This window comes from Eionea flava (assembly GCF_055393785.1).
The window spans coordinates 1,913,129-1,970,799 of record NZ_AP036018.1; the positions used below are offsets into that span (position 1 = coordinate 1,913,129).

At 43.7% G+C, this 57,671-nt stretch carries 53 protein-coding genes (2 of these 53 running past the window's edge); 25 read left to right on the forward strand and 28 right to left on the reverse strand.

The features are described from left to right. On the forward strand, positions 1–397 hold the 3' end of the coding sequence (locus tag ACZ5O6_RS08345) for a 6-carboxytetrahydropterin synthase (protein ID WP_447092935.1). It extends 452 nt beyond the left edge of the window; 397 of the gene's 849 nt are visible here — the last part of the coding sequence; the start codon falls outside the window, past its left edge; it ends in the stop codon at positions 395–397. A 42-nt stretch (positions 398–439) separates the two neighbouring features. On the opposite strand, the gene ACZ5O6_RS08350 is transcribed toward ACZ5O6_RS08345, so the two are convergent. After that, positions 440–2,116: a methyl-accepting chemotaxis protein gene (locus ACZ5O6_RS08350; protein ID WP_447092934.1), complete on the reverse strand. Its 1,677-nt coding sequence runs from the start codon at positions 2,114–2,116 to the stop codon at positions 440–442. Positions 2,117–2,319: 203 nt separating this feature from the next. On the opposite strand from ACZ5O6_RS08350, the gene ACZ5O6_RS08355 reads away from it, so the two are divergent. Both ACZ5O6_RS08355 and arsJ read left to right on the forward strand, forming a co-directional pair. Beyond that, entirely contained in the window at positions 2,320–3,327 is a 1,008-nt protein-coding gene (locus ACZ5O6_RS08355) for an ArsJ-associated glyceraldehyde-3-phosphate dehydrogenase (RefSeq protein ID WP_447092933.1), read from the forward strand. A 10-nt stretch (positions 3,328–3,337) separates the two neighbouring features. Beyond that, positions 3,338–4,576 (forward strand): organoarsenical effux MFS transporter ArsJ, encoded by a 1,239-nt coding sequence (gene arsJ / locus ACZ5O6_RS08360; protein WP_447092932.1) that lies wholly within the window; start codon positions 3,338–3,340, stop codon positions 4,574–4,576. A gap of 76 nt (positions 4,577–4,652) precedes the next feature. Here arsJ and lysS read toward each other — a convergent pair whose 3' ends face one another. The 3 genes from lysS to ACZ5O6_RS08375 form a co-directional block, all read right to left on the reverse strand. Continuing rightward, on the reverse strand, positions 4,653–6,158 hold the full coding sequence (lysS, locus tag ACZ5O6_RS08365; protein ID WP_447092931.1) for a lysine--tRNA ligase: 1,506 nt from the start codon (positions 6,156–6,158) through the stop codon (positions 4,653–4,655). Between the two features lie 27 nt (positions 6,159–6,185). Next, positions 6,186–7,281, reverse strand: a protein-coding gene (gene prfB / locus ACZ5O6_RS08370; protein WP_447092930.1) for a peptide chain release factor 2 whose coding sequence is annotated in 2 segments (ribosomal slippage) — positions 6,186–7,208 and positions 7,210–7,281 — 1,095 coding nt in all. Because the reading frame shifts where the segments join, the coding sequence is not laid out codon by codon here. A gap of 158 nt (positions 7,282–7,439) precedes the next feature. Continuing rightward, positions 7,440–8,387: a S1/P1 nuclease gene (locus tag ACZ5O6_RS08375; protein WP_447092929.1), complete on the reverse strand. Its 948-nt coding sequence runs from the start codon at positions 8,385–8,387 to the stop codon at positions 7,440–7,442. 435 nt (positions 8,388–8,822) lie between these two features. Here ACZ5O6_RS08375 and ACZ5O6_RS08380 point away from each other — a divergent pair, with 435 nt between their 5' ends. The 7 genes from ACZ5O6_RS08380 (at position 8,823) to ACZ5O6_RS08410 (ending at position 14,196) form a co-directional block, all read left to right on the forward strand. Further along, entirely contained in the window at positions 8,823–9,998 is a 1,176-nt protein-coding gene (locus ACZ5O6_RS08380) for an IS4 family transposase (RefSeq protein WP_447093035.1), read from the forward strand. 207 nt (positions 9,999–10,205) lie between these two features. Continuing rightward, positions 10,206–10,490 (forward strand): BufA1 family periplasmic bufferin-type metallophore, encoded by a 285-nt coding sequence (locus ACZ5O6_RS08385; RefSeq protein WP_447092528.1) that lies wholly within the window; start codon positions 10,206–10,208, stop codon positions 10,488–10,490. Between the two features lie 117 nt (positions 10,491–10,607). Further along, entirely contained in the window at positions 10,608–11,465 is an 858-nt protein-coding gene (gene bufB / locus ACZ5O6_RS08390; protein ID WP_447092529.1) for an MNIO family bufferin maturase, read from the forward strand. Then, positions 11,462–12,271 (forward strand): HvfC/BufC family peptide modification chaperone, encoded by an 810-nt coding sequence (locus ACZ5O6_RS08395; RefSeq protein WP_447092530.1) that lies wholly within the window; start codon positions 11,462–11,464, stop codon positions 12,269–12,271. The genes bufB and ACZ5O6_RS08395 overlap by 4 nt, the downstream gene beginning before the upstream one ends. A gap of 58 nt (positions 12,272–12,329) precedes the next feature. Further along, on the forward strand, positions 12,330–12,803 hold the full coding sequence (locus ACZ5O6_RS08400; RefSeq protein WP_447092531.1) for a DoxX family protein: 474 nt from the start codon (positions 12,330–12,332) through the stop codon (positions 12,801–12,803). A 67-nt stretch (positions 12,804–12,870) separates the two neighbouring features. After that, positions 12,871–13,365 carry a GIY-YIG nuclease family protein gene (locus ACZ5O6_RS08405; protein ID WP_447092532.1) on the forward strand — a complete coding sequence of 165 codons (495 nt, stop codon included), beginning with the start codon at positions 12,871–12,873 and terminating at the stop codon, positions 13,363–13,365. Positions 13,366–13,611: 246 nt separating this feature from the next. Continuing rightward, a complete protein-coding gene (locus ACZ5O6_RS08410; protein ID WP_447092533.1) occupies positions 13,612–14,196 on the forward strand; it encodes a superoxide dismutase in 585 nt (194 codons plus the stop codon). Between the two features lie 66 nt (positions 14,197–14,262). On the opposite strand, the gene efpL is transcribed toward ACZ5O6_RS08410, so the two are convergent. The 6 genes from efpL to rdgC all read right to left on the reverse strand — a co-directional run bounded on the left by efpL (position 14,263) and on the right by rdgC (position 21,786). Next, on the reverse strand, positions 14,263–14,838 hold the full coding sequence (gene efpL / locus ACZ5O6_RS08415; RefSeq protein WP_447092534.1) for an elongation factor P-like protein EfpL: 576 nt from the start codon (positions 14,836–14,838) through the stop codon (positions 14,263–14,265). 183 nt (positions 14,839–15,021) lie between these two features. After that, positions 15,022–15,777: a tRNA (N6-threonylcarbamoyladenosine(37)-N6)-methyltransferase TrmO gene (gene tsaA, locus ACZ5O6_RS08420; RefSeq protein WP_447092535.1), complete on the reverse strand. Its 756-nt coding sequence runs from the start codon at positions 15,775–15,777 to the stop codon at positions 15,022–15,024. Positions 15,778–15,796: 19 nt separating this feature from the next. Further along, complete coding sequence (locus ACZ5O6_RS08425) at positions 15,797–16,708, reverse strand: TraB/GumN family protein (RefSeq protein ID WP_447092536.1); 912 nt, start codon at positions 16,706–16,708, stop codon at positions 15,797–15,799. Positions 16,709–17,099: 391 nt separating this feature from the next. Beyond that, on the reverse strand, positions 17,100–19,940 hold the full coding sequence (locus ACZ5O6_RS08430; protein ID WP_447092537.1) for a helicase-related protein: 2,841 nt from the start codon (positions 19,938–19,940) through the stop codon (positions 17,100–17,102). Between the two features lie 141 nt (positions 19,941–20,081). Then, positions 20,082–20,267: a hypothetical protein gene (locus ACZ5O6_RS08435; protein WP_447092538.1), complete on the reverse strand. Its 186-nt coding sequence runs from the start codon at positions 20,265–20,267 to the stop codon at positions 20,082–20,084. A gap of 520 nt (positions 20,268–20,787) precedes the next feature. Further along, positions 20,788–21,786, reverse strand: coding sequence for a recombination-associated protein RdgC (rdgC, locus tag ACZ5O6_RS08440; RefSeq protein WP_447092539.1), 999 nt, complete (start codon positions 21,784–21,786; stop codon positions 20,788–20,790). Positions 21,787–22,004: 218 nt separating this feature from the next. On the opposite strand from rdgC, the gene argS reads away from it, so the two are divergent. Continuing rightward, on the forward strand, positions 22,005–23,777 hold the full coding sequence (gene argS, locus ACZ5O6_RS08445) for an arginine--tRNA ligase (protein ID WP_447092540.1): 1,773 nt from the start codon (positions 22,005–22,007) through the stop codon (positions 23,775–23,777). 487 nt (positions 23,778–24,264) lie between these two features. Here argS and ACZ5O6_RS08450 read toward each other — a convergent pair whose 3' ends face one another. Further along, positions 24,265–24,768 carry a glutaredoxin domain-containing protein gene (locus tag ACZ5O6_RS08450; RefSeq protein WP_447092541.1) on the reverse strand — a complete coding sequence of 168 codons (504 nt, stop codon included), beginning with the start codon at positions 24,766–24,768 and terminating at the stop codon, positions 24,265–24,267. A gap of 131 nt (positions 24,769–24,899) precedes the next feature. Here ACZ5O6_RS08450 and ACZ5O6_RS08455 point away from each other — a divergent pair, with 131 nt between their 5' ends. The 5 genes from ACZ5O6_RS08455 (at position 24,900) to ACZ5O6_RS08475 (ending at position 29,153) form a co-directional block, all read left to right on the forward strand. Then, positions 24,900–25,598: an ABC transporter permease gene (locus tag ACZ5O6_RS08455; RefSeq protein WP_447092542.1), complete on the forward strand. Its 699-nt coding sequence runs from the start codon at positions 24,900–24,902 to the stop codon at positions 25,596–25,598. Next, entirely contained in the window at positions 25,595–26,356 is a 762-nt protein-coding gene (locus ACZ5O6_RS08460; RefSeq protein WP_447092543.1) for an ATP-binding cassette domain-containing protein, read from the forward strand. Before ACZ5O6_RS08455 ends, ACZ5O6_RS08460 begins: the two co-directional genes overlap by 4 nt. Beyond that, positions 26,349–27,182, forward strand: coding sequence for an ABC transporter substrate-binding protein (locus tag ACZ5O6_RS08465; RefSeq protein ID WP_447092544.1), 834 nt, complete (start codon positions 26,349–26,351; stop codon positions 27,180–27,182). The genes ACZ5O6_RS08460 and ACZ5O6_RS08465 overlap by 8 nt, the downstream gene beginning before the upstream one ends. Before the next feature lie 119 nt (positions 27,183–27,301). Continuing rightward, positions 27,302–27,811 (forward strand): molybdenum cofactor biosynthesis protein B, encoded by a 510-nt coding sequence (moaB, locus tag ACZ5O6_RS08470; RefSeq protein WP_447092545.1) that lies wholly within the window; start codon positions 27,302–27,304, stop codon positions 27,809–27,811. 139 nt (positions 27,812–27,950) lie between these two features. Then, positions 27,951–29,153, forward strand: coding sequence for a molybdopterin molybdotransferase MoeA (locus tag ACZ5O6_RS08475; RefSeq protein ID WP_447092546.1), 1,203 nt, complete (start codon positions 27,951–27,953; stop codon positions 29,151–29,153). Between the two features lie 106 nt (positions 29,154–29,259). Here the strand turns inward: ACZ5O6_RS08475 and ACZ5O6_RS08480 are convergent, their stop codons facing one another. After that, on the reverse strand, positions 29,260–29,673 hold the full coding sequence (locus ACZ5O6_RS08480; RefSeq protein WP_447092547.1) for a GFA family protein: 414 nt from the start codon (positions 29,671–29,673) through the stop codon (positions 29,260–29,262). Between the two features lie 298 nt (positions 29,674–29,971). Further along, the gene (locus ACZ5O6_RS08485) at positions 29,972–30,337 is read right to left on the reverse strand and encodes a hypothetical protein (protein WP_447092548.1); all 366 of its coding nucleotides are present in this window, start codon (positions 30,335–30,337) and stop codon (positions 29,972–29,974) included. Positions 30,338–30,563: 226 nt separating this feature from the next. Here ACZ5O6_RS08485 and ACZ5O6_RS08490 point away from each other — a divergent pair, with 226 nt between their 5' ends. Together ACZ5O6_RS08490 and ACZ5O6_RS08495 are read left to right on the forward strand one after the other, a co-directional pair. Further along, entirely contained in the window at positions 30,564–31,115 is a 552-nt protein-coding gene (locus ACZ5O6_RS08490; RefSeq protein ID WP_447092549.1) for a TetR/AcrR family transcriptional regulator, read from the forward strand. Positions 31,116–31,210: 95 nt separating this feature from the next. Then, positions 31,211–31,657, forward strand: coding sequence for a cupin domain-containing protein (locus tag ACZ5O6_RS08495; RefSeq protein ID WP_447092550.1), 447 nt, complete (start codon positions 31,211–31,213; stop codon positions 31,655–31,657). A gap of 63 nt (positions 31,658–31,720) precedes the next feature. Here ACZ5O6_RS08495 and ACZ5O6_RS08500 read toward each other — a convergent pair whose 3' ends face one another. From ACZ5O6_RS08500 to ACZ5O6_RS08520, 5 genes are all read right to left on the reverse strand, one after another. Further along, the gene (locus tag ACZ5O6_RS08500) at positions 31,721–32,824 is read right to left on the reverse strand and encodes an alanine/ornithine racemase family PLP-dependent enzyme (protein WP_447092551.1); all 1,104 of its coding nucleotides are present in this window, start codon (positions 32,822–32,824) and stop codon (positions 31,721–31,723) included. Continuing rightward, positions 32,824–34,008 carry a DUF1611 domain-containing protein gene (locus ACZ5O6_RS08505; RefSeq protein WP_447092552.1) on the reverse strand — a complete coding sequence of 395 codons (1,185 nt, stop codon included), beginning with the start codon at positions 34,006–34,008 and terminating at the stop codon, positions 32,824–32,826. Before ACZ5O6_RS08505 ends, ACZ5O6_RS08500 begins: the two co-directional genes overlap by 1 nt. A gap of 332 nt (positions 34,009–34,340) precedes the next feature. Further along, complete coding sequence (locus tag ACZ5O6_RS08510; RefSeq protein WP_447092553.1) at positions 34,341–34,604, reverse strand: Txe/YoeB family addiction module toxin; 264 nt, start codon at positions 34,602–34,604, stop codon at positions 34,341–34,343. Then, positions 34,601–34,843, reverse strand: a complete 243-nt coding sequence (locus tag ACZ5O6_RS08515) for a type II toxin-antitoxin system Phd/YefM family antitoxin (RefSeq protein WP_447092554.1) — start codon at positions 34,841–34,843, stop codon at positions 34,601–34,603. The genes ACZ5O6_RS08510 and ACZ5O6_RS08515 overlap by 4 nt, the downstream gene beginning before the upstream one ends. 189 nt (positions 34,844–35,032) lie before the next feature. Beyond that, positions 35,033–35,281 carry a helix-turn-helix domain-containing protein gene (locus ACZ5O6_RS08520; protein ID WP_447092555.1) on the reverse strand — a complete coding sequence of 83 codons (249 nt, stop codon included), beginning with the start codon at positions 35,279–35,281 and terminating at the stop codon, positions 35,033–35,035. Positions 35,282–35,385: 104 nt separating this feature from the next. Between ACZ5O6_RS08520 and ACZ5O6_RS08525 the strand changes: the two genes are divergently transcribed. After that, a complete protein-coding gene (locus ACZ5O6_RS08525; RefSeq protein ID WP_447092556.1) occupies positions 35,386–35,586 on the forward strand; it encodes a hypothetical protein in 201 nt (66 codons plus the stop codon). 170 nt (positions 35,587–35,756) lie between these two features. Here ACZ5O6_RS08525 and ACZ5O6_RS08530 read toward each other — a convergent pair whose 3' ends face one another. The 3 genes from ACZ5O6_RS08530 to ACZ5O6_RS08540 form a co-directional block, all read right to left on the reverse strand. Next, positions 35,757–36,065 carry a hypothetical protein gene (locus tag ACZ5O6_RS08530; protein WP_447092557.1) on the reverse strand — a complete coding sequence of 103 codons (309 nt, stop codon included), beginning with the start codon at positions 36,063–36,065 and terminating at the stop codon, positions 35,757–35,759. 196 nt (positions 36,066–36,261) lie between these two features. Continuing rightward, positions 36,262–37,380, reverse strand: a complete 1,119-nt coding sequence (locus ACZ5O6_RS08535; protein ID WP_447092558.1) for an agmatine deiminase family protein — start codon at positions 37,378–37,380, stop codon at positions 36,262–36,264. A gap of 226 nt (positions 37,381–37,606) precedes the next feature. Beyond that, positions 37,607–39,238, reverse strand: coding sequence for a cold-shock protein (locus ACZ5O6_RS08540; protein WP_447092559.1), 1,632 nt, complete (start codon positions 39,236–39,238; stop codon positions 37,607–37,609). A gap of 309 nt (positions 39,239–39,547) precedes the next feature. Between ACZ5O6_RS08540 and ACZ5O6_RS08545 the strand changes: the two genes are divergently transcribed. Together ACZ5O6_RS08545 and ACZ5O6_RS08550 are read left to right on the forward strand one after the other, a co-directional pair. Then, on the forward strand, positions 39,548–39,880 hold the full coding sequence (locus tag ACZ5O6_RS08545; protein ID WP_447092561.1) for a DUF1244 domain-containing protein: 333 nt from the start codon (positions 39,548–39,550) through the stop codon (positions 39,878–39,880). Positions 39,881–40,172: 292 nt separating this feature from the next. After that, positions 40,173–41,033, forward strand: coding sequence for an MOSC domain-containing protein (locus ACZ5O6_RS08550; protein WP_447092562.1), 861 nt, complete (start codon positions 40,173–40,175; stop codon positions 41,031–41,033). A 306-nt stretch (positions 41,034–41,339) separates the two neighbouring features. Here the strand turns inward: ACZ5O6_RS08550 and ACZ5O6_RS08555 are convergent, their stop codons facing one another. Further along, positions 41,340–42,341 (reverse strand): secretin N-terminal domain-containing protein, encoded by a 1,002-nt coding sequence (locus ACZ5O6_RS08555; protein ID WP_447092563.1) that lies wholly within the window; start codon positions 42,339–42,341, stop codon positions 41,340–41,342. Between the two features lie 426 nt (positions 42,342–42,767). Here ACZ5O6_RS08555 and ACZ5O6_RS08560 point away from each other — a divergent pair, with 426 nt between their 5' ends. The 4 genes from ACZ5O6_RS08560 (at position 42,768) to ACZ5O6_RS08575 (ending at position 49,932) form a co-directional block, all read left to right on the forward strand. Next, positions 42,768–45,179: a methyl-accepting chemotaxis protein gene (locus ACZ5O6_RS08560; RefSeq protein WP_447092564.1), complete on the forward strand. Its 2,412-nt coding sequence runs from the start codon at positions 42,768–42,770 to the stop codon at positions 45,177–45,179. Positions 45,180–45,322: 143 nt separating this feature from the next. Next, positions 45,323–48,376 carry a D-2-hydroxyglutarate dehydrogenase YdiJ gene (ydiJ, locus tag ACZ5O6_RS08565; protein WP_447092565.1) on the forward strand — a complete coding sequence of 1,018 codons (3,054 nt, stop codon included), beginning with the start codon at positions 45,323–45,325 and terminating at the stop codon, positions 48,374–48,376. Between the two features lie 67 nt (positions 48,377–48,443). After that, a complete protein-coding gene (locus ACZ5O6_RS08570) occupies positions 48,444–49,388 on the forward strand; it encodes a DUF535 family protein (protein WP_447092566.1) in 945 nt (314 codons plus the stop codon). 88 nt (positions 49,389–49,476) lie between these two features. Further along, positions 49,477–49,932: a serine O-acetyltransferase gene (locus ACZ5O6_RS08575; protein WP_447092567.1), complete on the forward strand. Its 456-nt coding sequence runs from the start codon at positions 49,477–49,479 to the stop codon at positions 49,930–49,932. Positions 49,933–49,982: 50 nt separating this feature from the next. Here ACZ5O6_RS08575 and ACZ5O6_RS08580 read toward each other — a convergent pair whose 3' ends face one another. From ACZ5O6_RS08580 to ACZ5O6_RS08605, 6 genes are all read right to left on the reverse strand, one after another. Continuing rightward, positions 49,983–51,026, reverse strand: a complete 1,044-nt coding sequence (locus ACZ5O6_RS08580) for an AI-2E family transporter (RefSeq protein ID WP_447092568.1) — start codon at positions 51,024–51,026, stop codon at positions 49,983–49,985. A gap of 79 nt (positions 51,027–51,105) precedes the next feature. Beyond that, positions 51,106–51,450 carry a hypothetical protein gene (locus tag ACZ5O6_RS08585; protein ID WP_447092569.1) on the reverse strand — a complete coding sequence of 115 codons (345 nt, stop codon included), beginning with the start codon at positions 51,448–51,450 and terminating at the stop codon, positions 51,106–51,108. A gap of 9 nt (positions 51,451–51,459) precedes the next feature. Then, positions 51,460–53,043, reverse strand: a complete 1,584-nt coding sequence (locus ACZ5O6_RS08590) for a peptide chain release factor 3 (RefSeq protein WP_447092570.1) — start codon at positions 53,041–53,043, stop codon at positions 51,460–51,462. Positions 53,044–53,100: 57 nt separating this feature from the next. Next, positions 53,101–53,703: a mobile mystery protein B gene (locus ACZ5O6_RS08595; RefSeq protein WP_447092571.1), complete on the reverse strand. Its 603-nt coding sequence runs from the start codon at positions 53,701–53,703 to the stop codon at positions 53,101–53,103. A gap of 3 nt (positions 53,704–53,706) precedes the next feature. Further along, complete coding sequence (locus ACZ5O6_RS08600) at positions 53,707–54,189, reverse strand: mobile mystery protein A (RefSeq protein WP_447092572.1); 483 nt, start codon at positions 54,187–54,189, stop codon at positions 53,707–53,709. Positions 54,190–54,511: 322 nt separating this feature from the next. Next, a protein-coding gene (locus tag ACZ5O6_RS08605; RefSeq protein WP_447092573.1) for a type I restriction endonuclease subunit R crosses the window boundary here: on the reverse strand, positions 54,512–57,671 show its 3' portion. It continues 98 nt past the right edge of the window; only the last 3,160 of its 3,258 coding nucleotides appear in the window; its start codon lies off the right edge, out of view — the gene reads right to left on this strand; it ends in the stop codon at positions 54,512–54,514.

Genomic DNA, 57,671 nt, shown 5'->3' on the forward strand with positions numbered 1-57,671 from the left:
CAGCCACGGCCTGAAAAAGCATGCGGGCAATTGCCAGCGTATTGCCCACGGCCATCGCTCAACGATAGAAATTTATCGAAATGACAAGCGAGATGATGTATTAGAAGCCGACTGGTGTGCACGGTGGCGAGATATTTATATCGGCACGCGTAGCGATCTCATCAACACAAGCACTAGAGAACAAGACGATTACTACCACTTCGCTTATCGTGCCGACCAAGGGGACTTCACCCTCACATTACCCAAGGCTCATTGCGACTTAATTGATACCGATAGCACGGTCGAGTTAATTGCCCAACATATCGCTACTACACTAAAAGCAAAAAGCCCCCACGATACATTTACCGTGAAGGCTTTTGAGGGGATTGGCAAGGGAGCGATAGCTACTGCCATATAAGAATTATAGACACCGCTCAACCAACGGTAATAATTACTCCGCTTAGTGCGTCGTAAATTTTTTCAACATCGTATTCAACTGCTGAGATTGCTCGGCTAGAGATGACGATGTAGCAGCAGCTTGTTTTGCGCTTTCATTACTCGCCTGATTCAACGTATCAATGCCTGTCACACTCTCTGTAATATACTCAGCCGCTTGAGCCTGCTCTCCACAGGCATTAGCTATTTGTGCCACTAACTGAGAAGTCCCATCAACGTTAGAAAAAATATTTTCTAGGGAGTGCGTTGTTTGATCAGCAATTTCAATACCTTTTTTGGTTCTCTCTGTAGATTGAGAAATTAAATCCGATGTCTCTTGAGCCGTAGTCGCACTTCTTGCCGCAAGTGTACGTACCTCATCTGCCACTACGGCAAACCCTCTTCCTTGTTCACCCGCTCGTGCAGCTTCTATCGCTGCGTTGAGTGCAAGCAAATTAGTTTGCTCTGCAATTTCATCAATTGTTTTAATAAACCCCTCAATATCTTGACTAGATTGATTAATTTCTTCCATTGCTGACATCATTCTCTTCATTTCATCGCTGCCTTCACGGGCAGCGGTTTGTGCGCTATCAGATAGCGTTTTGGCCTGCTTGGCATTTTCAGCATTTTCATTAGTCTGAGAGGTTAATTGTAATAATGATGTTGAAATACCATCCAATTTTGTCGATTGCTCTTGAGAACCATCAGCGACCTGTCTACTACCTTGGGAAAGTTGGTGAATACCGGATGCAATAGCATCGCTCGTCTGCTTAGTTTGGCTTAAGAGCGTATTGAGATTCCTTGCCACCTTCTGTAGAGATAGACCTAAAACATCCCGCTCCGAAGCCAGTGATACCGTAACAGTAAGGTCACCCTCGGAGAGCCGTTCTGCGACGTGCGCTTTTTGAGACAGACCACGCACCATATCATGTAAAGCGGCTAACACACCCGTCGAGCTTTCTTCTGACGCCGATGTAACGTCAGAACGGATGTCTCCAGCGGCTACACTTCTTGCTATTTTTTCAATGTATGCTGGTTCGCCACCTAGCTGCCGCATAATGCTTTTTAGCATAAAAAATACCACAGCTATACCAATAATAAATGCTAGCAGCGTACCAAAAACTGACACTCCGATCACAAAACTGGAGGTAGAACTGAGAGAATCAATCCTGGCTAACATAAGCGCTTCTTCTCGCTCCTTAAATGTAGCGATCTGCTGGCGAAATGCATCAAAGTACTTTTTACCTTCAGCGCGAGCAACCAGCGATGCCACATCGTCCATGCTTTTTGTTTTTCCCACCTCTCGACGAAACCGGATGTTAGGCTCAGTTACCTTGTCTTGCCATTCAGAAATTGTTTGCTCCACCTCACTCAATACACTCACCTGAGATGGGTTATCACTCACCGTTTCAGACAATTCATCTACCAACGCATAAAACCTTTTTTTCCCGCTATTGTAAGGCTCAAGAAACGCTTCTTTACCGGCCAACATATAGCCTCGCATGCCAGTTTCCATGTCAACTGCTGCCGCCTCGATAGCCGAAGCTTTGGCGAGTACCTTATGGGTATGATTAACCCAATTAGAATTTCCTAATAGAGAGTTAATTCCAATAAACACGGTAATGGAAATCACCAGTAACAACCCCAAAATAGCACCGTTGCCTGCGATTAATTTAGTGCGCAGCTTCAATTGGTCAAACATATTCGATATCCTTCACTCGGCTAAAATAAAGAAGCTCTCATGAATAGAGAGCCCTTCTTATTAACTTGAGTAAAGCAAAGAACAACCACTTTCGCCAATTTAGCATCCGTACAACTTGTTATTTTTTTGTCACACAGCTGTGATATAAGGGCAACATTGGCTATAAGCTATCGCGTAGCATTTAATAAACGAGGAATAGATAAATGGCAATTCGTGTCGCTATCAATGGTTTTGGTCGTATGGGACGACTGTCTTTGCGGGCAGCTTGGAGCTCGGCGGCATTTGAGATTGTGCATATTAATGAAGTAGCGGGCGATGCCACAGCTGCAGCTCACCTGCTCGAATTTGACTCTGTTCATGGGCGTTGGGATAAGTCTATTCGAGTCGAAAACCAGCATATTATTATTGATGACAAAGCCGTTAGCTATTCGCAACGTCATGCTATTAGCGATACAAATTGGGAAAAATATGGCATCGATATGGTCATTGAATGCACCGGCCAATTTAAATCCAAAGAAGCGCTCGCCCCCTATTTTGCCGCGGGCGTTAAAAAGGTCGTGGTATCCGCTCCCATCAAAGATGGCACACTCAATATTGTGATGGGCGTGAATCAGCAACGATACTTAGAAGAGCAGCCCAATATCGTCACCGCTGCATCGTGTACGACCAATTGCATTGCTCCCGTCATTGATGTGATTCATTCTACGTTTGGTATTAAGCACGGCGCGATAACTACTATTCATGATCTCACTAACACACAGCGCATACTCGACGAGTATCACAAAGATTTACGCCGTGCACGTGCCTGTGGGTCGTCATTAATCCCGACCACTACAGGGTCGGCCACTGCGATTACAGAAATATTTCCGGAACTGGCTGGACGTATTAATGGTGTCGCTATTCGTGTGCCGCTCACCAATGCATCGCTCACCGATTGTGTTTTTGAACTGAACCAAGCAGTCACTGCCGAGCAAATCAATAGTGCATTAGCCGATGCCGCCAAAGGGCGATTAGCAGGTATTTTAGGCTATGAAGAACGACCACTCGTGTCGGTCGATTACACCAACGATACACGCTCTAGTATTGTGGATGCGCCCTCAACAATGGTGATTAACCATACGCAGGTTAAGCTCTTGCTGTGGTACGACAACGAGATAGGTTACGCACACCGCATGGTCGAGCTGGCTGAGCTGGTTGCGGCTGATTTATAAGCTAAAGACTATGAGCACACACACCACACGCATTGCCTCGCCGATAGGCCAATATGCCGTCGTGACCGCCAACTATTGGGCATTTACCCTCACCGATGGCGCCTTACGTATGTTGGTCGTACTGTATTTTCATCAGCTAGGGTTTAGTCCTCTGCATATTGCCATGCTGTTTGTGCTGTATGAATTATTTGGCGTGATTACCAATCTCTTAGGCGGCTGGATCGGCGCTAGACTGGGTTTGCATATTACCCTGCAGACAGGGCTTGCTTTGCAGATTATTGCTCTATCAATGCTACTGGCCGACACCAGTATGCTGACCGCGATATATGTCATGGCGACACAAGCCATCTCGGGGGTTGCAAAAGATCTTAATAAAATGAGCGCCAAAAGCAGCGTTAAGCAGCTTACAAACGCCATTAACAATACTGAGCAAAAACAAGCATCACTTTACCACTGGGTTGCCCTACTGACCGGCTCAAAAAATGCACTCAAGGGTGTCGGATTTTTCTTAGGCGGTTTCTTGCTAGCGACACTTGAATTTTCGGGTGCGATTATCGCAATGATTGGCCTATTGAGCCTCACGCTTATCGCCAGCCTTTGCTTGCTACGTAAAACCGCTACCCAGCGGGCGAGCAAACCCAAATTTACTGATATTTTTTCTAATCATCCTGCGGTTAATTATTTATCCGGTGCACGCTTTTTTCTGTTTGGCTCAAGAGATATTTGGTTTGCCGTCGCCTTGCCGGTATTCTTACAAAGCCAAGCAGGCTGGGGGCACACAGCGATCGGAACAACACTGGCCTTATGGGTCATCTTTTATGGCGCGATTCAAGCGCTTGCACCGCGCATCACTCGGCAGGTATCGCCTCAACACGCACGTACTCTTCTACTAGTATGGGCGGCGCTTTTGGGGGCGAGTGTATTACTGGTCACGGTAATTGCCACACAGCTCCCCAACCAACCCATGCTGATGGTTATAGGGTTATTTATTTTTGGTGGCGCGTTTGCGATTAACTCGTCGATGCATTCTTACTTAATTGTCGCTTATGCTCGAGAAGAAGGCGCATCATTGGATGTAGGGTTTTACTACATGGCGAATGCGGCAGGCCGCTTGATAGGCATTATTTTATCGGGTTTAATCTACCAGTATCACGGACTAAGTGCCTGCTTGATCGCTTCGGGTATTTTTATTTTGGCGACAATGGCAGTCAGCTATTTTTTACCGGCAGACAACCGTAGTAGGCAATAATAGTAGACAACAATAACAATAAAACTCAATCACGTTCAGCATGACGGTGAATGCTGAACGTGATCTTGCATCAAGGCTATTCTGGTCGCATATGCGGAAATAATAGAACATCACGAATTGACGGCGAATCGGTTAACAGCATAACCAAGCGGTCAATACCAATGCCCTCACCTGCGGTTGGTGGCAAACCATATTCTAATGCGCGAATATAATCTTCGTCGTAATGCATGGCTTCGTTATCACCGGCATCTTTTTCAGCGACTTGTGCATTAAAGCGTTCGGCTTGGTCTTCGGCATCATTCAACTCAGAAAAGCCATTAGCAATTTCACGGCCGCCAACAAAGAACTCAAAGCGATCCGTCACAAATGGGTTGTCGTCATTGCGACGTGCCAGTGGTGATACTTCGGTTGGGTACTGAGTAATAAACGTAGGATGCATCAAACGATGCTCGACGGTTTTTTCAAAAATTTCAATGTGTACTTTACCCAAACCCCACGAATCTTTAAGAGGAATATGTAAGCCCTCGGCAATGGCGCGCGCACTTTTTTCGTCCGCTAGGGCTTCTGCACTAATATCATCGTTATATTGCAAAATAGAATCGAATACACTTAAGCGAGTAAACGGTTTTGCAAAATCATAGACGATTTCTTCGGTTACTTCGCCATCTGCATTTTTGACGGTATTTTTTACATCGGTCGAACCCAATACATTTTGCGCAATTTGGCGCAGCATATCTTCGGTTAAATCCATCAAGTCATTATAGTCTGCATAGGCTTGGTAGAATTCCAGCATCGTGAATTCAGGGTTGTGGCGTGTCGATAATCCTTCGTTGCGGAAGTTACGGTTAATTTCGTACACACGCTCAAAGCCACCCACAACCAAACGCTTAAGATAAAGTTCTGGCGCAATACGCAAATACATATCCATATCGAGCGCGTTGTGATGCGTCACAAATGGACGCGCCGTTGCTCCACCTGGAATGCTTTGTAGCATGGGCGTTTCAACTTCTAAAAAATCACTTTGATTAAGATAGGCGCGAATAAAACTAATCACCTGCGAGCGAATAGTAAACGTATCGCGCACATCAGGGTTAACCATTAAGTCAACGTAACGTTGACGATAACGAATTTCTTGATCGGCAAGGCCGTGGTACTTATCCGGTAACGGACGTAATGATTTGGTGAGTAATTGAAACTGCTCAAGGTTGACATATAAATCGCCTTTACCGGATTTATGTAAGGCGCCGCTCACATTAACAATGTCACCAATATCCCATAAGCCGCAGGTTTCTTTTAATTGTTTTTGCGATGCTTTATCGGCATACAGTTGTACACGGCCAGTCACATCTTGTAGCACCATAAACGGCCCACGTTTTGCCATCACACGTCCTGCAACCGATACTTTATGATCAAGCGCTTCTAATTCTTCTTTGGTTTTTTCACCAAACTCTGCTTGTAAATCGGCGGCTTTATGTTCGCGCGTGACCGCATTAGGAAAGGCGACGCCTTGTTCACGAATAGCGGTGAGCTTTTCGCGGCGTTCGGCGATCAGTTTGTTTTCGTCTTTGGGTTCGTTGCTCATAATCATCAAGGGTCGTTGGTTAATGGGTTATAAGCCTGCTTTTAAGCTGGCTTCAATAAATTGATCTAAGCTGCCATCAAGCACAGCTTGGCAGTTGCTGGTTTGCACATTGGTACGCAAGTCTTTGATGCGTTGATCGTCCAATACATAAGAACGAATCTGGCTGCCCCAACCAATATCTGACTTATTATCTTCCTGTGCTTGTTTGTCTGCGTTACGACGCTGTAATTCTTGCTCGTATAATTTGGCGCGTAACATCTTCCATGCGGTATCACGGTTTTGGTGCTGCGAACGCTGGCTTTGGCATTGCACAACAATACCGCTGGGCTCATGGGTTAAACGCACGGCAGAATCAGTTTTATTCACATGCTGACCACCCGCACCGGAAGCACGATAAGTGTCTTCACGCACCTGGGATTTATCGACTTCTACTTCAAAGTTGTCGTCAATTTCGGGGGAAACAAACACGGAACAAAAGGAAGTATGACGACGGCTACTCGAATCAAAAGGCGATTTACGCACTAAACGATGCACGCCTGTTTCGGTACGCAGCCAACCAAAAGCATATTCACCTTCAAACCGAATAGTGGCACTTTTAATACCCGCCACATCGCCAGCAGAGGCTTCTTCTAATGTAGTTTTAAAACCCCTAGCATCCCCCCAACGCAAATACATACGCAACACCATTTCAGCCCAGTCTTGGGCTTCGGTGCCGCCAGAACCCGATTGAATATCGAGGTAAGCATTATTAGCGTCAGTTTCACCAGAAAACATACGGCGAAATTCAAGGGTTTCTAATTGTGCGCTAAGTGCATCGATTTCATCTTGTACATCGTCAAGAATACTTTCATCGTCTTCTTCGACGGCCATATCGAGCAATTCACGCGCATCGACCACACCCACATCCAGTTTGTTAATCGTACCCACAATGGCTTCGAGTTGTGATCGCTCTTGCCCCAGCGCTTGCGCACGTTCTGGATTATTCCAGACCTCAGGTTCGGCAAGCTCTAATTCGACTTCGGCGAGCTGCTCTTGCTTGGCATCGTAGTCAAAGATACCCCCTAAGCACATCGGTGCGCTCGGTTAGCGATTTAAGGGTAGTGAGATAGGGGTTAATTTCCATAAGCGATAGAGCCACTCAAGCTGTCGATAAATTGGTGGGCGATTGTACCCTATATTGTCCATGTAAATAAGAGTAAGAGCAGGGTAAAACGAAGGAAGAGCAGCCGCTACAATGGGGGTTACGTAACCACTCAGTAATGCCTTCTAGGTCGACTGAGGTTACGGCCTTGTGTAACGCGACTCAAGCAATTGAGATAAGCGAATGCCGGCTTGCTGTAAACGAGATAACACCAGTGGATAATGAGTTGCACAATAGCGCTTAGACAATCGTGGCGATGCGCTTGAACGCTGACCAACGCTTGGCTTACGTGCATTAAGCTCGGTGTAGAGCCGCCGTGTAATATCTAAAGATTCTTGTGCCCAATACTGTACTTGCTGAGAGATGTTCGCAGATGTAGAAACAACTACGGCAGCAGGATCAGCTTTAGTCGGCGCGACTGACGCTAATTGCCGCCCTAAGCTACGCCATGTAGGGCGCTTTCCATTAACTGACTGGCAATACAACAACTGTGTGTCCCACAAATAATGGAGTGATAGCAACTTACCTTGGTACACCACTTGACGCCGCGTACCGCCGCGGTCATCCGCATAAGACACATGCAACGGCTGATGAACATCACCTACAAAGTGGGCAAACAATAACAACGCTTGATCCTGTTCCCGCTGGCTATACTGCTCATGCTCAATACGACGCCAATAATAAGGAATAGCCGTTAACACACATTGCGGTAATTTTTTTGGCGATGCTTGAGAAACCGGGTTAGCGACACACACTGCACGATGAATAGCGGTTTCGTCTCGTTTAACATTGACGTAATGTAAAGGCTTCAAATCATCATAACGAGCGTTACTCTTGATAGCATCTGCCCAAGCACAGCTATCGGCAAAGGTTTTATAGCCCATGCGTTTAGCTGAGGCTGCTAATAATCGCTGAGTTGATGGTGTCGAGTGATGCCACGCTATATCACACACCACTTGATGCCCTAACTTTCCCCAACTGTAAGCGGAGTGCGAAAAAACCAAGATACTGATCGCCCACAGCGCGTTAACGATCAACCACCATTGACGAGAACATGGGGGGAATAAGAGTAACCTTATTATCTTCATACTACACTTTATATTACGTCTCATATCACGCTTCATGCTGGGCCTTATTCGACAGATGCTGTCGATGTACTATTCTATGCATTGTGCATATTTATGGAAGCTCGGACTGCCATTTTTCGTAATACCTTAGTAATACCTTAGTAATACCTTAGTAATACCTTAGTAATACCTTCGTCATGCCTTCGTCATGCCGGACTTGATCCGGTATTGATCCGGTATCCCTAGAACACGAGATTCCGGTTTTCACCGGAATGACTTGTTCGGAGTTTCTCTTATGGATTGAAATCTATCTTATGGAATCTCTGATGAACTGTCATTCCGGCGTATGCCCATAACTGTCCGGAATAAAAGTTAAGCGTATTGCTGAAGAGGTTGCAGCCTCTAGGTTTAAAGGGTAAAACCCACTGACACGACTCATAACCTAGAGGCTGCAATATGTATAGAAATACACGATTTACTGAATTAATGAAAGCACTTCCTCGCCAAGCAGTAGAAAAAGTGGTTTCAAAGCATAAAGCAGATAAGCACAACAAAGGATTTCGTTGCTGGAATCAACTGCTCGCAATGATCTATGCGCAGGTATCAGGATGCCAAAGCTTACGAGAATTAGAGGCGGGTTTTAATAGTCAGGAGACGCATCATTACCATTTAGGTTGTCGTAAAATTAAGCGTTCGACATTATCAGATGCGAATAAATATCGTTCGAATAACGTGTTTGCTGATATCTGTGCATTGCTCTTAAAGCGCGGACACAAAAAAGTGAAAGGTGAACTCAGTGACCTATTGTATTTACTAGATTCCACACCGATACCGTTAGTGGGTTTAGGTTACGATGAGTGGGCTGAAGCAGAAAAAGATAATCGTATTCAGGGATTAAAAGCGCATTTAACGATAGCGTCTCCGAGTAATACTCCGGTCAACCTTGAAATAACAGAACCTAAGATAGGTGATCTTGAAGTAGGTAGAAAAACGGAAGCGGAAATAGGCGCGACGTATGTGTTTGATAGGGGTTATACCGACTATAACTGGTGGTATCGTTTACATGAATCAGGTAGCGTATTCGTCTCTCGTTTTAAACGTAATGCGTCTTTAGTGGTTGAATCGTATCGTCCAATCGAAGCCAAAGATGAGGCGATAATTTTAGAAGATGCGATAGTGTGTTTTAAAAACAAACGTCCGGGAGGCGCTAGGGTTAATCATTATCACGGTACGCCACTACGAAAGATTACAGTGAGTCGGCCGGATAAAGATACGCCGTTAATTATCGCGACCAATGACATGACGCGGTCAGCGAAAGAGATTGCTCAGTTGTATAAACAGCGTTGGGGAATTGAATTGTTTTTTAAATGGATCAAGCAACACTTAAAAATAAAAGTGTTCTTGGGTCGTAGTAAAAATGCGGTAAAAATACAAATTTATAGCGCCATTATTACGTACTTGTTGGTGCAATTGTATCAGCGCAATTTTCGACAAGATGTGAGCTTGAAGATGTGCCTAATGAGCTTGCGAGCGACTCTGTTTCAGAGAGTTGAAACAGAGTGGCAAATAGAGAAAAAGAGGCGTAAGAAAGTCTTGTATTACCAATCCATGCAAGGAGCTCTTGCTCTATGAATATTTATTCCGGACAGTTATGGGCGTATGCCGGAATCTATAGATGCTTAATTTATAGGGATTCCGGGTCAAGCCCGGAATGACAAAAGCGGTTAATCAGAGGCTCCTTATGTTTTTTCAGTGATGAACTTTTTTAAAAAAGCAGAGTCACAAGACGCACAGATTATGTCATTTAATTATGTTCATTTATTACTATCGGAGAAACCTATGAAAAAGACAACCACATCACTATTAATTACCAGCGCAATTGCAAGCGGACTATTTATGGCAACCGCGCAAGATGCTGTTGCTGGCCCTAAATTCAAAGCTGAAAAATGCTACGGCGTTTCTAAAGCCGGTAAAAATGATTGCGCAGCAGGCCCTGGCACGAGCTGTGCAGGCACATCAACTAAAGATGCTCAAGGTAACGCGTGGATGTTTGTTCCTAAAGGTAGTTGTGAGCGCTTAGTCGGTGGTTCACTGGAGCCTACCGACGTTAACATTCCTAGCTAACGTTTAGGTTTCTTAATAATAAGGTCAGCATTCGCTGGCCTTTTTTATTGGTACAATAGTTTGTCATCGGGATACACTCATGCTCTTTAATACGCACGGTTGTTTGGTTTACTCATCATGAAAAAAAGTCGTCAATCTTTACACGGTGTTGGCATTGGTTTAAAGCCGCAACACTATGATGAAATACTCAACACCTTACCCGCTCTCGACTGGTTTGAAGTGCACCCAGAAAACTATATGGGCGACGGTGGCTTACCGCACAAATATTTGCGAGAGATCACTGAACATTACCCATTATCCATGCATGGGGTGGGCTTATCACTAGGGAGCGCTAATGGCGTCAATGACGAGCATTTAATGGCGTTAAAAAAGGTGGTTAATCGATACCAGCCTGCACAAGTCTCCGAGCATTTATCATGGAGCCACGGCCAACAATACTTTCTTAATGACCTACTCCCACTTCCCTATACTGAAGCCTCTCTGCGCACCGTAATCGAGAATGTCGACAAGGTACAAGAGGTTTTACAACGTACGATTCTTGTTGAAAACCCGTCGGCCTATTTGGGGTTTAAACACAGTGACATGACAGAAACCGAATTTTTGTCGGCACTGGTTAAACAAACCAACTGCGGACTATTGTTAGACATTAATAACATTTATGTTTCCGCCAACAACCAAGATTTTTGCAGCGAACAATACCTTAATGATTATCCACTACATGCCGTCGGTGAAATACATCTAGCGGGCCATGCCTGTGAAATCATTGATAATGAAAACGTACTTATTGATGATCATGGGTCACCCATTATTGACGAGGTATGGCAGCTTTACCAAAGCGCCCTACAACAAATAAAGCAAGCCGAGAGAACATTACCTCCGGTGCTAATTGAGTGGGATACTGACGTACCAGAACTTAGCACATTATTGAGCGAAGCCAATAAAGCAAAGCGCCTTTTAGTGGAGCATAGCGAATGATTGACGATAAACCTTCAATCACCTTACCCCAATGGCAAGAGCAATTTTGTCACTCACTGCTTAATGAGTTAACACCTGCACTGCGTGATACTTTTCAAACCGCATCGGATACGGCAGGCGAACAACGCTTTGCTATTTATCAAAACAATGTTTTCTTTTCACTCACCACAGCGTTAGGCGACTTATACCCGGTAGTTAAACAACTGGTTGGTGATGATTTTTTCACAGGTACTGCGGGGGTTTATTTTAGGCAGCATCCACCACAACAAGCGGCCATGGTATTTTTAGGGGAAGACTTCCCTCAGTTTTTAAGTGCGTTTGAGCACACGGCTAACATGGCTTATTTAACAGATATAGCACACCTCGAATTAGCTCGACATCGCGCCTATCACGCACAAGATGCCAACCCACTGGCGCCTGAATATATAGCCAATATATCGCCTGAAGAATTGGCGCAATCTTATATTCACTTACATCCGTCGCTGCACTGCATCCATTCTAATGATCCGATATTTAGCATATGGCAGAACAACCAAGCAGAACAACAGAACCTTCAAGAAAGCATTACCTTAGGTGAACCACAATACGTTTTAGTGGTCAGACCTACATATAGTGTTTGTATGTATCATGTTGACCACTCCCTGTATTGTTTTATCAAAGGCTTACACGATACACTCACTCTCGCAGAGGCAATAGAAAAAACACTGACCCTACATCAAGATTTCGATGCGGGGCACGCGATACAATTTTTAATACAGACGCAACTTATAATAAGCATTACTCATTCAAACACACCAAAAATGTAATGCTTTTATAAAGAGTCTATCAACATAATCATTGTCATATTAACCAAGGCGAAAAACCATGACTTCTTATCTTTGTAAAATCATCAGCCCTATTGAAAATTTATTAAAAATGATTCCCGAGTGGTTTGTAAACCTCGCTATGCGCTTGGTTATTTTTAAGGTGTTTTGGTTTTCGGTACAAACTAAAATTACCGGCTTAACGATTGGCGGACAACATTTTGCCTTCTGGAATGTCACCGATAGTACATTCTTATTGTTTGATTTCGAGTATGGCATCCCATTGATCCCTAGCGAGCTCGCTGCTTATTTAGGCACTTTTGGTGAGTTCTTCTTGGCGATCATGTTGTTACTCGGTTTGATGACTCGCTTTGCCGCGCTGGGTTTATTTGTGATGACAATGGTTATTCAATTTTTTGTCTACCCCGATGCATGGTGGACGGTTCACGCTTACTGGGTACTCCCTCTGCTTTATCTTATGCGCCAAGGTGGCGGATTAATTTCTCTCGATCATATTATTTGGAAACGCCACTAAGCAAACAAGTACAACACCCATACCTATAAATAACCCTGTTATGTTTAAAGTGAAAATGTAGTACTTAATGAAAACGATAGTATTTGAATCTTTGTTAGATGCTACTAAAGCGATAAAAAATGGAGAGTTTCAACAAATTGGAACTAATTACCTTGAGGACTTTTATAGTCGCTCTTGTATCTATTTATTGATACAGGAACAAATAGAAGGTCAACCTGAAATTGTGTATGTTGGGCAAACGAAGTCTCTAGGTAAACGCCTTGGAGCACACTATGATGATGCTAATAAAGAATTTGACTCTTTTGGGTATATCTTTGTCAAAGATGAATTGTTAGATGAAATGGAAGCGATTTTAATATCAGTGTTTCAGCCTAAATATAATGGAAATGGAAATAACTGGTACATAAAGCAAATGGCAAAACACATGCGAATTAAAAGTATTCACCATTTAAAAAAAGGGTACGGTGTTTCTGCTGAAAAAGTTAACATTAATACTGTAATTGGCATACTTGAATGTAATGGGAATATAGGCAAGTGGATGGCTCAAAATTTAGAATTTTAAACATAACAAGACGCAGCAATCGCTCCCGCTAGCCGCTGGGACGCCCAAAACGCTCCGCTTATTTGGCCGCCCCTGTGCGCGGCGTTATGACCAAATCTCGTAACAGGGTTATTCTCCCTTCAAGCGTAATAATCTTTGGTCTAAACCATCTAAGTACGTACTCTACACGTACTATATTAATTGAATAGTGCCAGAAGCATAACTGCCATGCACTTACCCACAACTTTTTTAAACAGGATATAACTGATGAGTTTTGAATTACCTGCACTGCCCTACGATAAGTCAGCACTTGAGCCACACATTTCTGCTGAGACATTGGAATATCATTACGGCAAGCATCATCAAACCTATGTCACTAAACTCAATGCTGCTGTAGATGGTACCGACTTAGCGAATAAATCTTTAGAAGAGATTATCAAGACCAGTGAAGGCGGTGTATTTAATAACGCCGCTCAAATTTGGAATCATACCTTTTACTGGCATAGCCTAAGCCCCAATGGCGGCGGACAACCAAACGGTGAACTAGCCGATGCCATCGATAAACTATGGGGAAGTTATGAGGCTTTTGTGACCGAGTTTTCTGAAAAAGCAGCAGGTAACTTTGGTTCTGGCTGGACGTGGCTTGTCAAAACCGCCGAAGGCGGCTTAGAGATTGTGAATACCGATGATGCAGACTGCCCACTGACAACCGATAATACACCGTTACTCACTTGTGATGTTTGGGAACACGCTTATTATATTGATTACCGCAATGCACGCCCAGCATACGTTGAAGCATTTTTTAATTTAGCCAACTGGGAATTTGCAGCGAACAACTACACTAACAAATAAATTACTGATATGACAATCATGCCTGCTACATCGCGGGCATGATAAGTATCATCGATAAACTAAAAACTACTTTGCATCTCCACGACCGGTAAACTTTCTTTCTTCGACATTCACTTTTATCATTTCACCACTCGCAATATGCTCTGGTACAGAAACTGTTAATCCCGTTTCTAACACTGCGGGTTTACTTCTTGCTGATGCTGACGCGCCTTTAATAGAAGGGTCTGTTTCTACAATCGCCAAGGTAACAATCGACGGCAAATCCAGAGCCACCGGCGCATCATTAACAATAATTACCTGTAAATCTTGTGTATCCGCAGTGATAAATAACAGCTCATCTTCGATCGTTTCTTTATTAAAACTATAGGGAGTGTAGTCTTCGCTATCCATAAACACATATTCTTCACCATCGGCATAAGAAAACGTCACCGGGCGACGGGTTAAATCGGCTAATGCGAGCATATCGGAATCTTTATACGATTCGTCGACCTTAGCGTTGGTCGCCACGTTGTACATGCGCATACGATAAATACTACCGCCCGCACGCCCTTGTGGTACCGAGCGCTCAATATCTCTGACGATATAGGCTTCACCGTTTATTTCGATGGCCGTATTTTTTTTAATTTCACTCGCTTTTGGCATAATTATTATCCTTTATTGTTTATCGTCATACCTGCGAAGGCAGGTATCTATCTTAGTTATGTCTGCGATCTATTTATTACACAACACAATAAACAGTCGCTATTTTACTCGTTTCTATTGGTTAAATATTTTTATTTCGTGGCGTTGTAGATAGCTGCCTTCGCAACTATGACGATACCAACACTAGCATCGACTGATGCTATTAACACGTACAATTTTTTTCTGCCCACCGCTTTTGTCGTCCATACATTCCCATCGGATATTACAATCCAGCAGGGCAATACCATATTCACGCGCGGCATCAGAAACGGCTTGCTGGTGATAAGCCGGTCGAGGGTCTTGCTGCAGCACGTCAATAATTAATTGTTTTAAATTCGATACAGGGCCAATAGCGCTGCTTACCTCGTCGCCATACGTTTTACAAAAAAGTTCAGCCGATGCGGAGAAAACCACGGGCATAATCTCTGGCGCTTGCTGCGCTAACGTATTAACCGCATGCGGTAAACTATCGACATAACTAAGGTACGGTTTGATATCAACAATCGGGGTACCATCTAGCAAATCAACACCCGAAAAATGTAAAACCACCTGCTGATTGTCAACACATACTTTATCCAATGCCACTACCGATAAGCCTAAGCTATTAGGCCGAAACGAAGAGCGCGTCGCGAATACGCCCTGCTTTTCGTTGCCACCTAATCGCGGCGGTCTCACCGTTGGCTTCCAACCTTGATCCGTATGCTGGTGAAAAATAAAACTTAGCCAAACATGACTAGATTTTTCTAAGCCACGCACACAAGCAGGGTCATTAAACGGCGGCAATAAACGCAGTACACCCTTCGCACTCGGCGCAAGTAATGGTTGGCGAGGAATGCCAAACTTTTCAGGGAAGCAGGTATTCATATAGCCGATAGGCTCAAGCGTATACGTCTCATTCATACGTTAGGGCATACATAGATTAAGGTAATTGCTCAACGATATAGCCCCGCTTGCGCAACTGCGTTAATAAACCCTCTTCACCCACAAGATGAAGCGCACCCACAAAAACTGCCTCGGTAGGTGCGGTATTCAGCATGGCATCTAACTGTGGTAACCATGCGTTATTACGCTGCACTAACAAGGATTGGTACAAACGCGGAAAATCATTACGCCATTCACTAATACCTACCGTCTCTAGTGTTGACTCATTACCACTACGCCACGCGTGTTTGAGTTGTTGCAACATAGCCGACGTGTTGTTTAGCTCTTCGAGGCTATAACGCATAAAATGATCTTCTTGGCCTTCGCCCATCGCGGCTAAAAAGTTAAGCTGCTGCTCAACGGTTTCTAAAAACAGACGTGTTTTACCATCCCTTTGAGCACGTTTATCGTAATAACTATCGACACCTTCACCGAGTTGGTTTAAACGTTTTACCTCATCTAGCGTCAGCAAAATACTTAACATACCCGGCTTAAAGGTTTCGAACTGAGCAATATCGCCACCTCGTTGAGCAATAAATTGTGCTAGCTGTTGATAAACTTCCGAAGACAAAACGCGACTTAGCGTCCTGCCGTCTTGATACAACATGGCATTAACCAGTAAGCCTTGCGCTTCTGGGGATTGCATTTTTTCAATGTCTGTTTCTAACACCAACACATTGGCCGCGCTATAAGCCGTATCAAAACCCGATGGCAAAGGGTAATCGGACTCAGCAAGTGCATGGATAGTACCCCCAAGATACAACACATTACCTTCGTGACTTATTTTCCACACCGGGCTTTTATCTTGCCCAACAGAGGTTTGAGAAAAACAGGCAACGAATAAAAAACAAAAAATACATCTAACAAGCGAGTATATTGTTTGGCTTGGCGCTCTACCGATTATGTTCATAGCGTTGCTCCTTTATTGTTTTTGAAGAGTCATCATGCGCAACCCTGTTATTTATACTGATGGAAATCCTGAACATATCACTCCGATGAAAACCGGAATCTAATCAATACTGGTCTATAAAGATACCGAATCAAGTTCGGCATGACGAAGTGTGAATTGATGTAACACCCAACCCGTCATTACCTAACCCGTCATTCCGGTGAAAACCGGAATCTAATCAATACTGGTCTATAAAGATACCGAATCAAGTTCGGCATGACGAAGTGTGAATTGATGTAACACCCAACCCGTCATTACCTAACCCGTCATTCCGGTGAAAACCGGAATCTAGTCAATACTGGTATTATAGAACCGGATCAAGCTCGGTACGACAAGGGGCCTGATCATACCTTTACGCCTTCTCTGGCTGATAAGTCACTAATAGCCGTACAGCATTCATTTCAATACTACATTGCTGTGTGACGGCATGTTCAACGTTATCAAAGTAAATGGCTTGCTGCTCAACATCGGCTTGAGTAATTAATGGATTACGCTGCTGCAATTCTCGCAAGCGGGTTAGTTCGAACTCTCGACGCTGTTTAATATCGTTTAGCGTTTGTGCAACTACATCATCCAATGCTTGTTGAGCCATCGCTTGCGCGGTATCTGACAGGATCTGTATATCTTGCTGATAGTCTTTAACCACCGCTTTACGAATATTTTTCGCCGCGTTTTCAATGACTTTAGCCAGCGTCGCTTGCGGCAAGATAGCATCTAAATTATTAGGATTATTTTTTGCGACTACAATGCGCACTAACGATTCGCTTAAAAAACCACTGGCGATTTTGGCATAAGCACTTTTAATCGTTACACTAAAAATTGCTTCAAAAAATAAGGTGCCCGGTTTTAATTTTTTATTGGGCAATAATGCCACTGTCGCAGAACCCAGTTCAGACGTCGTTACCAACTCCGTCATGCCTTGCATTAACGGATGATCCCAAGTAACAAACTGTACATCTTCTCGTGATGTCGCCGTTTGTCGATCAAAGGTGACCTCGCAACCATCGTTAGGAATACCCGGCACCAAAGGCACAAGCATTTGATCCGATGGAATCATGCTATAGCGTGTATCGTCCAGCGGCTCCATGTGGATATTTAATAAATCCGTAGCTGAGGTGAGCAGTGCCAATGGATTATGTTCATGCTCGAAGTTCACAACCTTATCGACAAGCTGGTTCGCTTCGGGTTGACGACAACTATTCATTTCTAATAAACGATCACGACCGTTTTGTAATTGCGAAAGTAGAGCCGTAATTTCTTCTTGAACCTGTGCACCTACTGCAGGGCTAGCATCATATTGGGCATACCATTTATCGTGCATAGCACCGGCTGCAGGGTTGGTTTTTTCGATACAGTTAAGAATATCGTGATACCAATGCAAGCGCTGTTCCGTTGCCTTATCGGTCACGCCGACATGGATATACATGGTTTGCTGCTGACCAATACGATCTAAACGACCAATGCGTTGCTCTAACACATCGGGATGCTCAGGCAAGTCCCAGCAAATCAGATGATGACAAAATTGGAAGTTACGCCCTTCGCTGCCAATTTCAGAACACAACAACATTGGCGCCCCGTCGGTTTGGTCGGCAAAGTAAGCCGCCGCACGATCACGCTCAATGAGTGACATCCCTTCATGAAACACCGGGCAATCGATCCCTGTTTTACGATAAAGCCACTCGCGAATATCAAGCACATCGTCTTTATCGTGAGTGATAAAAAGAATCTTGTCATCGCTATGCTGCTTAATAAATTGCGCGAGCCATGATAAATCCGCATCTACGTCGCTACTGTCTTCAGCAGACAATCGATGAGTCACTAAACGACGCTCAGGAAAACCCTGTATCGCATGGCGTGTATTACGAAAGACGACCCGCCCCGTACCATGGCAGTCGAGTAGTAAATCTGTCAGTGCGCGAGTATTTTTCGGATCATTTGACTGAAGATATTCCACAAAATAACGATCAGGCAAGTGAGGAAACAGTTGCTGTAATTTGTGCTGAAGTGTTGACGACAGTTCGACCTGGCTCAGGCTATCATCCAACAATTCAGCAATGTCATCTGCCAATGCTTCATAATGTGCATACTGTTGTTGGAAAGCCGAAAAATCATGGAAGCGTGAGGCATCCAACAACTGTAATCGTGAAAAATGTTGCTCTAAGCCCATACGTTCTGGCGTAGCAGAGAGCAGCAGTAAGTGTTCACAGGCAGAGCCTATTTTGTGCAATGCACGGCTTGCCGGTTTATCGCTGAGCAAATCGAAATGGTGAGCCTCGTCAACAATGACAAGATCCCACGGCAGATCGGTTAGCGGGCTATTGCCTTTTTCATCCTCAACGCTGTCAGCAATATCATCGTCATCCGCTGTAAGAAAATGATCATTGGCTACACTTTCTGCACCGACAATATCGTCGACGCCCATAGCGTATTCCGAGGGGTTTTGTGCGTTATCAACCGTATCAAGTATGGTATGAGCAGCGATAAATACTTGGGCGTCGGCGAGATCAACATGGTCACCCCACATCACCGCATGAATATTAAAGCAACGCACTAGCTCTACAAACCACTGCACACGCAAGGCATCAGGGACAATAATCAGTACTCGCTGCACTCGCTCCTGCAACATCAAGCGCTGTAAAATAAGCCCTGCCTCAATCGTTTTACCTAGCCCCACTTCATCCGCTAGAAGAATACGAGTGGCAGACAATCGCGTAGCCGTATCAGCAACATAAAGCTGGTGGGGCGTTAAACTAATGCGCGCTCCCTGTAAACCAATCACATCTGAGCGCAACCACTGGTGGTGGCCTCTTGCTAAATCTGCACGTAAATCAAACCATTTAGGCTTATCTAATTGCCCTGCCAGTAAACGTTTTACTGGGTGATTAAGCTGCACCGTAGACGCCAAACGCGTTTCAGGGATAGGCTCACCATCGACACTTAAGTAAATAACAAGATCATTCACCTGCTCAACTTGAGCAACGACATAACGCTGATCATCGATCGTTTCTATGGTATCGCCCACGGCAAATATCACTCGCGTGAGTGGCGCATTATTGCGAGAGTAACAACGGCTATCTTCAATGGCGGGAAAATCAATGGTTAAACTACGGGCATCACAGTCGGTAACGATGCCAAGACCCAGCGAGGAGTCGGTATCGACCATCCAACGCTGACCTACTTGAGGGGTATTCATTTATATATAACGTCCAAAACAGTCAATTCAGCGGGCATTGTAAATAGGGGCAGACCTGATTGAAAGCAATGATTTCTTCTATCGACACTTACAGCTTAACTGATACCTTATACCATCGGACTCAACACAAAATGTATGAGCTCAGAGCAATTCTGTCTTTGTTTTACCACAGCGTACACATTGTGATTTAGTCACGAGCTTGCCTTGTTTCACATCAAATTGCTGCTTGGTCACGACTTTCCACTTATGAAAACCATCACGACACAAAGAGCTGCCCTTATGCTTTTCTTTAAGACTTTTCTTTTTAAAGGGAAGAACCTCGCCCATCACTGTACTCCTCTGAAAAATCACACCCGGTCATTTCGGTGAAAACACCCAACCCGTCATTCCAGTGAAAACACCCACCCCGTCATTCCGGTGAAAACGCCAAACCCGTCATTCCGGTGAAAACCGGAATCTAGTCAATGCTGACGCCACAAAGATACCGGATCAAGTCCGGCATGACGAAGGCATGGCGAGGGTATAGCGAGGGCATGACGGCAGCATGGTGACGCGTGCATTTGACGTAACACCCAACCCGCCATACCAGTGAAAACGCACAACCCGTCGTTCCGGTAAAAACGCACAACCCATCATTCCGGTGAAAACACCCACCCCGTCATTCCAGTGAAAATACCCACCCCGTCATTCCGGTGAAAACCGGAATCTAGTCAATGCTGGCGCCACAAAGATACCGGATCAATACCGGATCAAGTCCGGCATGACGAGGGTATAGCGAGGGCATGACGGCAGCATGGTGACGAAGGTATGGCGACGTGTGTGTTCGATGTCACGAATGTCACTACCATTATTCAAACACCACTTCATCAACACCGGTATAGCTCGAATCATCTTTATTGGCTTGTGCGATTTTCCCATCGACCGACGGTGCTTGAGTATTTACCCCACCTAAGGCGGCCACCATATCGGCGAGAAAAGCCGTCAGCTCAACGGTCATCACGGCAAACTCGACATCAAATAGTTCAGCTTTGCTTTCCGCTTCATGGCTATTGGCCTTATCTTGAATATCGTCTTCAAAGCGTAAGCGCTTAATCGCTAGCTGATCATCCAGTATAAAATCAATACCCTGTCGCCACTGTAAACCTAGCTTCGTTACAATCATCCCCGACTGTAATAAATTGTTAATTTCTGCCGATGCTAAATCTTGATGCTTACAACGAATCACACTGCCCGACTCTTTCGGATCCGCCAGCTCACATTCACCACCTAGCGTAAAGCGGCTAGGCGCTTCGGCTTGCGTCACCCATTGCGTCATCATCTGATGAGGTAATTGCTGGCTCACCAGCGGGATCACCGGCAAGCTACCCACCACATCACGCAGTGCGGCCAATAACTCTTCAGCTTTGCTCGCCGATGCCGCATTAATGACAATATACCCCTGTTTTAGCGCTATATAGGCGTAGTGTACGCTGGAACGCGCAAAGGCTCTGGGTAACAATTCGAGTAATACATCATCTTTTAATGATTGACGCTCCTTACGACCCACTGGCCGACCTTCTGCCTCGCTAATCGCCGCCGCTTTTTCATCAACCGCTTCATTAATCACCGCCGCCGGTAGTACTTTTTCTTGCTTCTTCGCGCAGATCATCAGGTACTCTTGACTCGCATGAACCAAACCATGATCACTGTCAGATTGGTGATCGATCGGCGATACCCAGCCATAACGTGCCAGCTCTTGACTACCACAGGGCACAAAAGCCCCTTGCTCTAAAGCCTCACTTAAGCTACTCGCATCAAAGGTGAAATCTTGAGTAAACCGGTACACACGCAAATTTTTAAACCACATACACTACTCTCACAACTGCTTTATCTGATAATCATACGGCCATCAATGGCGGCCGTGTATGGTACTGGAAAAGCCCAGCTTAGGCATACGCTCAAGGCGAAAATTTATTTCCAAAGATTATAGGCTAGCTATCTAGATAGCTATCTGCCTAGCATTATTGTCGCCGCCTCTATAAAATGCGCAGTCTTTCATTCGCCAACCCAGATGACACCCTTTTCATGAATATTCGCTCTTTACTTACCGATCTTGTTGCTAAAGCCATGCTTAATGCAGGCTTACCTGCCGAGTGCCAACCGCATATTGCGCCCAGCAAAAAAGCGGGCTTTGGGGATTACCAAGCTAACGGTGCAATGGGAGCCGCAAAAGTAGCCAAAGCGAAACCACGGGATATTGCCCAGCGTATTGTTGAACAACTTGAGCAAGATTCCACCACTCAAGAAATGATCAGTCAGATGGAGATTGCTGGCCCGGGCTTTATTAATCTCACCCTCAACCCTCAGTGGCTAGCCGCTCATATTGCCGAGCTAAACCAACAAAGTGGTGATTTGGCGTTAGCGCATAGCGCGCCAACTCAAGCGCAAACCGTCGTGGTCGATTATTCCTCACCTAACCTTGCAAAAGAAATGCATGTGGGCCACTTACGCTCAACCATCATCGGTGATGCCGTAGTACGCGCGCTAGAATTTCAGGGGCATAAAGTGATCCGCCAGAACCATGTGGGTGACTGGGGAACGCAATTTGGTATGTTGATTGCCGAGCTAGAAGAACAATTAAGTGACGGCGAATCGGCCAGTCTTGCACTAAAAGATTTAGAAGGTTTTTACCAAAGCGCTAAAAAACACTTTGATGAATCCGAAGCCTTTGCCGACAAAGCGCGTAATTATGTGGTTAAACTGCAATCGGGCGACGCCCATGTGCTCACATTATGGGAACAATTTAGAGGTGTCTCATTAACCCATAGCCAAGAAATTTACGACCAGCTCAACGTAACACTAACGGCAGAGAGCGTGTACGGCGAAAGCGCTTACAACGATGATTTAGCCCCCCTAGTAAAAGAGTTGCAAGAACAAAAGCTCGCCGTAGAAGATCAAGGGGCACAAGTTGTTTTCTTAGAAGAAATCACCAATAAAGACGGCGACCCCAGCCCGGTTATTATTCAAAAGCAAGGCGGTGGTTTTTTATATGCAACAACTGATCTAGCCGCTCTGCGCTATCGCGCCAAGCAATTACAGGCTGATCGCATCTTATATTTTATTGACGCTCGCCAATCATTACATATGCAGCAAGTGTTTACCCTTGCGCGTAAAGCACACTTTGTGGATGAATCCATTAGCTTAGAACATCACCCGTTTGGCACCATGATGGGTAGCGACGGCAAACCCTTTAAAACCCGCACAGGCGGTACCGTAAAACTGGCCGATTTACTCGTTGAAGCCGTAGAGCGTGCCGAGAAAGTCGTCGCTGATAAAAACCCTAACCTTAGTGCAGAAGAGCGCAGCACGATTGCCCGTAAAGTGGGTATCGGCGCAGTTAAATACGCCGACTTATCCAAAACCCGTACCAACGACTACATTTTTAATTGGGAAACCATGCTGAGCTTCGAAGGTAATACATCACCTTACTTACAATATGCTTACGCACGCATCCAAAGCATTTTTCGCAAAGCCAATAGCGACCATGGCATTGATGTCACACAACTCGATTCTACCTTGGTACTTACCGAAGAAGCAGAACTAACGCTGGCGATAAAAACATTACAATTTTCAGAAGTTATCGAACAAACCAGCCGCGAAGCCTACCCGCATTTATTGTGTAATTACCTATACGATGTCGCCGGATTATTTATGCGCTTTTACGAACACTGCCCCATTTTGAAAACTGGCGTTAGCAAAGAACAGCAACACAGCCGCCTACAACTCGCTCTTGCGGTTGCGCGCACGCTACACACTGGTTTAGATATACTGGGCATTGAAACCATGGAAAAAATGTAAGGAAGGGCTTGCCGTCTTAGATCTGCTTTAACCAAATTCAATACTAGCAGATGCTGAATCAAGTTCAGCATGACGGTGAGTCGGTGAGTCGGTGAGTCGGTGAGTCGGTGAGTCGGTGAGTCGGTGAGTCTTTTAATATCGTGCCCTACAAATAAAACACTCAACACATCGTCATTGCGGCGCAGGCCGCAATCTATAATGCCGAACGTTGTCCCAATAGATACTGAATCAAGTTCAGTACGACGGTGGGTGAATACTGAATCAAGTTCAGTGTTACAGTAGGTGGATAAACTTTTTAATTCTCGCATCCTACAAACAAAGCACTCAACCTGCCGTCATTGCGGCGCAGGCCGCAATCCATAATGCAAACGTTGTCTCAATAGATACTGAATCAAGTTCAGTATGACGGTGGGTGAATACTGAATCGAGTTCTGCATGACGGTGGTGGATACTGAATCACGTTCAATATGACTGCTGTTTATTGTTTTTAGAGGTTGTTATAAAACCGATCAAAACCTTTTTGACTAAAACCGCTCATGCGCTTCTTACCAACAACAATCACCGGAACGCCTCGCCCACCTATCGCATCATAATCACGTTTCGCGCTAGCATTTTTTTCAATATCATATTCGACAAAAGGGATGCCTTTCGATTGAAAATATTTTCGTGCTTTTTTGCAGTAACCACACCAACTTGTTGAGTACATGGTGACCTTTTTACCGCTAGCTTTTGCCTTACTTGATGGCTGCGCCGGTGAACCTTTTGATGGTTTCGCACTCATATCAGGGGCATCACTGTAAGTTACCGACTCATTACTAGAAATATTAACGGCCGTCTTTTTTTCTTGCTCATTCGGATTATCACCGTAATGCACTTGCCCTTTTTCATCGACCCATTTATACACTTCTGCTGAAATAGATACGCTAATAGTGATTAATAGTAAGAAAGCGCCAAAAATACCTAAATTTTTAGAACGTAGAGTGGTAAGCATGTAAACACCTATCAGGTCTCCACATAATAAAGCGCATATACGCTCGCTACTCATGAAGAGACAACACGATTATTATAATTTTGTTATGATAAAAAATACCTTAGTCGCTCACTTTCCACAAGAGATAACGCGTGTTTGAACAGATATCCTCACTGCTATTCTCCCCAAGCACCCCCTTATGGGAAGTGGCAGGCTTATCATTACAAGTTAGCGGATCGGCACTACTCATTGCCGTCGTCATTGGATTTCCTACCGCGTTCTATCTCGTTCTGACTGGCACTCACCAACGCACCTTTATACGCATTGTTATCGACACGTTAATGGCTTTACCGCCGGTTGTTGTCGGGCTTATGGTCTATTTGTTGCTATCTCGCTCGGGGCCATTAGGCATTTGGGGCTTACTCTATACACCACTAGCCATGATTATGGCCCAGACCATGCTTATTACGCCTATCGTTATTGCACTTTCTTTGCCATTAATCGAGCAACACTGGCAACGTCTTCACCATCAACTCTACGTATTAGGGTTGCAACCCCCACAAATGCTCTATGTACTCATTTATGAAGCGCGTGTCGGAATAGTGACGATCACTCTCGCTGTTTTTGGACGAGCGATTGCAGAAATCGGGGCAGTGATGATCGTAGGAGGAAATATAGAAGGCCACACCCGCGTCATGACAACCGCCATTGCAACAGAAACTCAACAGGGAAATTTAGCACTGGCATTGGCTTTAGGCTTATTGCTTATTGTTATCGCTTTTATAATTAACGGTTGCGTACATGGTGTACGCTTTCTAGCAGAAAAGCGCATGGCCGGACGAGCTCTATGATCACTCTTGATAAAGTCTCGCTCGCATTAAATGGCAAGCACTGCCTACAAGACATCGATGCCCATATCGAGCAAACGGGTATCACTGTTATTGCCGGTGCTAACGGCGCGGGTAAAACCTTGTTGCTACAATTACTGGCGGGCTTACAACCAAGTTACACAGGGCGCTACCTTCCATCGTCTACATTAACGTGCCCCGCAATGACCTATCTGCCGTCGACGCCTGTTCTACTCGATCGCTCCGTCTCATACAATATTGCCCTACCGTTAATCGCACGTGAAAAAAATACAACCCGTACAAAAAGCCAATGGGCAAACCACCTGTTTCACTCTTGGAAAAAAAGACAGCAATCACAAAATCAGCAAATCACTGCAAGAGTTGACGCAGCACTTACGTGGGCAGGGATTGAGTCACTCGAAAAACAATCAGCGCTTTCACTATCCAGTGGTCAGCAACAATTAGTTGCCCTTGCCCGCGCTTGGGCGCTCTCACCAACGCTATTACTCCTCGATGAACCTTGCGCGAACCTTGACCCTAACCGCCAGCAAAAGATTGATGACTTATTACAAGCGATGTCGACAGACTGTAAAATTATTTTAAGCTCACACACTATTTCGCAAGCGCGACGCATCGCTGACGACATTCTCTTTTTAGATCAAGGAAACGTTATTAGCCATCTCAAACATAAGGAATTTTTCGCGTCTGAAGCCGCTCAGACATTACCCAAATGCATACAGCAATGGATGAATTATGCATAACCACAATAGGAGAATCGCTAGAGGTATAAGGGGTATATTATTACTTGGAATAACGCTATTACTGAGTAGCTGCCGAACATCGCCTACCTTGCACCTTGGGGTAACAACAACGTTAGAAGATTCAGGCTTATTGCGCATGCTAAGTAATGCTTTTTATCAAGAGCATCAAATAATCATCAAGGCTATTGTTGCGGGCAGCGGGCAGTTGTTTCACTTTATAGAAAAAGGCGATATCGACATCGCCATTACCCACGAGCCCGAAGGGGAGAAAAAGCTGCTACAAAAAGGAAGTATCATCGCGCGCACGCCGCTATTTTATAGCGAGTTTTTTATTGTCGGTGATCAACACGATCCTGCACACGTATCAAAAGCTAGCACCACACAAGAAGCATTTACTCAACTAGCAAAAAGCCATAGTGTATACATTTCTCGAAACGATAAAAGTGGCACTCATCGTATGGAACAACGCTGGTGGCCACACGACACACCTAATATGATTAACATACTACGCACCGGCACGGGTATGGGAGAAACACTCAATGTTGCCGCACAACATAATGCCTATACCTTGGTCGATAGCGGTACGTGGTTAAACTTTAATAATAAGAAAAATCTTAAACAACTCTGGCGCGATACGGTTAATTTAAAAAACCATTACCATTTGCTCACACTACCTAAGCCATTAACGTCATCAAAAAACAATAAGCATCATGCAACTACTTTGTTTTCTAGCTGGATAAAAAGTACAGCAGCCCAGTCCATTATTAGCAACTACCGTATTGATGGAAAAAGAGTGTTTACTATGACTGAGACCACTAATTTTTAAGATAGAAATTATTTTTAAAAAGCCATTAAACTAAGAGAATGATTGGATACCGAGTCAAGCTCGGCATGATGATACTGGAAAGCTTTTTCTTCAAAAATTAATAATAGCGAACAAACACTATGACAAAAACAGCACTCAATATCGCCATACTAACCGTATCTGATACTCGCACTCGCGAGAACGACACATCGGGTGATTTGTTAGCACAATGTGCGACCGATGAAGATCACACCGTCTATGAACGCAGCATAGTTAAAGACGATATTTACCAAATACGCGCTGCCGTCTCGCTGTGGATAGCCAACCCAATTGTACACGCCATTATTATTACCGGCGGCACGGGGTTTGCCATGCGTGATAGCACCCCCGAAGCTATCGTACCGCTATTTGATAAAACCATCGAAGGCTTTGGCGAATTATTTCGTGCGGTTTCTTACGAAGAAATCGGCAACTCTACGATCCAATCACGCTGCGTAGGCGGTCTTGCAAACCGTACCGTATTATTTAGCTTGCCGGGGTCGAACAATGCCTGCGCAACTGGCTGGCATAAGATACTCAAAGATCAATTAGACAGTACTCACAAACCTTGTAACTTCGTAAAACTATTAACAGGTAAAAACCCTAGCTAACCTTATTTTTCACACCGAACGTAATCCGGAATGTCTATAACACAGTGTTTACTAGACAACTGCTTTTACAAAAAAATTTCACAAAGCCTATTAATTCATATTATTAAGAGGCAAAAAAATAAAGAGATTAACAACCACTATGCTTGCCATCGACGACGCTATCAAACAAATTATTGCGACAATTACCCCCGTCAATGACACTGAAAATATTCATATTACACAAGCTAGTGGACGAATCATTGCAGGTAATATCTACTCAAGTATTAACGTGCCGCCCGCCGATAACAGTGCAATGGACGGTTATGCCATTAACACAGAAGACCTAGCAAAAAACACCACACTACGCATTAGCCAAACAGTGAATGCGGGAGACACACCCAAGCCACTGAGCCAGGGCACAGCGGCTCGTATTTTTACCGGCGCAGAGATTCCATTAGGCGCCAATGCCGTTGTTATGCAAGAGCATTGCACACGTATAGATGATAGCGTCACATTACCTCGCCATATCGAGCCCCAAAATAATATCCGGCAATGTGGTCAAGACATTCAGCAAGGTGACTGCGTTATTCAACAAGGCCGGTGCTTACAACCACAAGATATTGGCTTGATCGCGTCGATAGGGGTTGATCAAGTCTCCGTCTACCGGCCACTGCGCGTCGCGATCATATCCACCGGCAACGAGCTGACCGAACCGGGAAAACCACTCAGTACAGGAAAAATTTATAACGCCAACCGTTATTTATTACACAGCTTTTTACAACAAATGAATATTACCGTTGTTGATCTTGGCGATATTCCCGACAGCTTACCCAGCACAATAGAAGCGCTCCAACAAGCCGCGCATGCCGACTGTATTATTTCAACCGGCGGTGTTTCTGTGGGTGACGAAGATCATATTAAAACAGCCGTCGAGCAGTTAGGCAGCCTCGACTTCTGGAAAGTCGCGATAAAACCCGGCAAACCTATCGCCGTGGGTCACATTGCCACCCACCAAAAAACAACGCCTTTTATCGGTTTACCGGGCAACCCCGCTTCCGTATTTGTCACCTTTTTGCTCTTTGCGCGTACGTTACTTCTTGCTCTACAACATCAAAATGCCACACTTCCAAAAGGCCAACGCTGCCGCGCCAATTTCACCTGGCAAGCAAATACCCAACGACAGGAATACCTACGGGCACAACGCGATAATGAAGGTAACATTACCATTCACCCCAAACAAAACTCAGGTATTTTATCATCTACAGCATGGGCTAATGGCTTAGCAGTGATACCGCCACAACAGGATATTGCTGTAGGTGACACTGTGGAATTTATTGGATTTGAAGGTTTTGGGAACTTTTAGCTATTCCGCCGACCATCAAAACGTTTAAGCAATCCAATGTTTAATTTTTAAAAAGCCTAACACGCTTTCATCGAACTATTTAAGCAATTGAACATTCGGCTAAACTTTATTCATCACCTGAAAAATGTGCAAACACTTCAGCTCCTGTCATATTTATAGTTTCATTTGAGAAACTATAATATTCAGGTTTTTCATCAATGAAAATTTGATGACTCAGCGTGTATTGCAGATCTTCACCTAATAATCCTATTGGAAAGTGGTATTGATTAGCGGGTTTCAAAAAGTAAAATAAGTGCGTACCACACTGAGCACAAAACCCTCTCTCGGCCCATTCTGATGATGGATAACGGGTAATGAGAGCTTCGTTGGATATACTTTTCAGCTCACCACTATCAATCGCCAACATTGGCCCACCTGACCATTTTCGACACATACTGCAATGACATGCGGCTATTTCGGTATTTGCCAACTCTATTTCAAGCTCAACTGCACCACACAAACACTGAGTATTAACTTTCATCACTTTTCACCTTATTTTCAACAATCAATACCACTGCTGTCCTGTTAAGTCATGCTTGGTCACTATGCAAGCCAAAGTATCCAAGACTTCCTGCTATCTTAGCTAACGTGGAGACATGGATTTCCAACCATTATTCAAAGCACGCCGTGAATACGTCCATGTAGGCTCAACACCCGCATCCATGCGGATGATGGCTTTGCCTAATGGTTAGAATTCCACTATCGAAAAGTTAACGGGACAGCAGTGAATCAATACATATTAAAATGCATGTGTTAATCGACAAAGAAAAAACCTCAACTTATAAAGGTGTGTTTTTTTCATTTTTTCTTTGATTCCTTGCCTCTTGACGGCTAGTAAGATACCACCACTCTTTTCCATCCGTTTTACCCCTCGCCTGCTGCGCGCCAACGGCCATTAAAAGTCGTCTTATTTCATCTTCGCTATACCCGCCTATTTTTCCCTTGAGCGCCTTAAAACTTCGGTCAATATGATTTTTATGGTTCAGCATCTCAATTAACAAATTTTTCACATTTTCTTCTGCTGGATCATAGCCTTGGGAGCCTTCATGGTGATGCTGAATTTTTAGCTTAATAATATCGAATACGAGCTTCAAAACAGCACCTAAAACCAATCCGATAATCCCGTAAATTTCTTTATCCATCATATCCTCCCAATTTTTATTTAATTCCCGCAGCAACGAATGAATGTGAAGATCAAGCAATGTGTGATTAATAAAGTCAACGCCGTTGATCTCTAACGTTTTAGTAACAAATAAGTAATTTCCAAAACTCTTATCTCTATTAAAAACTTGATTTTACCCTATTGCTTTCATTTATGAGTATTTAATGATTGACAGCCTACCAACTAGTCGGTTAAATTTACTTATGGATATGAAAACAACAATTTTAGACAGTGCTCAGCGCTTGATTCAACAACGGGGAGTCAATGGGTTTAGCTATGCCGATATAGCAAAAGAAGTGGGGGTATCCAAACCTAGCTTGCACCACCATTTTGCGACTAAAGCGGAGCTGGTCGCCCGCTTAATGGAGCGCTACACCGAGCAACTCATTGAATATTTAGATTCTGTTGATAAAAAGAGTCTTTCTGCGAAAGATAAAATCTGCGCTTACTGTGATTTATACCGAAGCTCTCTAGATCATGAGAAGGTTTGCTTAGGAGGTATATTATCTGCGGAGGCGCTGACATTAGAAACCGATACACAGCCCTTGCTAACACGATTTTTTGAATATCAACAACAATGGTTAACTCAGGCACTAAAACAAGGCAAGGCTAATGGTGAACTCCATCTAAAAATGCCGGTAAAGAACCAAGCCGTTGTTATGATAGCAAGCCTTCAAGGTGCCCTTGTTATTTCTCGTGCATCAAAAACGAAAGCCCCTTTTGAGCAGAGCGTTAAAGGCTTACTCAGCGCTATCGAATAAAAACGAGTATTTAAAACCGCCTCTAAATTGAGGCGTTTTTTTCAACCCCAAAACCTACCAACTAGTAGGTAAAAAGTAATGAGAAGGTGATTAAAATGACTAACCATAATGTTAAAAGTGGTACTAACTACGCACAATTAGAAACAGGAACCTGCGAACAATGGCCGGACTACACCGTAGAACTCCCGGGGCTGGAAATTCCGGGGAAACTATTTGTTAAAGATTTACTAGGTTTAACCGGGTGTGAAATTTCCATTAACTCAATGTCGCCGGGTGGCGGGATGCCTATTTATCATCGCCATCATGCCAATGAAGAAGTCTACATTTTCATTAAAGGACAAGGCCAGGTACAAATAGATGGCGACATTTTGAATGTAAAAGAAGGCAGTATTATACGTATTGGCTCAGAGGGGGAACGCGTCTGGCGCAATAACTCTGATGATGTGCTGGTATACATTATCATTCAAGTTAAACAGAATTCTTTAGAGAAATACGGTATAGACGACGCAACCATTCCAGAGAAACAAGTGAGCTGGGGCTGATAAATCAATGGGGAGAGTTATTGATTTTTATCGATGACTCTGACCCCGCTAATTTTTAATAAGTTATGTCGCTGACGTGAAATTTTTCGAAATAAAAGGTGAAGTCATCGCACGTACCAACGCACTATAGTTCAGTTGAAATGCAACCTCCTCTCCAACAAGCAGATCCTCTTTAAGTGATTCGATAATCAGGTGATCACTACTGGCGCCCATCACTTCTACTCCTGCTGGCGCCTGCAAACCATTGGGATCAATATCTTGTATGCCGATAGCAAGAATAGCTTGCTGAACAATGCCTCGGTCAGCAGGTTTCGGAGGTTCGCCAAAGGCAGACTGGGCTATATCGCCAATAGGTAATGAGGGTTTGCTTTTTGATTCGATGACTTCGGCAATAAGAATAATGGCATCGGTATACAGGCCATCTATAGCTTGACGCTGAAGTGGTTCAACACCCAGTAAATATGCCTCGCCCAAGCGCAGGTTATTAATTCGTCCCGTACTCGCTTGAGTGTTATCGTGATCATGACAAGCCAATGCCCATTGAAGATTGGCAGAATTGCCGCCCGACACTACCTCCAACGTTATATCGAAGTTTGCCTCAATAAGATCCGCAAACCCAGATAACTTAGCCATATTAGCCGCATCGGGGGAGACACCACTACGACACGCAAGGTTGGCACCAATACCTTTGAGAACAATATTGGGGAGACTAAGTATCTCCCTTACTGTGTCGATGATTTCAGAGGGCATAATCCCTTCGCGCAGATCGCCCAATTCAATCATTAATATTATTTGGTGAATGCATTCTTGTTGACGAGCTTCAACAGATAATTTTTTTATGACGTCCATTTCCGTATTGCAACTCGTACTCGCATACATGACAACTTGCATTACTTGACTAAGCATAGGAGAACGGATCAATAACATCGCCGCCTCTTTTACCAAGGTATCCCCTGCCGCTAAGCGCATGGCTTTTATATTTTCAATACGTGAGTCACCCAATGTAATGACTCCCGCACGCAACAGCGTATTCGCTATTTCTACTGAGCCAAGCGTCGCCTTAGTAACACCTGTGACTGAAATACCGCGTGTAGATAATCGAGAAACTAGCTCATGGGCGTTGTGGTAAATTTTATCGAGATTAATTTCTAATCTAGGGGTAGCCATTAGGCTACCGAAAATAAATTAGCACGAAGCTTCGGAAAAGCAGCCACCACCATATCCACTAGATGATTCGGAGAACGTGTTAACGCGTCGGTAACAGAAATGTTCAGCTCTTTTTCGTAGCGCACAATAGCGGCATTCACATCCTCATCTGTCATATTTTCATGATTGATTGTCAAACCAATAACCTGAGTATTAGAAAACGTCTCAATTAAATTAATTTCTGATGCAGGTGTCGGTATTGGCATCTGCTCAAAGTCACAACGGTGCTCTCGTGCAGGTGCGTGCTGTAATATGACGCCATTCGCGCAGCTACCGCGAAGAATAAAAGATGAGGAAGAAAAAGCTGGATGGCTTAAGGACCCCTGCCCTTCAATAATAATCACATCCGGCGTTTCATTTTCAAAAGCGTCTACAATAGTAGCTTCTAGCTCACCCACACAAAATTGTGATGGAATCGCATCTAATGCAACACCATAACGCGCCCCTTGAATTAAACCCGTCTGCCCCGTTCCAATCATGACAGCTTTTATACCTTGGTCATTCAGCGCTTGCGTTAGAATCGTTGCGGTGGTGCGTTTTCCAATGGCGCAGTCGGTGCCCAGCACCGCGATACGCGGACAAGTGACCTCGGCAATACGACCACTGAACATCCGCAAATCTTTTTTCGCCCGTGGTTTTCGTATATCCAAAATCTCGACTTGATTGACCTCACTGGCCGCGATAAACACAGGATCATCGGTAAGAAATTCATGCAAACCATTGATGATATTCATACCATGGTTCATCGCTTCAATAACTACACTACGCTCATGAATAGATAACATGCCACTAGCGGGAGCCATACCAAAAATAAAGTAATCCGGTATTTTTCCTGCTTGTGCTAATGCGTCGGCAAGATCTCGACAAATGGGAATGTCATTGGCTTTACCATCAAGAACAACACCGGCATCAAGGCCAACCTTTTCACTGTCGATAACAGAAAGAATCTTATACTTCTCTGAATGTCGCACCAACCCGTTGGCTGTTTTACCGTCAAGCGCGGCAAAATTACCCTCGCAGTAGACAATCGCAGTACTTACTCGCGAGTTGGCATGTAATAATTTTGATGGCAAACCCACGGCCATATCATCGTTAAAAATGGTAGATTGCTTAGTCATAGATAAATTGCGCTGTTTTACAGGCATAGTGGTTCCTTGAGTAAAAAACTCAGAGGAGGCAACAAGATCGTGTCGACCAGAATTAGTCGAATGTCAACGAGAAGTCCCGCTAAGTGGAAATACCGCAGGAAAGATATCCTGCTGGATGGAAATGACAAGCAACTCTAACACAGTCCACTAACAACTAGTACTGCTCATTTACCGCTACATTGATTAATAATCGAAGCGAGTACAGAGTGAAAATGCAGTGATAGAAAATTAAAAAAAGAGAACATCAATTCGATTTAGATAAGTATTAATTTAATCATAACGGTTATGATTTTAGAAAACTCTTATCTGACCGAAGTTATTCCGATTTTTTACTCGTAATGAGTCCATAAGCGAAGCACCTTGATTGATTTTTCTTTTTCTAAAATTTGATAAACAAGTCGGTGCTGAATATTAATACGTCGAGAATAAGCCCCCAAAAGGTCACCCACCAACTTTTCATAAGGTGGCGGATTTTGATAGGGGTCTGCTTCAATAACCGCTAGAAGTTCTTGAGCTTTATTTTTAAGTCCAGAGGAAGCAAGTTTTCGGGCATCTTTTTGAGCTTGCTTAGTGTAATAAAGTTGCCACGTCACCAGTTTAGGCCCTTATCACAGTCATCCAAACTCGCTGCCATGCCTTTTTGTATAGACTCTCTCATTCCCGGGACTGACAGGAGATGGAGAGTTTCATTGATTGCTTTCCAGTCATCTTCGGCAATAAGTACTGCATTGCCCCTTTTCCCTGTAATAACAATAGGCTGGTGTGTATCTGTAGTTTCATCGATGAGCGCGTACAGCCTAGATCGCGCCTCTGTAGCATTAAATGTGGTCATATATCACCTCCAAACACTAAGCGTACGTAAAAACGTACGCAGCGTCAATATTTTTTGAGATGTAACGTTGCTTCAGCTGATCAAAGTAATAGCGACTAAAACATAAAACTCACAGAAACCTACTGATTGGGTTTTAAAGTTTTATCGCGAGTTAGCAACCATCAAAAACTCTGGCATCTTGATTTTTTATTAACAGTTCAGCAACTCATCTACTGTTACACCAAAAGCTTTAGCCAGTTTATAAACCTGCCAAAGCGAGGTAATAGCTGCCGGGTCTTGTTCCATACGCTGGTACTGGCGTAACGACAATTCAAAATCTGTCATATCTTCCTGCGTATATCCATGCTGAGTTCTCAAAGCTTTAATTTTTTTACATAGCTTGCCCTGAAATTGGATGAAATCTTTGTAATGCACAGAAGTTGGATTAGGTCGCTGCATGGCTATAAATATCACTTGATTTTTAACGCCAAGCTTGGCATATTCACAACAAAACCAACACGCCAAGCTTGACTACAAAATAGCTGCTAACTAGGGAGATCGACATGAGCGAGGATTTAACCAAAAATACACTGATAGGAATAACTACTGAAGACACACTAGCGAATTTAAGCTCAGTAATTACCCTGCTGAGAGAAATGGGTTTTTATGACGAGATAGAAGATGAGCGAAAGTTTGGGTTATTTGCCGTTCATACCTTAATTAGAAATTCACTAGAATATGAGATAGGAAGATTAAAATCGTAAAATTCAAAGCCGCTGAAATTTAGTCTCTACGACCTATAACAACCTATGATGTCAGGGTTGCTGACTTTAAACATCAATGATTCTGACTTCGTTGGTTTTTTGGCAGCGGTTAGCCAGGTTAAGAAAAACTTATAGGCGTTTCAAATGCGATGCATGGGTTTACTGTATTTTTACTCTGACCCCTTACTTCCATCCGTTTTACCCCTCGCCTGCTGCGCGCCAACGGCCATTAAAAGTCGTCTTATTTCATCTTCGCTATACCCGCCTATTTTTCCCTTGAGCGCATTAAAACTTCGGTCAATATGATTTTTATGGTTCAGCATCTCAATTAACAAATTTTTCACATTTTCTTCTGCTGGATCATAGCTTTGGGAGCCTTCATGGTGATGCTGAATTTTTAGCTTAATAATATCGAATATGAGCTTCAAAAAAGCACCTAAAACCAATCCGATAATCCCGTAAATTTCTTTATCCATCATATCCTCCCAATTTTTATTCAATCCCAGTAGCAACGGGGAAATTAAAATCCAATCAATATGTAATTAATGAAGCCACCACTTCAGAGAAATAAGTTAGTTAGGGCTGATAAATCAATAAGGACAGAGTTATTGGTTTTTAATAATTTAATTGTAAGCTAGCAATTATCAACTACTTAATTAACCCATTGATTATGGTTTAAGACATTATTTGTTGCTGTGTCGTACAATGGATACTACCTCCGCCCGAGGCAATCCCGTCAACTTGTAATTGTTCAATTACACGATCAGGAAACGCTCTTTCTAAAATTAGCCGAGCGTTATTGTCTGCTTTCTTATCGCCAAATTTTTGAGCAATTACCGCGCCGTTACATACATAATAACCGATATACCCTGCTGCAAAATCCGAAACACTCCATTGCTCATTAATGCTATCGGGGGCATCGATAATAGTAACGTGTAGTTTATTTCCCTTAGCATCAGTACTCTTTTTTAAAATACGAATATTTTCTCTGGTCACATCATAATCATATGATTTTCTATCATTTTCACGATGCACAACAATATGCCTAGGCTTGACAAAGCGCGCATAAAAATCAGTATGACCGTCGGTAATATCTTTACCCTTTACTCCATTCAACCATATGATTTTTTTAAGCCCTAATAAATACAGAAGTTCTTGCTCTATTTGTTCTCTATTTAAATGGGGATTACGATTATCATTCAACACACAACTTTTGCTGACTATTGCCGTACCATGTCCATCAACTTCAATACATCCACCTTCAAGTACAAGCTGCGTAACTATTGGAGTAGCTTTAGAGTAATCCGTTATAAATCTGGCAACGTTAGCATCTTTATCATGTCTTTGTTTATTGCCCCAACCATTAAAATTAAAATCGATTGCAAAGAGTTCTTTTTTTTGATCAACAACAAAAGTGGGCCCAGTATCACGTAGCCAGAAATCATTGACTTCAAAAATTACCAGTTCTATAGGAAACTCATTCTTCTTCTGAGTCAATAATAACTTCGCCTCTCTATAGTCTGCAGGACTGACTAAAACAGAAACCGGCTCATATTTTGCTATAGTGTTAGCAATTAACGCTAAATTACGTTTTATTTCATGGGATTGATGTGGAGACCAAATATAATCGTTAGCAACAAAGGCCATCCATGTTTGCTGATGAGTGTCACTTTCGTCGGGCATATAAAACGAGCATAGCAAATCAGCACTTATATCAGAAAAAGTACTTTTTCCGACAATCAGACCGCCACAAAATAATGCAGCGGCAGAGAGAAAATCTCGCCTACCTATCATTTCATTAGGTCTTTCATATAAAAAAACATAAGTTTAAGTCATTGCTGCTCTGTTAGTTTTAAGTCTGGTCTGAGTGTGGCCTCCCATTAACTTTTTGTAGAAAACCCTTATCTGACCCCTGTTATTGCATAGAGTTACTGTATTTTTACTCTGCCCCAGTTAATTGATCAACGACTCTGACCCCGTTGATTCCGTTGATTCCGTTGATTCTCAGTCGCTTGTTATGTCATATTATTTGAAGGGATTTAAATAGTCCTCTATGCACAACAATGTTTTCTTTAAAATTAAACCTGGCCTCTTTGTTTTTGTACCTGAAGAACTCTAAGCCATTGCGCGGTTGATTACCAATCACCGAAAAGTGGAATAGGATTTTTAATGCAAAGTCAGAATCTTTTGTTGTAAGAATTCCCTTCTCAAGACGGTCTGAATATATCTCTTTAAATTCATCAATTGTGAATGCCCACTTTCTTATTTCTGAAATTATCCCGAATATCTCCTGTATATCTGGAAGAATCCCGTGAATTTCATCTACCAATTCATTTCTCAAATAATTAGAGAAGCCTTTATCAACTCGCTTAACGGTCTCCGGTGATATTGTATCTCCACGGTCCTCTATAGTGTCTTTTGCAGACACTTGAAGGTATCGAACATAATCTCGAGGCCTTAGATGCGTGCTTCTAGTAATGTACTCAAATATAGGCATTCTTTTTTTAGACCTAGCTCCCATCCTTACAGGGATATCAGAAAAAATAATGTCCCAAGCTTCGTCGAATCCCAATAGCTCTTGATCTTGTCCTATTGCCTTACTAATTCTAAAGGCTAGTAATTTCTTTATCCTGTCAACGTTCCACTCCAGATCAACCCTAAAGTCTTCCCATTTATTTTTATCTGGATCTAAAATAAGGTCATAAATATCGTCCCGGAGAAACACAACGGGTCGTAATTTTGCGCTTGCATCAGAGAAAATTGAGCGAACATCCTGCACCGCTTTAAATAGACTCGTTACTAAAGATATGTAATCAGTTTGTTGGCCAAGCTCGACGATATTTTTATAATCCTCATCTAATTCGTCGAAAACTACAAAGTATTGAGAATCATCGATATATTCTTCAATTATCTCTTCTAATATATCTAACCTTTCGATCCAGCTTTGCTCAGACTTTTCAATACCAATCTTACCGCCAGCCCCCATGAGTTTTAGTGAAAACTCCTTGGCTGTCCATTTTTTTATACTTCTTTTTAAGTTTTTAAGAGGCATTTCGGTGCCAAAAAGTTCAGACAATACCGATCTAACTTCAATATCAATTGCTTCATTTGTAATCATCATCTTGCAAATAGAGCTATATATTAGATACTTCCATAATGAAATGTACTGATTAGGGCGAGTGTAATCCTTATTTTCCAGTGAGTAGAGGTTGTTGAATGGAAAATTTTTAAAGGTTAACTTCTGTGTGAAAACTTTTGGATCACGCTGTAAGCTTATATGTTCAGACAAGGCTGTCTTTCCGCTTCCTTTTCTTCCTATTACAAAGGTTTTTTTTCCTGCTTCAATATCCTTGCCTTGATCTACATGATAGAAATACCTATTCATTTCATCGTGCTTTGCATCTAGCTTCCATTCTGAGATGCTTTCTAATATAGCGGTGGGGTTGTATTCATCTGGATCAAACAGAGTTATATTAGATGCTTCGGGGCCTTTTTTCCCATCAGTAATTTCGAATGAAACCCAAGTTCCACTAGAAATATCTTCCTCTATACCATAGCTAAGAGAGTTGCGATGAAAAAAGTGTTCTTTATCATTTGAAATAATAAAGCCATATCCTTCGTCAACCTTAAAAAACTTTATGGCACCTTTCATAATTTATAATCCTGTTTATATTTTATTAGCTTTATAAGAGCATTAGCATTAAACACACTTTTACCATACTGCTACTTGTTTGACGGTTTGCAATCACACCAACATAAAATTATATCCAACCCCAAACCTACACCATCAATCCCCTAAGCACAACGTAAACCCCCACATCAACAATACATCTATCCCCGATGCAATAAACAGCGCCAAAAACGGTAAACGGTTTAAGCATTGATGGTTACCCACAACATAACAATATGCCGTAAAATACTCAGCAATCAAAATATCTCCTGCTATCAAAAGGCACTAACAATGAGTGAATCTATCGACCACAACATGAACCTCGATCAACACCACTGGCAAGAAAAAGCGGAGGCGGCGGCGTTTCGGCGTTTGTTGGCGCATTTGAATGCACATAAAGAGGTGCAAAATATTGAGTTGATGAATCTTGCGGATTTTTGTCGTAATTGTTTAAGTAAGTGGTATATGGCCGAAGCAGAAAGTTTAGGGCAAACAATGGACTACGAGGCGGCGCGCGAAACAATTTATGGTATGCCGTATAGTGAATGGAAAGAGAAACACCAGCTACCTGCAACGCCAGAACAATTAGCGATAATGGAACAAAAGCAAGCCGCTAAAAAGTAAAGGAACCTCTGATTAACCTCGAATGACTTATGCGTGAGTCTACAATGCGCTTAGGCTAGGCGAGCCTTGCCACTAATGGCCGTAGTCCTTAGTAAGAGGCTCAACGCAGTATAAGCGCATTGTAGCCACGCCCTACGGGGCCTACAGGCGTGACCGATATCTGTGTTGCCACTTTTGCTAAGGTCTAGACATTAGCGGCAAGTGCCGCCTTGATCTCGGCCACGTCTGTGGGCCAGAAGTTATCCGAGGTTAGTCAGAGGTTCCTAAGGTATCAATTCATTTAGGAAACACTATGCTCACCATCGAACAATTGTACTTATACCCCGTAAAGTCGCTCCGTGGTTTTACGCTAGAGGCTGCGGTGCTAACGCCGCAAGGCCTTCAACATGATCGGCAGTGGATGATTATTGATAGCAATAATAAGTTTGTCACTCAGCGTAAGTATGCCCAGATGGTATTAATTCATACGGCGTTTCGTGAGCACGATGGTAAAAAGCAATTGGTGCTTAGCCATAGCCAAAAAACCGATATAACACCGCTGACGATTGATGTTAACTCGGCACCTACAGGCACACCGTTTGACGCCACGATTTGGAAGGATACCTGCGCAGTGCTCGACGAAGGACAAGCGGCGAGCGATTGGTTATCAGCGGCTTTAGGCATACCTCAACTACGTTTGGTACGTATGGCGCATACTCCTCGCCCGCAATCAAAACCTGAGTTACTCGGCGACAATACGCATACTTATTTTGCCGATGCCGCGCCTTATTTAATCGCGAATGAAAAATCACTCGCTGAGATTAACCTGCAAATGGCTAATAATAGTCACGCGCCAGTGCCCATGGAAAATTTTAGGCCTAATATTGTATTACAGGGGTTAACCGCATTTGAAGAACACGAGATTGCTGGGTTTGAGCATGAGTTTGGTGCTTATACTCTCTCGCACCGCTACCCTTGCCAACGCTGTGTGATGCCCACGGTAAATATCGAAACGGGAGAGCGGCACCCCAAACAACAACCTTTTTCGCTGATCAGAGATATTAACCCCATGCCCGATAATCCCAAGGCACCGGCGTTTGGCGAGAATGCGATTTTGCTGCAAGGTGATGGTGAAGTCATCCGTGTAGGTGACTGTGTTAAGCCGCTCGACTAATGGCCGTGTATGGTTAGCGTTGATGATGAGATACCTGCTTTCGAACATTACTGTCTCGGATAATATCTCAGCCGTCATACCTGCGAAAGCAGGTATCTCTAATGGCAATGGGCTGATTGTGCTACATGATATAAAAACCGCTATTTTATAGATATTTCTCAGTTATTGACGCAGTCCGCGACTATTCAGCGGGATTTTGGATACCTGCTTTCGCAGGTATGACGATCGTTTAAATATTAAGTATCTATCCAGCAATCACCCGCGTTTTATCGACTATTGCAGCGTTTTATTTGTTAGAGCTGTGTTCTATAAAACCGATACTTTCACCCAAATCGCTTGTTGGTGATCATCGCGCGTTTGGGTGGAGTAGACTCGCCGGTTGCTCCCCAACGCGGGGCGATGAGACACCGTATCGGCTTGGCTGATGCGTGTCCATTCATCCAAGGGGAGTGTCGTTAGGGTTTCGACGGTGCTTGATAATGGTTGATCAACCCGGCCATCTGACGAGCCATTCAGTGAATCGCTACCACTCATGCGTTTATCTCTTGTAACGGCCTTTACGGCAATACGTGCTTGCGGCTTATTCGATCGACTGTTGCCCATTAATGTAGCGCGTAAATACAAACCGGTAGGCACTTCAACCCACTCGTACTTTTCGCTGCGCCCTACTTCACCTTGCGCTAACTCACCAGTGCCTTCTAACACTAAGGCACCGGTAGTGATATTGTCTTCATCGTCGGCGGTGGCGAGTGCTAATAGCGCATCTTCGATAATAATTTCAGCCGCTGCGGTGTCGCTTGCTGGCAAAGTGGTTGATGTACTGTCAGCACCCAGTGTATTGGCATACTGCGCTTGGCTTGTGGGTAGTTTAACGAGGCCGCGCTCAGTCATCACGACGGTTCGCCCCTCTTGTGTCACAATCGTTTGCTGCTGGTTGACCTGAGTATTGGTCGAGAAGGTCACCACGCCTTTTTTATTCGGATACTTGCCTCTAAATACCGAAATTTCGATATTTTTTCGGGGCTTGTCGAGACTTTTAATCGCCTTAACGACGCTATTGATAATACGCGGCGGCGTATTAACCAGCACGCTATTATTGTCAACCGATATGGCACTGCCTTCAGGTAGCAGGGGTTCGATGACTTGCTTGATGTCTTCGGCATCGCGGTGCTTTAACATCACCTGCCTAAAGGCTTGCGCATCACTGATGGCGGGCAAAAGTAATAGTAGTAGCGCTAACAACGCGCATGCAGCCATAACAGGGTTGCTAATACCACATCGCTTGTTCAGTTGATATTTAGTAGACATAAGGATTTAACACTGTTTTTCTCTTCGTTCTTGGGGCTGGCCATGAAAAGCCAAGTATATCGTCACCGTTAGTATCGCCACTGGTTAGTATCGTCACATTGTTGGCACTATTGGCAGTAGTCTTTATTTAATGCATAAAACACACCGACTATGACCTGCCGCATTATTGAAATACCTATGGTGCATTCTGAGCTAAATTTGCATTCATAGAACAGAAAAGCGGGTTGCTGAAGAAACAACCTGCTTTTTTGTTCGAGATTTTAGAATGCACCACGGGTTTGAAATACAATTTTTTACGCCATTTTTGTGGATACGCCGTTAAACCCATCTCGCACCTCGCTTTTTGTTCGTTTTTTTCTACACTTAAATCATGTTGCGACAATCAGCACTGTTTTAGGTGTGCGATATAAAATATAGGGCTCGTCAATGAAAATTAATACCAAAATGATTATGGCCGGTGGTGTTCTTTCTGTCGTACCGGTCATTGTCAGCGGCTTACTGTTAGCGAATATTGCGATTAATGAAAGTCGCCATGCTTTAGAAGAGGATGCCAAGCAATCGCTTATTGCCATTCGTGATATTACAGCCACAAAAATTATTAACTATATTCATACCATCGAAAAAGAAGCGGTGACCTTGTCCGAAAACTTGATGGTAGTAGACGCGATGGAAGAGTTTTCTAGTGCTTTTTCAAGCTATGCAAACACTCTCTCCGATGGCGATATTGACACCCGGCAACGTAGTGTTCGAGCTTATTACGAGCAATCTTTTGGGCGTAATTTTTCAAGTGTTAACAATAACCAAACCATCAATACCGAACAATTACTTGCGCCATTAGACAAGGAATCTATCGCCCTACAATATGATTTTATTAGTAATAATGGTGATCCATTAGGCAGTAAACATTTATTAAATACTGTCGCTAACCCATCAAACTATTCGAAGCACCACGAAAAATATCATCCTATATTTAGACGTTATATTGAGCGCTTTGGTTTTTATGATTTGTTTTTAGTCGATCACACAACTGGAGATATTGTTTATTCGGTATTTAAAGAGCTGGACTATTCTACCTCGCTTATTGATGGGCCTTATGCCAATAGCGGTATTGGGCAAGCGTTTAAAAAAGCCAATGCTGCAAACACCACCGACTTTACCGGGCTCACAGACTTTGCTCCTTATCTTCCCTCCTATAATGCTCCCGCTTCTTTTATTGCTACACCTATTTTTGCGCAAGGTAAAAAAGTAGGCGTGCTGATTTTACAAATGCCCGTCGACAATATTAATGCGGTCATGACACATAACCAACAATGGAAAGAGAGCGGTCTAGGTGACTCAGGTGAAAGTTATTTGGTCGGCCAAGATTTCACTATGCGCAGTAATGGGCGATTTTTACTGGAAGATAAAGAAGCATACCTTGCTTTAATGAAAAACATTGGCCTACCTGAAAAAACCATTAATTCCCTAAACAACAAAGAAACCTCCATTGGTTTACAGCCCGTCGAAACACAAGGCACAGAGGCAGCACTTGCCGGTGATAGTGGTTATGCCATTTTTGATGATTACCGTGGAGTTTCAGTTTTATCAGCCTATAAGCCCTTGGTTATTGGTGATCTTAAATGGGCGATTATGAGTGAAATTGACGAGGCAGAAGCCTTTGCTCCTGTTGCCAAAACACAGGCCGCCATTACGCAAGCAACACTGATTATTTTAGGCTTTGCACTGCTCACCGGCCCACTATTGGGATGGTTGCTCGCATTAACTGTGGTACGCCCTATCAAAAAGCTCACACAAACTATTCACTATATGGCCGATGGTGAAGGGGATTTAACACAGCGCTTAGATGAAAATGGCAACTCTGAACTGCACGAGTTATCAAAGTGGCTCAATGTATTTATCAATCATCTAGACGAGACCTTCTCCACGCTGATTAAATCGGCCATGCGCCTTGTGCCTATGTCGGAAGATTTAGCTGAGGGCAACGTGTTGATTATGGATATTACCGACGAACAAAATCAGCAAATTAAAGCAACGGAAGATCGCCTAATACAAGTACGCGAAGCCACTAACGAAGTGAATGAAGCAACGGATCAAATTAACACAAACAGCAAAGAAGGTACAAAAACCGTCCATAAAGGTTTATCCATCATCAATAATACTCACCAACGTATGAGTGATTTAGAAAATATCATTGGTGAAACAGCAGAAGCGATTGATAAGCTAAAAAATGATAATGAAAAGATCGTTGATATTATCGATTTTATTAATAATATTGCCGATCAAACCAATCTACTCGCATTAAACGCAGCGATTGAGGCTGCCCGTGCTGGCGAGAGTGGCCGAGGTTTCGCCGTCGTCGCTGACGAAGTACGCGCGCTCGCATCACGCACCAGCCAGGCCACTTTAGAAATTTCGACCATGATAGAAACTATTAAAAATGGCACACATACTGTGGTTGAAGCGATGGATAAAGGTAAGCAATTCACCCATGATTGTAGCGAGAGTGTCAACGAAGCAAAAGATAGTTTTGATGCTATCGAAACGGCCATCGCACATATTGATAGTGCCGTGAGCCGCATTACAGTCGCCGCTAAAGCACAAGGCGATAGCTTTGAAAAAGTATCTCAGGACTTTCAAACCTTGGATGGACAATTTAGCCATTCAAAAGATGCGAGCTGTATTACCGTACAAGTCGGTGAAGACATGAGCAATATGAGTATGAAATTACATAAGATGGTCGATCACTTCAAACTCACCGACCAAGACTGGAGTACCGCTCGCCGCAGCAAAATCCGCATGGCGCTGGATGATATGAAAGAAAAGCATGATAAGAGCTAACTTGGCAAGTATCGAGCTTAAGGGCGACACTTGATGCCATTGATAATAACTCGTAGATTCCCCTCTAAACGACTTGGTGATTAATCGCGTAAAAAGGTAAAATAGCGACAATCTCACCACTCTATCAATAGCAAGTTGCCTACATGATTCCAAGTCTTAGTAGTACATCACCAGTTCAGCAAAAATATCTGCATTTTATCGACACCTTAACCACCTACGGTTTCAGCGGTGAGCTGTGCCCTGACTATGCCAACCGCACGGTACTTGCTACGGATAACTCGCTCTACCAAGTGTTACCGCAAGGGGTGATTTACCCGAAAACCATTAATGACTTGGTCACGCTCACTGAGTTGAGCAATATGACGCAGTTCCACGATATTGTCTTAAGCCCACGTGGTGGCGGCACCGGGACTAATGGACAGTCGCTGACTGATGGTTTAGTGGTCGATATGTCGCGACATATGAATCAAATACTAGAGATTAATGTAAAGGAGCGCTGGGTGCGCGTTCAAAGTGGTGTCGTCAAAGATCAGCTCAATGCGGCAATCAAGCCTTACGGTTTATTTTTTGCGCCAGAATTATCCACCAGTAACCGCGCAACCATCGGCGGTATGATCAATACCGATGCCTCTGGGCAAGGCTCATGCGCTTACGGGAAAACACGCGATCATGTACTCGCGCTAAAAACGGTATTACTCGATGGGAGTATTTTAGAAAGCCAGCCAATATCGAATACGGAGCTGACAGAAAAAAAGCAACAGGCCAATCGTACTGGACATATTTATCAAGTCGTTGATGACATACAGCAGCAACATCATCAAGCGATCAAAGACACCTTCCCTAAACTCAATCGTTGCTTAACGGGCTATGACCTTGCGCATATACGTAACGATCTTGACGAGTTTGATATCAATAGTATTTTATGCGGTAGTGAAGGCACGCTCGGTTTTATCGCCGAGGCCAAACTCAATTTATTACCGATGCCTAAACAAACCGTGCTGGTCAATTTACGCTACGAAAATTTTAATGCTGCCCTGCGTGATGCAGAAGCCATTATGGCTGTTGGCCCCACGTCTATTGAAACCGTAGACTCTAAAGTACTGAACTTAGCCAAGGGTGATATTGTTTGGGAGACCGTTAGCGCGTTTTTCCCCGATGATGCTAACGACCCTGCGCCATTAGAAGGCGTTAACTTTGTTGAATATACCGCAGACTCTGAAGCAGAACTGCAAGAAAAAATGCAACCGCTGCTCACACAGCTAGATACGGGTGATAACAATATCAGCATGGGTTACACCATTGCCTACAATCAAGATGTGAATAAAATTTGGGGCATGCGCAAAAAGTCAGTCGGTTTATTGGGCAACATTCAAGGCGAAGCGAGGCCAATGCCTTTTGTAGAAGACACGGCAGTACCGCCCGAAAATTTAGCCGACTTTATTATTGAATTTCGCGCGCTACTCGATTCGCATAATCTACAGTATGGGATGTTTGGCCATGTCGATGCGGGCGTTTTACATGTGCGCCCCATTTTAGATATGAAAGAAAAAGAGCAAGCACAGTTAGTGCGTGTGATTACCGACCAAGTGGTCGAATTAACGCATAAATACGGCGGCTTATTATGGGGAGAACACGGCAAAGGGGTACGCTCGGAGTATGCGCCTAAATTTTTTGGTGATTTATACCCGCAGCTGCAACGCATTAAACGCGCCTTTGATCCACGCAACCAACTCAACCCCGGTAAAATCGCAACGCCTGCGGCCGACATCCCTTTATTAAAAATTGATGAAGTCACCACCCGCGGCGAACTGGATAGTGGCATTAAAGTCGAAAGCTGGGAAGGTTATAGCGAAGGCATGTTTTGTAACGGTAACGGCGCTTGCCATAACTGGGACCCTAACGACGCGATGTGCCCTTCATGGAAAGGCACACGTAAACGCACTCACACCCCTAAAGGCCGGGCATCGCTGATACGCGAGTGGTTAAAGCAATTGAGCGAACGTGATGTCGACGCCGTTGCTAGCAGCAACAGCCTTCATCAACAACCAGCATATAAAACGGCGTGGTCGTTCTTGCCACGCATTAAAAATACGATCAAAAAATATCGTGGTGAATACGACTTCTCGAACGAAGTACATGAATCAATGATGGGTTGCTTAGCCTGCAAATCTTGCGTGGGGCAATGCCCTGTTAAAGTAGATGTACCTGAATTTCGCTCTAAATTTTTAGAACTGTACTACACACGTTATTTACGCCCACTCAAAGATTATTTTGTGGGCAGTTTAGAACTCGTTTTACCCTTCGCGGCAAAAGCACCCAAAGTTTACAACGCAGTGATGGGCGCCACATGGGTTCAAAAAGCGCTCGCCAAAACAACTGGTTTAAGCGACAGCCCCCTATTAAGCACGATTGATTTCGACAAAGAATTGCAAAAGCTAGGCGTGTTGTACGCCGACATTGAAAATATTAATCAACTAGCCGACGACGAAAAAGCCTCAGCGGTAATTATTGTACAAGATGCATTTACGCGCTTTTTTGAAACGCAATTTGTATTAGACAGTATTCAGCTACTACAATCCTTAGGTTTTACACCGTTAGTTGCACCGTTTTTACCGAATGGTAAACCCTTACATGTTCATGGCTTTCGCAAGGCATTTAACCGCACCGCAGAAAAAACCAGCCAAAAATTGAATACTCTTGCAGACAGTGGCATACCGTTAATTGGATTAGAACCTTCGATGACTCTAGCTTATCGAGGGGAATATCAAAAAGCGGTAAATAACGCACCCCATGTGCTCTTAATTCAAGAATGGTTGGCAACACAAACCGAACAGCTAACGAAAAAACAATCCGGCGTTAAAACACAATTTAAACTCCTCGCGCATTGCACTGAAAAAACCAATGCACCTACTGCTATCAAGCAATGGCAAGATGTCTTTAGCGCTTTGGGGCACGAGCTAACAATGGTGAATGTAGGTTGTTGCGGTATGGCCGGCACCTATGGGCATGAAACGCAAAACGTGGATACGTCTAAACAGATTTACTCGCTGTCTTGGAGTGAAGTGATTAATAACCCAGAGAATCACGGCGTCATCATGGCCAGCGGCTTTTCATGTAGAAGCCAAGTCAAACGCGTAGATAATTACAAAATACCAAGCCCCATTAGCGTACTGCTAGACGAGTTAAGCGCACACTAAGGTACAGTTGATGATACGCTAACGCTGATCTAATACAGGTGTTCACCCCATTACTTGCAGGCAAACAATGTTAAAAAAAGCATCAACCGATATTTTATCGTTAACTCAGTTGATTGTTGCGACTGCAAAAACAGCGCACCCCAATTGCAAACCGCAACATTACCATCGTGTATTGCGGTTTATTTATCGCGTGTTTTGTAAAAAGAATCTACTGACTACACTAATAAACCGCGTTAATAATATTGCTGCTCCACACGCTATTCCTGTAGACACTGACCATGTGGGCGCTATGGTGTGGCCTTATGTATGCAATGAGTGGAATGAGAAAAAACGTTGTGATGTGATCGCCAGCCATTATGAATATCTTGCAGATAATCATTACTATGTTTTGATGCAGGCCAAACAGCAACCGATAACACTTATCGATTTGTCTGATCATTCTGCAAACACTCGAATTGTTATCGACAAACCTATTTGGTTTAGACGTGAAGGTGAGCTAGTCATTAATTTATTTCAAGGCGAATTACGCGTTGTGTCTATTGCCGTTGTCATTAATAAAGAAGATATGATTATTGGTGCCGTACAAGGTATACATGGCGGGGTATCTACCGATGAGTCACTCGCTATTTTCAAAAACCTTACAAAAGACTTTAATGGCTTACGTCCAAGAAGTTTAGTGTTGGAAGTTTTGCGTAACCTAGCAACGCATATGAGTATGCACAATATTTTGGCCGTGGCTGATAAAAACCGGCATCATCGGCATACGTATTTCGGGAAATCAAGCACCTCAGAGTTATCAGGAAATTATGATACCGTATGGGAAGAAAACGGAGGCTGGCAAGAAAAAGACGGCGATGACTATTTTTATCAGCTCCCCATACGGTCTCCAAGAAAACCCATAGAAGAAATAGCTTCTAAAAAGCGATCCCTTTATCGGCGACGATATGCGATGCTTGATACTATCGCCAATGACGTGAACCTGTCGATGGATAAACTGAAGAAAAACACATAGGCAAGCGCTGAACTCATCATGACGATAAAGACTGAAATCTACTACTCGTTATGGCTATTGCCTTAACCTATAAAGGTAAATAATAATTATGGCCTTCTGTAATATCCACGCCAATGTTGCACTCATCAAAAATATTCATCGCTATCAACGTGCAGCAGGCAACGGTGGTGTATTGTCATCATTATCACGAGCCCTTGCTGCCGCACTCCACAAGTTTTGGAGTGTGTTAACGGGGTCTGATATTGATCGAGATGCCAGCATTAGTATCGACTTACAGTTGCCGCATCCCAATGGTGTAATTATGCACAGAGACGCAGTGGTCGGCCAAGGCTGTATGATTATGCAGCAAGTGACATTGGGGCAAACGGGAAATAGTGGAGCACCAACGGTAGGTAATAATGTGTATATCGGTGCAGGTGCTAAATTACTCGGCGATATCACAGTAGGGGATGGAGCCAAAATAGGCGCTAATGCTGTCGTACTGAAAGATGTACCAGAGAATGCAACGGCGGTGGGTGTACCGGCCAGAATTATTCTTTCTTAAACCTCGCCATGTAGCGCCCTCAGCATCGACCCGCCTAGCGCAGCACCCTGCTATTTATTATCGGGCGACTCTACTACCCCTGCCCCTAACATCACGCCAATCCAACGGGTATCCTCCGAATTCTCTAACGCTATTTTCACCATAATGGTTAGCGGTACCGACAGCAACATACCCACTGGCCCTAATATCCACCCCCAAAACACGAGAGATAAAAAAACCACTAACGACGATAAGTCTAAGCCTTTACCCATAAAACGCGGCTCAAGTACTGAACCAACAATAACATTAACCGCCACATAAAATATGGCCGTAACAAATGCTTCACCGACACCCAATTGCACAACCGCTAATAGCACCGGAGGCACTGCAGCAAGAATAGAACCAAAAGTAGGAATAAAATTAAGTAAGAAAGCTAATAACCCCCAAAGTACGGGATAATCGACACCAATAATCGCTAGCGCAACCATGACTAATACACCGGTGGCCATACTCACTAAGGTTTTTATTGCCATATATTTATTCAGGCTTTGAGTAAAACGGCCTAGCGCCTCAAGAGTTTTCTCACTTTTGCTAGAAGCATTCCTTAACTTTTCAGTGAAATTAATTTCTTCAGTAAGAATAAAAATAACAGTAAGAAGAATTAAAAACCCGTCTGTCATAATATTACCGAACGAGGTTAAGGTGTTACCCGCCATCGTTAATGCGGCGCTTGGGTTCACCATTTCACGCCATGTGCTCGGATCAATCACTACTCCCCACTCAGAAAGCCATGTCTGCAAACCTGATGACAATAAAGTAAGTCTTGCCTGATACTCGGGAATATTAGCCGTAAAACTATTAACCGATGAACCCACAATCGCGCCAATAAACATACCCACAACAACCATCATGACAACAATTAATACAATCGAGGCACCCGTAGGAATTCGGTAGCGTTTCATAAACCCCAATAGCGGGGTACAAATAATCGCAATAAACAGAGATAAAAAGAAAGGCACCAATAAGGATTCTGCAGCACGCATACCCGCAACAACAATAATAAATGCGGCGGTTACCAGTAAAAAGCGAGAGATGGGAGAAGAAAAATTGCCCATAATTATTCCTTAAAAGTTGATATATTTTTCTGATCAATTCTTGATCTAATAAAATTCTAAATCATATGCAGAATAACGGCTACGAGTCATTAAGCTGTTTTAATTCATCAAGAATAACACGGAGTTGCTCGCGCCCTTGTAGAGAAAATAAATAAGGGGGTTGTTGCTCACCGATATAATAATGTTCTTCCACGTCAACACATTGTTGACGAATACATTCAAGCGCTGGCGAATGCCGAATCGTCATCCCGAAGGTCATGTACCAGTTATTATCGGTTGCCTGACCGGTAAGTACCATTTCTAACACCCGTACCATCCGCGCGCGATCCACACGATAGTAAGGTGTCTTTAATCGAAAAAACAAATAACCTATCGCCGCAACAATACAAACACTTAATACAACGGTTGCGATAACAGTCAACACCGTATGCCTTTAGTGCTCTCGTGTTGCACGGAACAGCACATCGGGGTGACGCTCTTCGGTAAGCGATAAGTTCACTCGTGTTGGCGCTAAGTACGTTAAATGCCCACCACCATCGATGGCTAAGTTATCCGCACATTTACGTTTAAACTCTTCTAATTTTTTATTATCGTCACAGTCAGCCCAACGCGCGGTCGTCACATTAACAGCTTCGTAGATCGCATCGACTTTGTATTCATCTTTTAGGCGATAAGCCACCACCTCAAACTGCAGAACACCCACAGCACCAACAACAATATCGGTATTACTCATTGGAAAGAAGACTTGAGTTGACCCTTCTTCTGATAATTGTTGCAGACCTTTTTGTAATTGCTTAAGTTTAAGCGGATCTTTTAAACGGATACGGCGAAATAATTCGGGCGCAAAGTGAGGGATACCCGTATATTTCAGCGTCTCACCTTCGGTAAAGGTATCACCAATTTGAATAGTCCCGTGATTATGCAAACCAATAATATCGCCTGACATAGCCTCCTGTACGGCACTGCGATCGCCGGCTAAAAAGGTTACGGCATCGGCAATTTTTACATCTTTGCCTAAGCGGACATGTTTCATTTTCATGCCTTTGGTGTATTTACCTGAACACACGCGCATAAAGGCGATACGGTCTCGATGCTTAGGATCCATATTGGCTTGAATTTTAAATACAAAGCCCGAAAACTTTTCTTCCTCTGCACTAACTTCACGCTCTTTGGTCATTCGTGGTTGTGGTGTGGGTGCCCATTCAACAAAACCATCCAGCATTTCTCGTACACCAAAGTTACCCAACGCCGTCCCAAAAAATACGGGTGTTAAGCGGCCTGCTAAATAATCGTCTGCATTAAACTCATGCGTCGCACCGCGCACTAATTCCATTTCATCACGAATATCCTCGGCATAGCTGCCGAATAACTCTGTTGCTTCGTCGCTATCTAAACCTTGGATACGAATATCGTCATTAAGCATATGTCCCATGCCCTGCTGATACACATGAATAGTATCGGTATACAGGTTGTACACGCCTTTAAACTCTTTACCCATACCAATAGGCCAGTTAATCGGTGCGGCTTCAATTTTAAGTACGCTTTCGATCTCATCGAGAACATCGATTGGGTCGCGAATATCACGATCCATTTTATTGATAAAGGATAAAATGGGCGTATCGCGCAAGCGACATACATCCATCAATTTAATAGTACGATCTTCCACACCCTTAGCGCCATCAATCACCATCAACACCGAATCGACAGCGGTTAACGTACGGTAAGTATCTTCCGAAAAATCTTCGTGACCCGGCGTATCCAACAGGTTCACGGTGCGATCCTTATAAGGAAATTGCATCACCGACGATGTTACCGAGATACCCCGTTCCTGCTCCATACTCATCCAGTCCGACTTCGCATGAGGGCCTTTTTTACCCTTCACCGAACCCGCCAACTGAATTGCCTGCCCTAATAGCAGCAGTTTTTCGGTAATGGTTGTTTTACCCGCATCGGGGTGAGAAATAATCGCGAAAGTACGTCGTTTACCGACTTCATTAATAAAATTGGCATCTGCCATATCTTTAAAACCCTTATTTACACCTGTATTTATTACTATTTCTTGAGCGCCAACAAACTAAGCACCAACAAATTTCAACAAAGCACGCAAATCGTGCCTATCAGCAGCTCTAAGCGCGGCAATATATTGATCGCGGCGCTCATTCATGGCTTCCAGCCTGTAACCACCAGCCCAATCAATGGCAGGCTCATTTAATAATTTTGTTAATATGGCATCCGCCATTATTCGTGCATGCCGCCCATTACCATTGGGAAACGGGTGGATAAATACCAACTTGTGATGAAATCTAGCCGCCAGCTCTTTAGACGAATAAGTGTCATGCTCAACCCAGTATTTAGCATCGTCCAATAGTTGCCGCAATTGGATAGCAACCTGTATCGGATCAACACCGATATTCTTTTCCGTACGCCGGAATGACCCTGCCCACTTCCAGACACTGCCAAACAACCGCTTGTGCAGCTCTAACACAAAAGCCTCTGATAACACATCAGGGTTCTTTTGTTTATCTAACCACTTCAACCCTTCGGTGATGCTCGCTTGCTCAAGCTGGTCTAGCTCCCCCCTAGTGCTCACGTGCTTAAACTTCAAGCCATCCAGCTCGTCAGGGTGTCGCACCATCGGCTCCTTCAATAAAGTGCTCACCGAGATTTGAATCATCATCCGTCATTCATCATTCCAAAAGTCGGATGGCATTTTATCGATAATTTGCGCAGCAATGCGCTCAACTTCAAATTCGAGCTGCTCTTTACTCAATGATTGCGATTCAAGCGCCATATGCGTGGATGCCGCTTTTACCTGAGCACGCGCTTTTTCAATAGCGCGCGCTTTAATCACATCCTCCACGTTTTGCTTGGGTACAATCGCGTACACAAACGTGCAATCCATCGCCTCAGCCATAGATTGCATAGTCTTCAGGGTAACACTTCTGTGCGGCTCATCTTGTTCAGCCTTAGATATACGGGCTTTAGTAACGCCCAGCTTTTTAGCCAATTGCGTGCCAGACATACCCAGCGCCGTTCGTACCGTACGCAGCCAACCCTCTTTGGGAAGCCCATGGTTAGGGAGCATAGATAAGCCAGCAAACTGACTGACCGCTTGGTTCACCTTATCTCGATATTGCTTGGCTACTATCTTGTCTATACTCATGCTCTTTTACTCTGGACAATCTTTATATGTACTCGAACACCCAAATAGTATACATATTTATATACCGGCACAATATCTAAGTCAACGCATAGATTGACATTAAAAAATTTTTAGTAAATATACTTATTGACTTAAAGTGATTTTAGGTCAACACACTTGTATACATTTTTAAGTTTATGATCCTCAGCTTTTAAGAGAGCTATCGCCGTAAATACCAATATTTTTTAAAATGTGTTTTTAATTTTCTCAGCTCTTCTTAAAACTCTCAGCTTACTCAAATATTTCCTTGTAAACTTTATCACAGTCAAATAGTAGTGGATAACTAACGCTCACTTTCAGCACTCCAATGCTCACTCAATGCCTCAGCCTGCTTTAAACAAAGCTCAATTGCCTCATCAGCTTTGTCCGGCGGATATTTCCACTTCCTAAGCGCTCGGCGTACAAGGTTACGTAATTTCGCTCGCACGCTATCCCGCACCTGCCAGTCAACGGTCGTACTTTTTCTCAACTGGGTGGTTACGTGTTTAGCCAGTTCACGAAGATTATTATCACCTAGCTCTCTAACAGCAGACTCGTTTTGAATAAGCGCTCTGTAAAAAGCAATTTCATCAGTGTTTAAGCCAGAGTTCGCGGCAAGTTCTTCATCTTCGGCCATTTCTTTGGCCATCTTGATTAGCTCTTCGATAACCTGTGCCGTTTCAATCGCTCTATTGTGGTACTTGCGCAACGTTTCCTGTATGCGCTCGGAATATTTCTTTTCAGAAACCACATCTGTTTTCATCCGAGCTTTAACTTCGTCACGCAATAGGCGCTCTAACAAATCAACAGCTAGATTCTTCTCCTTCATATTGGCTACGTCTTCCATAAATTCTGGAGACAGCAGGCCAATATTTGGCTTATCAAGTCCGACTAAATTAAAGATGTCATCAACACCATCGGCAATAACGGCATTGTCGATTATTTGCTTCAGCGCTGAGTTTTTCTCTTCGTCAGAGCGACGTTTATCAATAGTGGTGAACTTGCTGATTGCATTCTTAACCGCACCAAGGAATGCAATTTCCTTCTTGAACGGCTCTACCTCGTCCATGGTTCCGCAAAGTGTGTAAGCCTTGCTAATTGCAGCCATTACGTCTAGAAAGCGCTTCTTACCATCTAATTCACCACTACTGCCCTTAAGTCCCAAAATATGGTTCATGGCACCGGGCAAAAGCTGCAATGCATTCTCTTCATAACCGCTGTAGTCGAAAGCAGAGCCATCAGCGCCATGAGAAGCAAACATACTTCTAACAACATCCATTTTTTCTAGAAGGATAGCGTAGGCTTCATGAGTATCGTGTGTTGGTTTACCTTTACCGTTTGAACCCGTGTAGGTTTTTAGCGCCTGTTTTAATTCATTGGCAATACCGATGTAATCAACAACTAACCCACCGGGCTTGTCTTTAAATACTCGGTTAACTCGCGCAATCGCCTGCATTAGATTGTGGCCTTTCATCGGTTTGTCGATGTACATTGTGTGACAATTAGGCGCATCAAAACCCGTTAGCCACATATCTCGCACTATCACGATTTGCAGAGGATCGTTGACATCCTTAAAGCGTTTTTCAAACAGCTTTTTAGTTTCTTTATTGTAGATATGCGGTTGCAGCTTTTCTTTGTCTGAAGCGGCCCCTGTCATCACAATTTTAATAGCGCCTTTCATTGGATCGGAGGCTTCACCTAATGGAGAGCCATGCCACTCAGGTCTTATAGCGACTATCGCATCGTATAAATCAACACAGATTTCTCTGCTCATGCAAACTGCCATAGCCTTACCGGGCATGGTTGCAATTCGGTTTTCAAAATGTTCAACCAAGTCATTTCCAACTAAGGCAATACGAGGTTCGCTACCCACTAATTTTTCTAATGCCGCCCATTTAGATTTTGTATTTTCCCTTGCTGCGACGTCTTCCTCATCTTCAATAACTTCATCGACTTCATCATTAAGGGCTTCCATTTCTGCTTCGTTGATATTCAACTTTGCCAATCTGGACTCGTAATAAATAGGCACCGTCGCCCCATCATCAACGGCATCCTGAATATCATAGATAGACACGTAATCACCAAATACCGCTCTGGTGTCTTTATCCGCAGAGTCTATCGGTGTTCCTGTAAAGCCAATAAAGGAGGCTGCGGGCAACGCATCTCGCATATGTTTTGAATAACCAAATGTATACTTTTTACCGATGACCTCTCCCGTTTTGCTTTTTATATCGACTAATTTGGCTTTATCACCATACTGACTACGGTGGGCTTCATCGCTTACCACAACGATATTTTTCCGCTCGCTTAACACAGGGTGAGACGTTTCATCACTCAGTAGTGCGAATTTCTGAACCGTTGTGAAGATAATCCCACCAGATTGCCGAGAAGATAGAATGTCTCGCAAATCATCACGGTCTTGGGCTTGAACGGGCGTTTGTTTGAGTGTTTCAGCGGCCATACCGAAAGTGTCATAGAGCTGGCCATCAAGATCGTTACGGTCAGTGACTACCACAATTGTCGGGTTGTTCATTTCAGGTTGAGCGAGCAATTTACCCGTATAGCACACCATGGAGATCGATTTACCAGAACCCTGTGTATGCCACACAACACCGGCTTTACCCGAACCGGGCACTACTCTATTTGCGTAACTGGCTCTAGGTTCGGCAATACCATCCACTCTTTGTGCAGCAATAACCGTTGCCTTAACCGCTTCACGCACGGCATGAAACTGGTGATAGCCAGCTATTTTCTTGATGGTAGCGCCTGCGGCGGGGTTTTCAGAAGAGCCACCAGCCTGCTCGAATAATATGAAGTGGCGAACATAATCCAAAAATAAATCTGGTTTAAAAAAGCCCCTGATCAATGTTTCCAGTGCATACTCAAATAGCGGTCTATCATGTTCATTACTGACGGTACGCCATGCCATAAAGCGTTCTTTACTGGCTGTCAGAGAACCGACGCGAGCATTGAGACCATCACTAATAACAAGCGCCTCATTAAAAGCGAACAGGTCAGGAATTTCGTCCTTATACGTTTGAATCTGCTGATAAGCCGACCAAATATCCGCTTTGCTATCGGCTGGATTTTTTAACTCTAATACTGCAAGCGGTAGACCATTGATAAACACAATAACATCCGGGCGGCGATTACCCTTGCTGCCCACCAAGGTAAATTGGTTCACCACCAAAAACAGGTTATTGGCGATGTTATCAAAATCCACCAAGCGCACGTAGTCGTGTTTTTCTTCACCGCGCGCGTCTTTGTACTCTACCTTTACACCTTCCAATAACATTTGATGAAAGGCTTTGTTGTTTTTAATCAGAATTGGCGTTTCGGGCTTCGCCACTTGTAACGCGGCACGTTCCAAAGTATCTGCAGGGATATGCGGATTTATCTTTGTAAGGCTGTGCAGCAAGCGCTGATGCAAGACGATTTGACGGTAATCACTGCGCTCTGGGTTG

Bases quoted from the DNA above. Each gene is read 5' to 3' on its own strand.
- ACZ5O6_RS08350 (WP_447092934.1), bottom strand. From the start codon at position 2,116: ATGTTTGACCAATTGAAGCTGCGCACTAAATTAATCGCAGGCAACGGT.
- ACZ5O6_RS08355 (WP_447092933.1), top strand. From the start codon at position 2,320: ATGGCAATTCGTGTCGCTATCAATGGTTTTGGTCGTATGGGACGACTG.
- arsJ (WP_447092932.1), top strand. From the start codon at position 3,338: ATGAGCACACACACCACACGCATTGCCTCGCCGATAGGCCAATATGCC.
- lysS (WP_447092931.1), bottom strand. From the start codon at position 6,158: ATGAGCAACGAACCCAAAGACGAAAACAAACTGATCGCCGAACGCCGC.
- ACZ5O6_RS08375 (WP_447092929.1), bottom strand. From the start codon at position 8,387: ATGAAGATAATAAGGTTACTCTTATTCCCCCCATGTTCTCGTCAATGG.
- ACZ5O6_RS08380 (WP_447093035.1), top strand. From the start codon at position 8,823: ATGTATAGAAATACACGATTTACTGAATTAATGAAAGCACTTCCTCGC.
- ACZ5O6_RS08385 (WP_447092528.1), top strand. From the start codon at position 10,206: ATGAAAAAGACAACCACATCACTATTAATTACCAGCGCAATTGCAAGC.
- bufB (WP_447092529.1), top strand. From the start codon at position 10,608: ATGAAAAAAAGTCGTCAATCTTTACACGGTGTTGGCATTGGTTTAAAG.
- ACZ5O6_RS08395 (WP_447092530.1), top strand. From the start codon at position 11,462: ATGATTGACGATAAACCTTCAATCACCTTACCCCAATGGCAAGAGCAA.
- ACZ5O6_RS08400 (WP_447092531.1), top strand. From the start codon at position 12,330: ATGACTTCTTATCTTTGTAAAATCATCAGCCCTATTGAAAATTTATTA.
- ACZ5O6_RS08405 (WP_447092532.1), top strand. From the start codon at position 12,871: ATGAAAACGATAGTATTTGAATCTTTGTTAGATGCTACTAAAGCGATA.
- ACZ5O6_RS08410 (WP_447092533.1), top strand. From the start codon at position 13,612: ATGAGTTTTGAATTACCTGCACTGCCCTACGATAAGTCAGCACTTGAG.
- efpL (WP_447092534.1), bottom strand. From the start codon at position 14,838: ATGCCAAAAGCGAGTGAAATTAAAAAAAATACGGCCATCGAAATAAAC.
- tsaA (WP_447092535.1), bottom strand. From the start codon at position 15,777: ATGAATGAGACGTATACGCTTGAGCCTATCGGCTATATGAATACCTGC.
- ACZ5O6_RS08425 (WP_447092536.1), bottom strand. From the start codon at position 16,708: ATGAACATAATCGGTAGAGCGCCAAGCCAAACAATATACTCGCTTGTT.
- ACZ5O6_RS08430 (WP_447092537.1), bottom strand. From the start codon at position 19,940: ATGAATACCCCTCAAGTAGGTCAGCGTTGGATGGTCGATACCGACTCC.
- ACZ5O6_RS08435 (WP_447092538.1), bottom strand. From the start codon at position 20,267: ATGGGCGAGGTTCTTCCCTTTAAAAAGAAAAGTCTTAAAGAAAAGCAT.
- rdgC (WP_447092539.1), bottom strand. From the start codon at position 21,786: ATGTGGTTTAAAAATTTGCGTGTGTACCGGTTTACTCAAGATTTCACC.
- argS (WP_447092540.1), top strand. From the start codon at position 22,005: ATGAATATTCGCTCTTTACTTACCGATCTTGTTGCTAAAGCCATGCTT.
- ACZ5O6_RS08450 (WP_447092541.1), bottom strand. From the start codon at position 24,768: ATGCTTACCACTCTACGTTCTAAAAATTTAGGTATTTTTGGCGCTTTC.
- ACZ5O6_RS08460 (WP_447092543.1), top strand. From the start codon at position 25,595: ATGATCACTCTTGATAAAGTCTCGCTCGCATTAAATGGCAAGCACTGC.
- ACZ5O6_RS08465 (WP_447092544.1), top strand. From the start codon at position 26,349: ATGCATAACCACAATAGGAGAATCGCTAGAGGTATAAGGGGTATATTA.
- moaB (WP_447092545.1), top strand. From the start codon at position 27,302: ATGACAAAAACAGCACTCAATATCGCCATACTAACCGTATCTGATACT.
- ACZ5O6_RS08475 (WP_447092546.1), top strand. From the start codon at position 27,951: ATGCTTGCCATCGACGACGCTATCAAACAAATTATTGCGACAATTACC.
- ACZ5O6_RS08480 (WP_447092547.1), bottom strand. From the start codon at position 29,673: ATGAAAGTTAATACTCAGTGTTTGTGTGGTGCAGTTGAGCTTGAAATA.
- ACZ5O6_RS08485 (WP_447092548.1), bottom strand. From the start codon at position 30,337: ATGATGGATAAAGAAATTTACGGGATTATCGGATTGGTTTTAGGTGCT.
- ACZ5O6_RS08490 (WP_447092549.1), top strand. From the start codon at position 30,564: ATGAAAACAACAATTTTAGACAGTGCTCAGCGCTTGATTCAACAACGG.
- ACZ5O6_RS08495 (WP_447092550.1), top strand. From the start codon at position 31,211: ATGACTAACCATAATGTTAAAAGTGGTACTAACTACGCACAATTAGAA.
- ACZ5O6_RS08500 (WP_447092551.1), bottom strand. From the start codon at position 32,824: ATGGCTACCCCTAGATTAGAAATTAATCTCGATAAAATTTACCACAAC.
- ACZ5O6_RS08505 (WP_447092552.1), bottom strand. From the start codon at position 34,008: ATGCCTGTAAAACAGCGCAATTTATCTATGACTAAGCAATCTACCATT.
- ACZ5O6_RS08515 (WP_447092554.1), bottom strand. From the start codon at position 34,843: ATGACCACATTTAATGCTACAGAGGCGCGATCTAGGCTGTACGCGCTC.
- ACZ5O6_RS08520 (WP_447092555.1), bottom strand. From the start codon at position 35,281: ATGCAGCGACCTAATCCAACTTCTGTGCATTACAAAGATTTCATCCAA.
- ACZ5O6_RS08525 (WP_447092556.1), top strand. From the start codon at position 35,386: ATGAGCGAGGATTTAACCAAAAATACACTGATAGGAATAACTACTGAA.
- ACZ5O6_RS08530 (WP_447092557.1), bottom strand. From the start codon at position 36,065: ATGATGGATAAAGAAATTTACGGGATTATCGGATTGGTTTTAGGTGCT.
- ACZ5O6_RS08535 (WP_447092558.1), bottom strand. From the start codon at position 37,380: ATGATAGGTAGGCGAGATTTTCTCTCTGCCGCTGCATTATTTTGTGGC.
- ACZ5O6_RS08540 (WP_447092559.1), bottom strand. From the start codon at position 39,238: ATGAAAGGTGCCATAAAGTTTTTTAAGGTTGACGAAGGATATGGCTTT.
- ACZ5O6_RS08545 (WP_447092561.1), top strand. From the start codon at position 39,548: ATGAGTGAATCTATCGACCACAACATGAACCTCGATCAACACCACTGG.
- ACZ5O6_RS08550 (WP_447092562.1), top strand. From the start codon at position 40,173: ATGCTCACCATCGAACAATTGTACTTATACCCCGTAAAGTCGCTCCGT.
- ACZ5O6_RS08555 (WP_447092563.1), bottom strand. From the start codon at position 42,341: ATGTCTACTAAATATCAACTGAACAAGCGATGTGGTATTAGCAACCCT.
- ACZ5O6_RS08560 (WP_447092564.1), top strand. From the start codon at position 42,768: ATGAAAATTAATACCAAAATGATTATGGCCGGTGGTGTTCTTTCTGTC.
- ydiJ (WP_447092565.1), top strand. From the start codon at position 45,323: ATGATTCCAAGTCTTAGTAGTACATCACCAGTTCAGCAAAAATATCTG.
- ACZ5O6_RS08570 (WP_447092566.1), top strand. From the start codon at position 48,444: ATGTTAAAAAAAGCATCAACCGATATTTTATCGTTAACTCAGTTGATT.
- ACZ5O6_RS08575 (WP_447092567.1), top strand. From the start codon at position 49,477: ATGGCCTTCTGTAATATCCACGCCAATGTTGCACTCATCAAAAATATT.
- ACZ5O6_RS08580 (WP_447092568.1), bottom strand. From the start codon at position 51,026: ATGGGCAATTTTTCTTCTCCCATCTCTCGCTTTTTACTGGTAACCGCC.
- ACZ5O6_RS08590 (WP_447092570.1), bottom strand. From the start codon at position 53,043: ATGGCAGATGCCAATTTTATTAATGAAGTCGGTAAACGACGTACTTTC.
- ACZ5O6_RS08595 (WP_447092571.1), bottom strand. From the start codon at position 53,703: ATGATGATTCAAATCTCGGTGAGCACTTTATTGAAGGAGCCGATGGTG.
- ACZ5O6_RS08600 (WP_447092572.1), bottom strand. From the start codon at position 54,189: ATGAGTATAGACAAGATAGTAGCCAAGCAATATCGAGATAAGGTGAAC.